This window comes from Azospirillum thermophilum (assembly GCF_003130795.1).
GTDB lineage: Bacteria > Pseudomonadota > Alphaproteobacteria > Azospirillales > Azospirillaceae > Azospirillum > Azospirillum thermophilum.
In genome coordinates this window covers 281,698-338,533 of the sequence record NZ_CP029358.1, presented here as the reverse complement: position 1 = coordinate 338,533, position 56,836 = coordinate 281,698, and the positions used below count along the sequence as shown (strand labels likewise).

At 71.8% G+C, this 56,836-nt stretch carries 44 protein-coding genes, 2 pseudogenes and 1 CRISPR repeat array (2 of these 47 running past the window's edge); of the genes and pseudogenes, 21 read left to right on the top strand and 25 right to left on the bottom strand.

The window, feature by feature from the left end; translation table 11 throughout:
• Together DEW08_RS29275 and DEW08_RS29270 are read right to left on the bottom strand one after the other, a co-directional pair.
• A protein-coding gene (locus tag DEW08_RS29275; protein ID WP_109334028.1) for an ABC transporter ATP-binding protein/permease crosses the window boundary here: on the bottom strand, positions 1-792 show its 5' portion. 996 nt of this gene lie to the left of the window's left edge; only the first 792 of its 1,788 coding nucleotides appear in the window; the start codon lies at positions 790-792; its stop codon lies beyond the left edge, outside the window.
• Between the two features lie 91 nt (positions 793-883).
• Positions 884-2,218: a GH1 family beta-glucosidase gene (locus tag DEW08_RS29270; protein ID WP_109334026.1), complete on the bottom strand. Its 1,335-nt coding sequence runs from the start codon at positions 2,216-2,218 to the stop codon at positions 884-886.
• Positions 2,219-2,407: 189 nt separating this feature from the next.
• Between DEW08_RS29270 and DEW08_RS29265 the strand changes: the two genes are divergently transcribed.
• From DEW08_RS29265 to DEW08_RS29260, 3 genes are all read left to right on the top strand, one after another.
• Positions 2,408-3,691, top strand: a complete 1,284-nt coding sequence (locus tag DEW08_RS29265) for a family 4 glycosyl hydrolase (protein ID WP_109334024.1) — start codon at positions 2,408-2,410, stop codon at positions 3,689-3,691.
• A 128-nt stretch (positions 3,692-3,819) separates the two neighbouring features.
• The gene (locus tag DEW08_RS31425; protein WP_168220553.1) at positions 3,820-3,981 is read left to right on the top strand and encodes a hypothetical protein; all 162 of its coding nucleotides are present in this window, start codon (positions 3,820-3,822) and stop codon (positions 3,979-3,981) included.
• A gap of 107 nt (positions 3,982-4,088) precedes the next feature.
• On the top strand, positions 4,089-6,125 hold the full coding sequence (locus DEW08_RS29260; RefSeq protein ID WP_109334022.1) for an NAD(+) synthase: 2,037 nt from the start codon (positions 4,089-4,091) through the stop codon (positions 6,123-6,125).
• 6 nt (positions 6,126-6,131) lie between these two features.
• Here the strand turns inward: DEW08_RS29260 and DEW08_RS29255 are convergent, their stop codons facing one another.
• Genes DEW08_RS29255 through DEW08_RS29245 form a run of 3 tightly spaced genes read right to left on the bottom strand, consistent with a single transcriptional unit; the run spans position 6,132 to position 9,466 of the window.
• Positions 6,132-6,668 (bottom strand): hypothetical protein, encoded by a 537-nt coding sequence (locus DEW08_RS29255; protein ID WP_109334020.1) that lies wholly within the window; start codon positions 6,666-6,668, stop codon positions 6,132-6,134.
• Entirely contained in the window at positions 6,665-8,173 is a 1,509-nt protein-coding gene (locus DEW08_RS29250) for a carbon-nitrogen hydrolase family protein (RefSeq protein WP_109334018.1), read from the bottom strand. Before DEW08_RS29250 ends, DEW08_RS29255 begins: the two co-directional genes overlap by 4 nt.
• A gap of 6 nt (positions 8,174-8,179) precedes the next feature.
• The gene (locus DEW08_RS29245; protein ID WP_109334188.1) at positions 8,180-9,466 is read right to left on the bottom strand and encodes a winged helix-turn-helix domain-containing protein; all 1,287 of its coding nucleotides are present in this window, start codon (positions 9,464-9,466) and stop codon (positions 8,180-8,182) included.
• A gap of 417 nt (positions 9,467-9,883) precedes the next feature.
• Positions 9,884-10,288: direct repeats of the CRISPR family, unit length 38 nt; unit sequence CGCTTCAATGAGGCCTGGGCATTACTGCCCAGGAAGAC.
• A 352-nt stretch (positions 10,289-10,640) separates the two neighbouring features.
• On the opposite strand from DEW08_RS29245, the gene DEW08_RS33005 reads away from it, so the two are divergent.
• The gene (locus tag DEW08_RS33005) at positions 10,641-10,784 is read left to right on the top strand and encodes a hypothetical protein (RefSeq protein WP_245987078.1); all 144 of its coding nucleotides are present in this window, start codon (positions 10,641-10,643) and stop codon (positions 10,782-10,784) included.
• 120 nt (positions 10,785-10,904) lie between these two features.
• Here the strand turns inward: DEW08_RS33005 and DEW08_RS29235 are convergent, their stop codons facing one another.
• Entirely contained in the window at positions 10,905-11,537 is a 633-nt protein-coding gene (locus DEW08_RS29235; protein WP_245987077.1) for a TetR/AcrR family transcriptional regulator, read from the bottom strand.
• 87 nt (positions 11,538-11,624) lie between these two features.
• On the opposite strand from DEW08_RS29235, the gene DEW08_RS29230 reads away from it, so the two are divergent.
• From DEW08_RS29230 to DEW08_RS29220, 3 genes are all read left to right on the top strand, one after another.
• A complete protein-coding gene (locus DEW08_RS29230; RefSeq protein ID WP_109334014.1) occupies positions 11,625-12,338 on the top strand; it encodes a DAPG hydrolase family protein in 714 nt (237 codons plus the stop codon).
• 201 nt (positions 12,339-12,539) lie between these two features.
• On the top strand, positions 12,540-13,019 hold the full coding sequence (locus DEW08_RS29225; RefSeq protein ID WP_109334012.1) for a winged helix-turn-helix transcriptional regulator: 480 nt from the start codon (positions 12,540-12,542) through the stop codon (positions 13,017-13,019).
• Between the two features lie 364 nt (positions 13,020-13,383).
• Positions 13,384-16,350, top strand: coding sequence for a methyl-accepting chemotaxis protein (locus DEW08_RS29220; protein WP_109334010.1), 2,967 nt, complete (start codon positions 13,384-13,386; stop codon positions 16,348-16,350).
• A 42-nt stretch (positions 16,351-16,392) separates the two neighbouring features.
• Here DEW08_RS29220 and DEW08_RS29215 read toward each other — a convergent pair whose 3' ends face one another.
• Together DEW08_RS29215 and DEW08_RS29210 are read right to left on the bottom strand one after the other, a co-directional pair.
• Positions 16,393-18,078, bottom strand: coding sequence for a carboxylesterase/lipase family protein (locus DEW08_RS29215; protein ID WP_109334008.1), 1,686 nt, complete (start codon positions 18,076-18,078; stop codon positions 16,393-16,395).
• Between the two features lie 126 nt (positions 18,079-18,204).
• The gene (locus DEW08_RS29210) at positions 18,205-18,726 is read right to left on the bottom strand and encodes an acyl-CoA thioesterase (protein ID WP_245987076.1); all 522 of its coding nucleotides are present in this window, start codon (positions 18,724-18,726) and stop codon (positions 18,205-18,207) included.
• 454 nt (positions 18,727-19,180) lie between these two features.
• On the opposite strand from DEW08_RS29210, the gene DEW08_RS29205 reads away from it, so the two are divergent.
• Both DEW08_RS29205 and DEW08_RS31420 read left to right on the top strand, forming a co-directional pair.
• Positions 19,181-21,571: a right-handed parallel beta-helix repeat-containing protein gene (locus DEW08_RS29205; RefSeq protein WP_109334006.1), complete on the top strand. Its 2,391-nt coding sequence runs from the start codon at positions 19,181-19,183 to the stop codon at positions 21,569-21,571.
• Between the two features lie 300 nt (positions 21,572-21,871).
• Positions 21,872-22,042, top strand: a complete 171-nt coding sequence (locus tag DEW08_RS31420; RefSeq protein WP_168220552.1) for a hypothetical protein — start codon at positions 21,872-21,874, stop codon at positions 22,040-22,042.
• An 88-nt stretch (positions 22,043-22,130) separates the two neighbouring features.
• Here DEW08_RS31420 and rpoH read toward each other — a convergent pair whose 3' ends face one another.
• From rpoH to DEW08_RS29185, 4 genes are all read right to left on the bottom strand, one after another.
• Positions 22,131-23,003: an RNA polymerase sigma factor RpoH gene (rpoH, locus tag DEW08_RS29200; protein ID WP_109334004.1), complete on the bottom strand. Its 873-nt coding sequence runs from the start codon at positions 23,001-23,003 to the stop codon at positions 22,131-22,133.
• A 122-nt stretch (positions 23,004-23,125) separates the two neighbouring features.
• Positions 23,126-26,539 carry a DEAD/DEAH box helicase gene (locus DEW08_RS29195; RefSeq protein ID WP_109334002.1) on the bottom strand — a complete coding sequence of 1,138 codons (3,414 nt, stop codon included), beginning with the start codon at positions 26,537-26,539 and terminating at the stop codon, positions 23,126-23,128.
• 105 nt (positions 26,540-26,644) lie between these two features.
• Positions 26,645-27,079, bottom strand: a complete 435-nt coding sequence (locus DEW08_RS29190; protein WP_109334000.1) for a hypothetical protein — start codon at positions 27,077-27,079, stop codon at positions 26,645-26,647.
• A gap of 57 nt (positions 27,080-27,136) precedes the next feature.
• Positions 27,137-27,769: a LysE family translocator gene (locus DEW08_RS29185; protein ID WP_109333998.1), complete on the bottom strand. Its 633-nt coding sequence runs from the start codon at positions 27,767-27,769 to the stop codon at positions 27,137-27,139.
• Positions 27,770-27,968: 199 nt separating this feature from the next.
• Between DEW08_RS29185 and DEW08_RS29180 the strand changes: the two genes are divergently transcribed.
• The gene (locus DEW08_RS29180; RefSeq protein WP_109333996.1) at positions 27,969-28,961 is read left to right on the top strand and encodes a M23 family metallopeptidase; all 993 of its coding nucleotides are present in this window, start codon (positions 27,969-27,971) and stop codon (positions 28,959-28,961) included.
• 9 nt (positions 28,962-28,970) lie between these two features.
• On the opposite strand, the gene DEW08_RS29175 is transcribed toward DEW08_RS29180, so the two are convergent.
• The 8 genes and pseudogenes from DEW08_RS29175 to DEW08_RS29140 form a co-directional block, all read right to left on the bottom strand.
• On the bottom strand, positions 28,971-29,978 hold the full coding sequence (locus DEW08_RS29175) for an ABC transporter ATP-binding protein (protein WP_109333994.1): 1,008 nt from the start codon (positions 29,976-29,978) through the stop codon (positions 28,971-28,973).
• Complete coding sequence (locus DEW08_RS29170) at positions 29,975-30,979, bottom strand: ABC transporter ATP-binding protein (protein WP_109333992.1); 1,005 nt, start codon at positions 30,977-30,979, stop codon at positions 29,975-29,977. Before DEW08_RS29170 ends, DEW08_RS29175 begins: the two co-directional genes overlap by 4 nt.
• Positions 30,980-31,001: 22 nt before the next feature.
• Positions 31,002-32,059: pseudogene (locus tag DEW08_RS29165) on the bottom strand (D-TA family PLP-dependent enzyme).
• A 93-nt stretch (positions 32,060-32,152) separates the two neighbouring features.
• On the bottom strand, positions 32,153-32,539 hold the full coding sequence (locus DEW08_RS29160) for a RidA family protein (RefSeq protein ID WP_109333990.1): 387 nt from the start codon (positions 32,537-32,539) through the stop codon (positions 32,153-32,155).
• Positions 32,540-32,590: 51 nt separating this feature from the next.
• Positions 32,591-34,198: an N-acyl-D-amino-acid deacylase family protein gene (locus tag DEW08_RS29155; RefSeq protein ID WP_109333988.1), complete on the bottom strand. Its 1,608-nt coding sequence runs from the start codon at positions 34,196-34,198 to the stop codon at positions 32,591-32,593.
• A 1-nt stretch (position 34,199) separates the two neighbouring features.
• Positions 34,200-35,111, bottom strand: coding sequence for an ABC transporter permease (locus tag DEW08_RS29150; RefSeq protein ID WP_109333986.1), 912 nt, complete (start codon positions 35,109-35,111; stop codon positions 34,200-34,202).
• 14 nt (positions 35,112-35,125) lie between these two features.
• Complete coding sequence (locus tag DEW08_RS29145; RefSeq protein WP_109333984.1) at positions 35,126-36,067, bottom strand: ABC transporter permease; 942 nt, start codon at positions 36,065-36,067, stop codon at positions 35,126-35,128.
• 132 nt (positions 36,068-36,199) lie between these two features.
• Entirely contained in the window at positions 36,200-37,756 is a 1,557-nt protein-coding gene (locus DEW08_RS29140) for an ABC transporter substrate-binding protein (RefSeq protein ID WP_109333982.1), read from the bottom strand.
• Between the two features lie 215 nt (positions 37,757-37,971).
• Between DEW08_RS29140 and DEW08_RS29135 the strand changes: the two genes are divergently transcribed.
• On the top strand, positions 37,972-38,787 hold the full coding sequence (locus DEW08_RS29135; protein WP_109334184.1) for an IclR family transcriptional regulator: 816 nt from the start codon (positions 37,972-37,974) through the stop codon (positions 38,785-38,787).
• A 74-nt stretch (positions 38,788-38,861) separates the two neighbouring features.
• Here the strand turns inward: DEW08_RS29135 and DEW08_RS29130 are convergent, their stop codons facing one another.
• Entirely contained in the window at positions 38,862-39,338 is a 477-nt protein-coding gene (locus tag DEW08_RS29130) for an OsmC family protein (RefSeq protein ID WP_109333980.1), read from the bottom strand.
• Positions 39,339-39,736: 398 nt separating this feature from the next.
• On the opposite strand from DEW08_RS29130, the gene DEW08_RS29125 reads away from it, so the two are divergent.
• A complete protein-coding gene (locus DEW08_RS29125) occupies positions 39,737-40,846 on the top strand; it encodes a branched-chain amino acid ABC transporter substrate-binding protein (protein ID WP_109333978.1) in 1,110 nt (369 codons plus the stop codon).
• Between the two features lie 80 nt (positions 40,847-40,926).
• Here the strand turns inward: DEW08_RS29125 and DEW08_RS29120 are convergent, their stop codons facing one another.
• The 3 genes from DEW08_RS29120 to DEW08_RS29110 form a co-directional block, all read right to left on the bottom strand.
• Positions 40,927-41,313, bottom strand: coding sequence for a VOC family protein (locus DEW08_RS29120; RefSeq protein ID WP_109333976.1), 387 nt, complete (start codon positions 41,311-41,313; stop codon positions 40,927-40,929).
• Positions 41,314-41,433: 120 nt separating this feature from the next.
• Positions 41,434-42,213, bottom strand: coding sequence for a helix-turn-helix domain-containing protein (locus DEW08_RS29115; protein WP_109333974.1), 780 nt, complete (start codon positions 42,211-42,213; stop codon positions 41,434-41,436).
• 79 nt (positions 42,214-42,292) lie between these two features.
• Positions 42,293-43,057: an SDR family oxidoreductase gene (locus tag DEW08_RS29110; protein WP_109333972.1), complete on the bottom strand. Its 765-nt coding sequence runs from the start codon at positions 43,055-43,057 to the stop codon at positions 42,293-42,295.
• A gap of 205 nt (positions 43,058-43,262) precedes the next feature.
• Between DEW08_RS29110 and ada the strand changes: the two genes are divergently transcribed.
• From ada to DEW08_RS29090, 4 genes are all read left to right on the top strand, one after another.
• On the top strand, positions 43,263-44,330 hold the full coding sequence (gene ada, locus DEW08_RS29105) for a bifunctional DNA-binding transcriptional regulator/O6-methylguanine-DNA methyltransferase Ada (protein WP_109333970.1): 1,068 nt from the start codon (positions 43,263-43,265) through the stop codon (positions 44,328-44,330).
• A complete protein-coding gene (locus tag DEW08_RS29100; RefSeq protein ID WP_109333968.1) occupies positions 44,327-45,037 on the top strand; it encodes a 2OG-Fe(II) oxygenase in 711 nt (236 codons plus the stop codon). Before ada ends, DEW08_RS29100 begins: the two co-directional genes overlap by 4 nt.
• A gap of 112 nt (positions 45,038-45,149) precedes the next feature.
• Positions 45,150-45,476, top strand: coding sequence for a hypothetical protein (locus tag DEW08_RS29095; RefSeq protein WP_109333966.1), 327 nt, complete (start codon positions 45,150-45,152; stop codon positions 45,474-45,476).
• 85 nt (positions 45,477-45,561) lie between these two features.
• On the top strand, positions 45,562-47,847 hold the full coding sequence (locus DEW08_RS29090) for an FkbM family methyltransferase (protein ID WP_109333964.1): 2,286 nt from the start codon (positions 45,562-45,564) through the stop codon (positions 47,845-47,847).
• A gap of 7 nt (positions 47,848-47,854) precedes the next feature.
• Here the strand turns inward: DEW08_RS29090 and DEW08_RS29085 are convergent, their stop codons facing one another.
• Positions 47,855-48,997: an MFS transporter gene (locus tag DEW08_RS29085; RefSeq protein WP_109333962.1), complete on the bottom strand. Its 1,143-nt coding sequence runs from the start codon at positions 48,995-48,997 to the stop codon at positions 47,855-47,857.
• Positions 48,998-49,270: 273 nt separating this feature from the next.
• Here DEW08_RS29085 and clpB point away from each other — a divergent pair.
• The 5 genes and pseudogenes from clpB to DEW08_RS29055 form a co-directional block, all read left to right on the top strand.
• A pseudogene (gene clpB, locus DEW08_RS29080) lies at positions 49,271-51,948 on the top strand (ATP-dependent chaperone ClpB).
• 237 nt (positions 51,949-52,185) lie between these two features.
• Positions 52,186-53,460, top strand: coding sequence for a DUF1835 domain-containing protein (locus DEW08_RS29075; RefSeq protein ID WP_245987075.1), 1,275 nt, complete (start codon positions 52,186-52,188; stop codon positions 53,458-53,460).
• A gap of 250 nt (positions 53,461-53,710) precedes the next feature.
• A complete protein-coding gene (locus DEW08_RS29065) occupies positions 53,711-54,130 on the top strand; it encodes a type II toxin-antitoxin system VapC family toxin (RefSeq protein ID WP_109334179.1) in 420 nt (139 codons plus the stop codon).
• Positions 54,131-54,293: 163 nt separating this feature from the next.
• Positions 54,294-56,105 (top strand): chloride channel protein, encoded by a 1,812-nt coding sequence (locus tag DEW08_RS29060; protein WP_245987074.1) that lies wholly within the window; start codon positions 54,294-54,296, stop codon positions 56,103-56,105.
• 243 nt (positions 56,106-56,348) lie between these two features.
• A protein-coding gene (locus tag DEW08_RS29055) for a cache domain-containing protein (protein ID WP_146214784.1) crosses the window boundary here: on the top strand, positions 56,349-56,836 show its 5' portion. The gene runs 88 nt beyond the window's last position; only the first 488 of its 576 coding nucleotides appear in the window; its start codon is at positions 56,349-56,351; the stop codon falls past the right edge of the window.

Genomic DNA, 56,836 nt, shown 5'->3' with positions numbered 1-56,836 from the left:
GCGGACCAGCCGGCCGCGCTCCGCCGTCTCGCCATGCAGCAGGGCGATGGGCTGGGCGTTCTCGCGGATGCGGGCGAGGCCGAAGCGGAAGTCGGCCTCGTAGCCCTGGCGGCGGTTCACCGCGCGGACCAGCGGCTGGCCGACCACCCAGGCGATGCTGGTGCCGATGGCGGCATAGATCAGCGCGATGAACAGCAGGTGGCCGGGCACCGACAGCTCCGTGTCCCAGACCGTCACCGCCACGGTGCCCGACAGCATCCACAGGATGTTGGTGAAGCTGATCAGCAGGATGACGCAGTAGGTCAGCGAATGGCCGAGGTCGATCGCCATCTCGGTCGCGATGCGGATGTCCTCGGCGATGCGCCCGTCGGGGTTGTCGTGGTCCCCCGGCAGGTAGGTCACCTGGTGCTGGCGCCCGCGCGCCAGCCAGCCGTCCAGCACCTTGCGCGTCAGCCAGCGCCGCCAGCCGAGCTGCAGCCGCCGCTTCACCCGCAGATGCAGGAAGGTGTTGACGATGCTGAACAGGATGATCACGCCGACCGCGCCGATCATGGTGAAGAAGCGGTCCATGGAGCGCTGTTCGAGCGCGTCGAACAGCTTCTCGCTCCACAGGTTGATCATGACCGGCACGACGACCTGCCCGACCGTCAGCACCAGCAGCGCCACGGTCAGCAGCCGGACCTTCCACTTCTCCTCGCCGGCCCAGTAGCCGCCGGCGAGGTCGATGAAGCGGCGGGCGAACCCGGCCTGGGCGGCTGCCTTGCGTTTCAGGCTGTCTGTCGTGCCGTTCATGATGCGTCCGCTGCCGTCGTCAAGGCGCTATCGCTTTCGTTCCGATCCCAATACTAACGGACAGGCTATTACCGAAGCATTGCCATCCCGGCTAGGCCGGATCGAGCCGGCCGCTTTTCGCGACCGCGCCGAGGAAGCGGTAGCTGTCCTTCGGGGTGCGGACCAGCGTGTCGTAGTCGACGCGCACGATGCCGAAGCGCTTGGACAGGCCGAACGCCCATTCGAAATTGTCGAGCAGGCTCCAGCACAGGTAGCCCTTGACGTTGCAGCCGTCCCGCACCGCGCGGGCGACCGATTCCAGGTGCTCGCGGTAGTACAGGACCCGCTCCGCGTCGTGGACCGTCCCGTCCGGCGCCACCACGTCGTCATAGGCGCAGCCGTTCTCGGCGATGTAGACGGCGGGGTTGGCGTAGTCGCGCTTCAGCTCGCAGAGCAGGTCGTAGAGCCCCTCCGGCTGCACCGGCCATGCCATGCCGGTCCAGCGGCGGCAGCGCGCCTCGCCCCAGCCGGCCTCGAAGATGCGGCCGGGCTCGTGCTTCATCGTGTTGCGGGAATAGTAGTTGATGCCCAGCAGGTCGATCGGATAGCGCATCGCCTCGCCGTCGCCCGGCTGGACGAAGCCGGCCATGCGGTCGGCCAGCAGGGCGGGGATCTCGCCCTTCATCACGCCGTCGAGCGCCACGCGGTTCCATACCGCGTCCCACATCGCCGCCGCGCGCACGTCCTCCGGCCGGTCGCTGTCGGGGACGGCCGGCTGCAGGTTCAGCACGGTGCCCAGCGTCAGGCCCCCGTGCTCCGCCGCGATGGCGCGCAGCGCCGCCCCCTGCGCGAGGTTCTGGTGGTGCAGCGCCCGCAGGATGCCCTGTTCGCCCAGCCTGTGGCCCGGCGCATGCTCGCCCACGCCATAGCCGAAGATGGCGACGACGTTGGGCTCGTTCAGCATCATCCAGTCCTTGACCCGGTCGGCCAGACGGGCGGCGACGATGCGGGCGTAGTCGGCGAAGGGACCGACGATGTCGCGGCTCTGCCAGCCGCCGCGGTCCTCCAGCGGCTGCGGCAGGTCCCAGTGGTAGAGGCAGGCCATCGGCCGGATCCCGGCCTCCAGCAGCGAATCCACCAGCCGGTCGTAGAAGGCGAGGCCGCGCGGCTCCACCCGGCCGGTGCCGGTCGGCAGGATGCGCGGCCAGGCGATGGAGAAGCGGTAGGCGTTGAAGCCCGCCGCCTTCATCAGCGCGATGTCCTCGGGGTAGCGGTGGTAGTGGTCGCAGGCGACGGCGGCGGTGCTGCCGTCCTGGATATGACCGTTCGCGGCGAAGGTGTCCCAGACGCAAGGGCCGCGTCCGTCCACGTCCAGCGCCCCTTCGATCTGATAGGAGGATGTCGAGGCGCCCCACAGGAAGTCGCTGGGAAAGGTAAGGGTTTCCATGGCTTTGCGCTCCCGTTCGGCGGAATGTACCCATCAAGCATGCCCCAAACGAAGGCGTTATGCCATGCCCGGAATACGCGAAACCCATGCTGCAACGCAGCACCGAAAGCTGCAAAGATCTGTGGGCGATCCTGTCCGAACGGCGTAGGATACCCCGAAATACGATGATGGGCCGGAGGGAGGCACGCCATGGCGAACACCACCAAGATCGTCTTCATCGGCGCCGGCAGCGCGGCGTTCGGCCTCAGCCTCTTCCAGGATCTCTTCACCACGACGGAACTCGCCGGCAGCACCCTGACGCTGGTCGACACCAACCCCGAGGCGCTGGAGCGCATGGCGGCGCTCGCCCGCGTGCTGAACGAGCGGGGCGGCGCCGGCATCCTGATCGAGACGACGACCGACCGCCGGGCGGCGCTGCCGGGCGCGCGCTTCGTGCTGAACGCCGTGGCGATCGACCGCAACCGGCTGTGGAAGCTGGACTTCGAGGTGCCGAAGAAGCACGGCATCCGCCATACGCTGGGCGAGAATGGCGGGCCGGGCGGCCTGTTCTTCACGCTGCGCACCCTGCCGCTGATCTTCGACATCGCCCGCGACGTCGAGGAGCTGTGCCCCGACGCCCTGTTCATCAACCTGTCGAACCCGGAAAGCCGGATCGTGCTGGGGCTGGCGAAATACACCAGCGTCCGCACGCTGGGCCTGTGCCACGGCATCTTCCTCGCCCGCTGGTTCATCTGCCAGATCCTGGGCATGGCGGAGAAGGAGGTGGACGTCTGGGGCGCCGGGCTGAACCATTTCCAGTGGCTGACCGCCATCCGCGAGCGGGCGACCGGCCGCGACCTCTACCCGCTGCTGCGCGAGCGGGAGAAGGACTACGACCCGGCCTTCACCCCGCTGACCCGCCGGATGTTCAATGCCTTCGGCCTGTGGGTGAGCTGCAGCGACGACCATATGGGCGAGTATGTCCCCTATGGCTGGGAAGGCGGCGAGCACGGCTTCGACTTCGAGAACGACGAGCGCGGCCGGGTCATCCTGAAGGACCTGATGGACGGGGTGATCGACGGCAGCAAGCCGATCCCCGAGGACTGGACCCGGCCGTCCTGGGGCGAGCGGGCGGTGGCGGTCATCTGCGGCATGACCCACAACCAGAAGCGCTTCATCGAGTCCGGCGTGGTGATGAACCGCGGCGTGGTGCCCGGCCTGCCGCACGACCTCGCGGTGGAGGTGCCGCTGGTGGCCGACGCGGCGGGGGTGCATCCGGTCTCGCTGGGGCCGCTGCCCGACCCGATCACCAAGCTGCTGTCGATCCAGGCCAGCGTGCAGCAGCTCGCCGTCGAGGCGGCGGTGCGCGGATCGAAGGAGCTGGCGCTGCAGGCGCTGCTGATCGACCCGGTCATCAACTCCACCACCGCGGCGCTGGCGATCCTCGACGAGCTGTGGGAGGCCAACAAGCCCTACATCCGGCCCTGTGTCTGACGCCCGGCGGGAAAAGGGCCGGCGGCTGTGACATTCGCCGGCCTCTCCGCCGAACCATTGACCCGGATCAAGGGCGCCGCCGGCCGGCCGGCATAGCCTCCTGTCCATCGGATCGGAGGTATCTCGTCATGGAAACGCTCGTCTTCGTCATTCTGGGCTTCCTGCTCACCGGCTGCGCGCTCGCCCTGTCGGTGGTGGGCATCACGGTGCTGTCGACCGCGGTCAAGGCGGTGGTGTCGCCCGCCCGCATGCTGGCCTTCGACGGCACCGACGGCCCGGCGGTCGGCTGAGGTCCCCGCGGGCCGGAATTTCCCGGGCCGCCCGCCGGTTTGGCTTGCGCGGAACCTGAAATCCTCCGCTATGTTCCCCTGTGATGAGGAACGATGCGGGGCAGAGCATGAGTTTCAGGTCGATCTACCGGCACGGCTTCGCGCGGGTCGCCGCCTGCACCGTGCGCTGCACGCTCGCCGACCCGCAGGCGAACGCCGAGGCCGTCCTGCGCGGCGCCACGGCCTGCCACGACCAGGGCGTGGCGGTGGCGCTGTTCCCGGAACTGGCGCTGTCCGGCTATGCCATCGACGATCTGCTGCTGCAGGACCCGCTGCTCGACGCGGTGGAGCGGGCGGTGGCGCGGATCGTCGAGGAGAGCCGGGACCTCTCGCCGCTGATCCTGGTCGGCGCGCCGCTGCGCCGGGGCCTGCGCCTCTACAACTGCGCGGTGGCCGTGCAGCGCGGGCGGCTGCTGGGCGTGGTGCCCAAGGTGCATCTGCCGAACTACCGGGAATTCTACGAGCGCCGCCACTTCGCCTCCGGCGCCGACACGGCCGGCGGCGGCATCCGCATCGGCGATCTCGAGGCGCCCTTCGGGCCGGACCTGCTGTTCGAGGCGGAGGACGTGCCCGGCCTGACCGTCCATGCCGAGATCTGCGAGGATCTGTGGGTCGCCATCCCGCCGAGCGCCGCCGCGGCGCTGGCCGGGGCGACGGTGCTCGCCAACCTGTCGGCCAGCAACATCACCATCGGCAAGGCGGACACCCGCCGGCTGCTGTGCAAGTCGCAGTCGGCCCGCTGCCTCGCCGCCTATCTCTATTCCTCGGCCGGGGCGGGGGAGTCGACGACCGACCTCGCCTGGGACGGGCAGGCCTCGATCTTCGAGAACGGCGAGACGCTGGTCGAGACCGGCCGCTTCCCCGAGGGCGACCAGATGGCGGTGGCCGACATCGACCTGGACCTGCTGCGCCAGGAGCGGGCGCGGATGGGCACCTTCGACGACAACCGCCGCCTGCACGATCCCGCCTTCCGCCGCCAGGGCTTCCGCGTCGGGCCGCCGGCCGGCGACCTCGGCCTGAAGCGGCCGGTGCCGCGCTTCCCCTTCGTGCCGGCCAATCCCGAGCGGCTGGAGCAGGACTGCTACGAGGCCTACAACATCCAGGTCGCCGGGCTGGTGCAGCGGCTGCGCGCCACCGGCATGAAGACGCTGGTCATCGGCGTGTCGGGCGGGCTCGATTCCACCCATGCGCTGATCGTCGCGGCCCACGCGCTGGACCTGCTGGAGCTGCCGCGCAGGAACATCCTGGCCTTCACCATGCCGGGATTCGGCACCAGCAGCGGCACCAAGGGCAATGCGTGGCGGCTGATGACGGCGCTGGGCGTGACGGCGCGGGAGATCGACATCCGCCCGGCCGCCACCCGCATGCTGACCGACATGGAGCATCCCTTCGGCCGCGGCGAGCCGGTCTATGACGTGACCTTCGAGAATGTCCAGGCGGGGCTGCGCACCGACTATCTGTTCCGCCTCGCCAACCAGCATGACGGGCTGGTGCTGGGCACCGGCGACCTGTCGGAGCTGGCGCTCGGCTGGTGCACCTACGGCGTGGGCGACCAGATGTCCCACTACAACGTCAATGCCGGGGTGCCGAAGACGCTGATCCAGCACCTGATCCGCTGGGTGGCGCGGTCGGGCCAGTTCCACGGCGACGTGCCCGACACGCTGGACGCCATCCTGCAGACCGAGATCTCGCCGGAGCTGGTGCCGGCCGGCGAGGACCAGGCGATCCAGAGCACGGAGGCGGTGATCGGCCCCTACGCGCTGCAGGACTTCACCCTGTTCTACACGCTGCGCTACGGCTTCCGCCCCTCGAAGATCGCCTTCCTGGCGCTGCACGCCTGGGGGGACGCGGCGCGCGGCGACTGGCCGGCGGGCTTCCCCGACGACAAGCGCCGGGCCTACGAGCTGAAGGAGATCCGCTCCTGGCTGGGGGTGTTCCTGCGGCGCTTCTTCGGATTCAGCCAGTTCAAGCGGTCGGCGATGCCGAACGGGCCGAAGGTGACGGCCGGCGGCTCCCTCTCGCCGCGCGGCGACTGGCGGGCGCCGTCCGACGGCAACGCCCGCGTCTGGCTGGAGGAGCTGGAGCGCGAGGTGCCGGAGGAGTAGGGCGCTTCAGGAGCGGGGCGCCTCCTCCGTCAGTTCGGTCATCACCAGCCGGCCGGCGGACCAGGAGCGGACGAGGCCGGCGCCGCGCAGCGCGGGCAGGGCCTGCGCCACCTCCTCGACGCTGCGGCCGGTGTCGGCGACGAGTTGGGGGCCGCTGCGCGGTCCGTCCGCCAGGGCGGCGAGGATGGCGGCGGTCGCCGTGCCGGGGACGGCCAGGGCGTCCGGCGTCCCGGCCGGCCGGCGGCGCAGCCCGGCATTGACCAGCACCCCGATGGCCTGGAGCTGGCCGAGGCGATGCGCCGCCTCCGGCCCCGGCGCGTCGCGCAGCCGCAGCGCCGTGTGGCAGCGGGCGGTGGCGCGGGCGAGCGCGTCGAGGTCGGCGCCGCGGCCGGCGAGGATGGCGCCCAGCACCTCCTCCGCCAGCGTTTCCAGCTCGGCGTCGGCATCCTCCCAGCGCTCCCCGGCGAGGGCGGCGAGCAGCCCGTCCGACAGGGCGGCGATGGCGTCGGCAAAGGGGACGGGGCTGGTGGAGGCTGTCGTCATGGCTTGGGCTCCGGCAGTTCGTCCCAGTCCGCGGGCTGCCAGCGGGCGCAGACCCGGCTCCCGTCCGGCGCGTCGAGCGGCAGGGTCAGCAGCCTGACCCGCGGCCGGCCCTGCTGCGAGCGGCGCGGCTGGAAGAACAGGGCGACGCCGCAGTCGGCGATGACGTCGCGGTCGTGGCCGCCGCCGCGGGCCGCCCGGTTGAAGCGGTGGGAGAAGGTCATGCTGTTGGCGACCACCACGCGGCAGGACCCGCTCTGCGAGGTCGCCGCCCCCTCGCGCGCCTGCCAGCGCCCGGTCGTCAGCCCGCTGTCGAGCACCGGCGTCACCACCCAGTCGAGCAGCATGCTGCGCCGCAGCCAGTCGCCCGGCTGGGAGCGGTCGAGATCCTCGCAGATCATGACGGCGAGGCGGCCGAGGTTCGGCAGCTCCACCAGCTCCAGCCGGCCGCCGGGGGCGATGAACTCGTTGACGCCGCCCAGCACGCGGCCGTCGGGGCTGCGCAGGTCGTAGGAGCGGCACTGGTCGGAATCGAGGTCCCAGCAATGCAGCTTGGTCTGCACCACGACCTCCGCCCCGGTGCGGTCGAGCAGCACGGCCCGGTTGAAGGGCTTGCCGCCGTCCGGCGCAGGCTGCCTGGTCCCGGCCAGCACATAGCGGATCGGCCCGTCCACCGCCTGCGCCCGCAGCGCCTGCTTCACCGCGCCGAGGGCGTCGGGATGCAGGGCGACCTCCGGGAAGATGACGAAGGTGGCGCCATCGCCGGCCAGCGCGCGGATCGCCCCGGCCGCCCGCGCCCCGAGGTCGCGGGGAACCGGGTCGTACCAGTCGGTGCCGTCGCGGCGGAACTGGCGGATGGCGATGTCCTCCTCCGCCTGGGCCAGGGGCACCACGGCCACCGCCGGCGCCCAGTCCGGGTCGAAGGGGTTCCGGTCGGCCGGCTCGCGCCGCCGGGTGAAGCGGACGTCGATCATCCGCCGGCAGGAGTCGTCATGGGCGGTGCCGGCCGGCACCCGGGGCGGCACCAGGAACAGGGTGCGGAAGAGGTCGGCGGCGTCGAACTCCCCCGGTTCCGCCGCCTCGCCGACCGCCATGCGGCGGCCGAGATAGCCGTGCCGCACGATGAGCTGCCCGTCCGCCGGATCGCCGTTCAGCCGGCCATGCCGGTTGAAGCGGCGCCGCACCAGCAGATGGTCGGGAGCCGGCGGACCGGCCGGATCATGGACGGCGGCGAAGGGGGCGTACCAGCGGTCGATCGCCTGGGCGGCCAGCAGGACCCGCTCGACCTCCGGCAGCCCGTCCTGCTCCTGGCGGATCCAGGCGAGCAGCCCGGCGGTCCCGGCCTCGCGCAGCAGCAGGTCGAGGTGGCGGGCCGGGCGGCGGACGGCCGGCGGGTCGGCCTCGTGCCGCTCCGCCGCGCGGCGGGTGGCGTCGGGATCGGCCTCCAGCCGCTTCAGCAGGGCGATGAAGAGGTCGGCCGGCGAGGGGGGAGCGGGGGACGGGTGCATGCCTGCTCAACCCGCGGCGGCGCCGTCCCGCTCCGCGTCCGATGGAGGTACCCGCCCCAGCGCCTCGCGCAGGGTGGGGGCGAGGTCGCCGGGGCCGGCGACCGCCACGCTGTCCAGCCCCAGCCAGCCGGCCATGCGCCACAGCTCCGCCGCCAGCGCCCCGGCCACCGGGCCGTGCGGCGTGCCGGGCCCGGCCCAACCGGGCTCCGCATGGGCCGCCTGGACGAGCAGCCGGCGGGCCTGCCGGTCGGCCTTGAGATCGACCCGCGCGACGATGCGGTCGCCCAGCAGGAAGGGCAGGACGTAATAGCCGTGTTCCCGCTTGGCGGCCGGCGTGTAGATCTCCAGCCGGAAGCGCAGGCCGAACAGCCGCTCGGTCCGCTGCCGCTCCCAGATCAGCGAATCGAAGGGGGAGAGGAGCGCGCTGGCCTGCACCCGCCGCGGGATGCGCGCCTCGGGGTGGAGGTAGGCGGGCCGGTCCCAGCCCTCCACCGTCACCGGCAGAAGCTCCCCGGCCTCCACCAGCTCGGCGAGGCGCTGCCTGGCGTCGGCGGCGTCGAGCCGGTGGTAGTCGCGCAAGTCCCGCTCCGTCGCCACGCCGTGGGCGCGGGCGGCGATGCGCAGCAGGGCGCGCTGCGCCTCCTCCTCCTCCGGCGTCGGGGCGGCGAGCACGGCGGTGGGCAGCACCCGCTCCGTCAGGTCGTACAGCCTCTCGAAGCCGCGCCGTCCGGCGGTGGTGACCAGCCCGGCCCAGAACAGGTATTCCAGCGCGATCTTGCCGTCGCTCCACCCCCACCAGGAGCCGCTGCCGCGCCCGCCCTGGCTGAGTTCCGACGCGCCGAGCGGCCCGCGCGCCGCGACCTCCGCCAGCACCGCGTCGACGAAGGGACGGCGCTCGCGCGCGAAGCGGGAGAGGCGGCCATAGGTGCCCTCGCCGTTCCGCGCCCGCGCCATCCGCCAGCGCAGCAGCGGCTGATGCTCCACCGGGATCAGCGAGGCCTCGTGCCCCCAATATTCGAACAGGCGCCGCCGCCGCCCGTCATAGGCGAGCCGGTCGAGCAGCCCGGCGCGATAGGGGCCGAGCCGCGAGAAGAGCGGCAGGTAATGCGAGCGCACCAGCACATTGACCGAATCGACCTGCAGCAGCCCGATCCGTCCGATGGTCCGGCGCAGATGCCGCGCCTCCACCGCGTCGGCGGGGTCCGTCGCGGCGATGTCCCGTTTGGCGAATCCCTGGGCGGCGAGCGCGATGCGGCGCGCTTCGGCGAGGGAGAGGCTGTCACGTCCGGTCATGGCGGCGGGCCGGGCGTCATGGGGCGGATTGTGCAGCAACCACTCCCCGCACAATGGCGGTGAGGGGGCGGTCGGGCTGCGCGATCAAGGACTTGCGCAGACCCGTTCGTGCACGATCGTTGTGCATCGCCTGCATGGTGGCGGGGGCGGGCTGCGGTGCGAACTGGGGCATGGGACGCTCCTTCCTCCGGCGACGACGCGAGCCGGCGCACGGAGGGCCGGCGCACGGAGGGTAGTGGAGGTCGTGAAACAAAGCAAGAACGGGACGGGCGCAGGACAGCGCGGCCAGCCGCGGGGAGCGGCGTGCCCGCGGTCGCCGGTGCCCGGCACGGTCAACAAGACCGGGTGTCAACGAGGCCCGGGCTTTCGGTGCCCGGGTTGACCCGGTGATCCGCCGCGTCATGCCTACGGTGATCGCGCTTCAATGAGGCCTGGGCATTACTGCCCAGGAAGACCAGAGGCGCCGGCAGAGCGACTGGACGGCCGCCTCGACGCTTCAATGAGGCCTGGGCATTACTGCCCAGGAAGACGAGCACACCTTCACATACGCCTAGCGATGGCTCTTGCTTCAATGAGGCCTTGGCATTACTGCCCAGGAAGACTTGCGCTGCTGATGTGGATGAAGGGCTGGGACTTCCCGCTTCAATGAGGCCTGAGCATTACTGCCCAGGAAGACCGGCCGGAGCGTCCGGACATGAGGACCATCGACCAGGCTTCAATGAGGCCTGGGCATTACTGCCCAGGAAGACCACTGGCGACGGTCAAGGCCGAACTCAGCATCACCGGCTTCAATGAGGCCTGGGCATTACTGCCCAGGAAGACAGGGTACCCCGTACCCCGTTGAAAAGACGCCCGAATGGGCGGCGGATTCGAGCGGTCCGGGATCTTGACCGGCTGGTCAGGAAATCCGGTTCCCTTTCGTTCTCCACGATGTCCAAGAACCCTTGAAATTCAATGCTCCGTCCGCTGCGAGCGGGTCCGGGGGTTTTGCGGGCACCGGACCGCTCGCACGGCAGCGGCGGCATCATAGCACGCGGCGCGCGAGAGGGAACCGGCCTTTCTCCCGCGGGTTTATCCGGCGGCCGGGGCGGCTTCCGGCACCAGGGGCCGCGCGCCCGATTCCGCCGGCCCCGAGATCCTCCGCGCACTGCGGGAGGACGGGCGCACCAGCACCGTGGACCTCGCCCGGCGCATCACCCTCGGCCCGGCCGACTGCCTGGAACGGAGCCTGCCCGGAACGCGTCAAGCGGCTGCAGACCGACGGGATCATCCAGCGCCATGTCGCGCTGTTCGACCCGCGGAGGCTGGGGCGGGATGATGGCCGTTCCTTCCTCCGGCGACGCGACAGGCCGGCGGGCGACGATGCGGGAAGCCGCCGCCCCGGACGCGACAAGGGACCGGGGTAAGGGTGGCGCCGGTCCGGGACGGCCGGAAATCCCTACAGTCTCAACAGGTCGAGGGCCGCGCGCACGCGGGGGCGGATGTCCCAGGCGGGTTGCGGTTGCGAGATCCCGATGGCGATCCGCCGCAACGGTTCGGCGACGACCATCGACAGGATGAGGTCGGCCGCCATGGCCGGGTCGGCCAGCGCGAGGACGCCGCGCGACCGGTGGCGGGCGAGCCAGTCCGCCAGCATGCCGCGCGACCGCTCTATGCCGTTGCGGCCATAGATCGCCAGAACATCGTCGCGCGCCGGCAGGTCGTTGACGAGGAGCCGGAAGAGGCCGACGGCGTCCGCCGTCAGAACCCGCTCCGCGATCAGCACCAGGATGTTCTCCAGGATCCGGACCGCCTCGGCGGCATCGGTGGCTTCGGCGTCGAAGGCGGGGGGCAGGGCTTCGGTCCAGCTGCCGACGATGAGCCCGACCAGCTCGTCGCGGTTGGCCGCGAACCGGTAGACCGTCTTCTTGGCGACCCCGGCCTGCTGCGCCACCGCCTCCATCGTCATCGCCGGATAGCCATGCGCCAGGATCACCCGCGTGGCGGCCTCGGCCACCTTCCCCCGCAGCACGTCCTCCGACAGCGGCGGACGGCCTCGGGGCTTCTGCACCTTGTGGGCGGAGTCCGACACCGAAATCTCCCTTTGACAAATCTCCCATCCGGGCATACGCCTTATTTAGGAAACGATCAACGTTTCCTAAATGGAGAGGACATCATCATGACCGCGAACGCGACCCTTTCCCAAGATCCCGCCCGTGCGGGCATCGCGTATGTCGACGACCTGCTGCGACCGGCGCCGATGCGCCTGGAGACCGGCATCAGCCGCCTGGACGGCGGCGCGCTCGTCGTCGCCGTGCGGACCGACCTCCACGGCTGCAAGGGACGGATGCTCGACTGGTGGTTCAAGCAGTTCGACAGCAGCCAGCATCTGCACTGGTGGCATCCGCTCGACCATGTCGAGCATCGCGGCTGGGACCGGCACTGGCGGAAGGGGGAAGCCTATGTCGGCGCGACCATCCGCGCCGTGGAGGCGCTGGGCGACATTCCGCCCGTTTCCGCGGTCATCAAGTTCCATGAGCCGGCCGAGATCTTCGACCCGCAAGCCTACCGCGAGGCTCTGGCGGCCGGACAGGTCTCCGCCGCGGTCTATGCGCGCATCGGGTTCGGCGACGATGTGGTGCTCGACGCGGACGGCGACCCGACGGACGGTCAGATGGTCCATGTGGTGCGCGACACCAGCTATGGCGCCGTGCTGAGAAGCCGCTTCATCCTGGGCCAGAGCACGAGGGCGACCGGGCACGAGGTTCCCGACGCCATCGGCCTCGGGCTGCTCCAGCACTGCCATACGGAATTCAGCTATCTCGCGAAGGTGCTGCCCTCGCTTTACTGGGGCGACAAAGCGAACCGCGAGGACGTGCCTCTTCTGTGGTGAGCGGCGCGATCCCGGGACGGGTGGAAGCCCCTGGCGGCAAGGATGGCACGCGGCGCGCGGCAGGGAGCCGGCCGCCCTCCCGCAGCCTTGTCCCGGCGGCTCCCGGCCGCGGGGGCCGCGCGACCGTGGCGCTCGCGCCGGGCGGGCCGGTATAAGGACGGGGGCGCCGCAGGGCGCCGCAGCTCAGAAGGCCCGCCCGCCATGGACCGCGCGCTCGATTCCACAGACCTCAAGATCCTCCGCGAACTGCAGGAGGACGGGCGCATCAGCAACGTGGAACTCGCCCGGCGCATCAACCTCAGCCCGGCCGCCTGCCTGGAACGGGTCAAGCGGCTGCAGAACGACGGGATCATCCAGCGCTACGTCGCCCTGCTCGACCCGCAGAGGCTGGGGGCCGGGATGATGGTCTTCATCCAGGTGGTGCTGGACCGCACGACGCCGGAGAATTTCGACGCCTTCAAGGGCACGGTGCAGCGCATGCCGCAGGTCATGGAATGCCACATGGTGGCCGGCGGCTTCGACTATCTGGTCAAGGCCCGCGTGCGCGACATGAACGAGTACCGGCTCTTCCTGGGGGAATTCCTCGCCACGACTCGCGGGGTGCGGGAAACCCACACCTATGCCGTCATGGAAGAGGTGAAGAATGTCACAGCCATACCCCTCGACCAGATCGCGCGATAAGTGCAAAGTAGGACGATAGTAACCGGTAAGACGGTGAACAAAGCGGACATTCGCCGCCCCCGGCGATACTGATTAGACTGTAAATCAATTCCCGTTTTGCAACGCTCTCTGCCTGTCGCGAGTGCAATTCGCGAAGCGGACCGCCGTCTTCGTCGCGTCCGGTGCGGCCGCCCGTCCGATTTTCCAGAGTCGGCGCGGGAAATCCGTGCCCGCCGGGAACCGGTACGGCGCTTGCTATGGGCCGCCCGCGCCGGCCGGGTCCGGACGCGCGAGAAAATATCCGCTCCGTTCATTTGCCGGTTGATTCGGCGGTGGCGGCTGCGCGTAGTGTCATGTGGCGAAAAAGGCGGAGTGCAGGTGGTCCATGCGCGTCAATGAACCGATCACCAACATCGAGGTCGAGCTGAAGGAAGGCGTGCCGCTGGTGTCGCGCACCGACAGCCACGGGCGGATCACCTTCGTCAACAAGGCCTTCGTCGAGATCAGCGGCTTCAGCGAAGACGAGCTGATGGGGGCGCCGCACAACATCGTGCGCCATCCCCACATGCCGAAGGAGGCCTTCGCCAACCTGTGGGTGACGGTCAAGGCCGGGCGCCCGTGGGACGGGCTGGTGAAGAACCGGACGAAGGACGGCAACTTCTACTGGGTGCGCGCCAACGTCACCCCGATCATCGAGAACGGCGCGGTGGTGGGCTACACCTCCATCCGCTCCAAGCCGACGCGCGAGGAGATCGCCGGCGCCGAGGCCGCCTATGCCGCCATCCGCGAGGGGCGCGGGCGCGGGCTGGGCCTGCGCGACGGCGGCCTGATCCGCACCGGGGCCGCCGCCCGGCTGCGCGACTGGGCCAACAGCGTCGCCGGCCGCCTGACCTCGCTGGTCGTCACGCTGATCCTGATCACCGCACTGGCGAGCGGCGCCGGGCTGATGGGGATGACCGATTCCAACAAGGCGCTGAAGACGGTCTACGAGGACCGCACGGTGCCGGCCGCCCAGATGGGCGACATCCTCGACCTGATGCGCGACAACGTCCATCAGATGACGCTGCTGGTGATCGACACGCGCGACGGTTCCGGCCCGCAGGCGGTGGAGGACCGCGTCCGCCGCGTCACCGGCAACATCCAGCGCATCGACACGGTGTGGGCCGAATATCTGCTGACCTACCTGACGCCGGAGGAGAAGCAGCTCGCCGACCAGTTCCAGGCCCGCCGCTCCGCCTTCGTCCGCGAGGCGCTGCTGCCGGCGCTGGAGATGGCGAAGGCCGGCGATTCGCTGCGGCTGGAGACGCATCTGCGCAAGACGGTGCTGCCGCTGTTCGAAGGGGCCTTCGCGGTGAACCGCGAGCTGCTGGCCCTGCAGATCCGCGTCGCCAAGCAGGAGTATGACGAGGCCGCCGAGGATCTGCTGTGGCACACCGGCGGCATCCTGGGCGCGGTCGGCGCCGGCGCCCTGGCCGCGGCGGCGATGGGGCTGCTGATCCTGCGCGCCATGCGCCGCCCGCTGCGGCGGATGGAGGAGAGCTTCGAGCGCATCGCGCGCAACGACTTCGTCACGCCGGTGCCCGACATGGAGGTGAAGGAGTTCTGGCGCCTCGGCTCCGAGCTGCGGTCGATGAAGGCCAAGATCGCCTACGGGCTGCAGGAGAAGAAGGAGCTGGACACGCGCCGCGAGGAGATCACGCGCATCGCCCTGCTGGAGACCTGCAAGGCCATCGAAAGCGACCTCGACGCCACCTGGATCGGGGTGGAGCAGTCGGCCCAGCGCGCCGGCGACGGCATCGGCCACCTGATGGAGGCCCTGTCGGTGGTACGGCAGAACACCGTCGTCGTCTCCGCCGCGTCGGAGCAGGCGAGCGCCAACGCCTCCTCGGTCGCCGCGGCGACGGAGGAGCTGAACGCCGCCGGCAGCGAGATCGCCCGGCAGGCCGTGCGCTCCAGCGAGGTGGCGCGCCGCGCCGTGACCAGCGCCCGCGAATCCGCCGACGCCATCCAGCGCATGGAGACCGCGACGGAGGAGATCGGCAAGGTCGCCGGGCTGATCGCCGAGATCGCCGGCCAGACCAACCTGCTGGCGCTGAACGCGACGATCGAGGCGGCGCGGGCGGGCGAGGCCGGCAAGGGCTTCGCCGTCGTGGCGGGCGAGGTCAAGTCGCTGGCCGGCCAGACGGCGCGCGCCACCGGCGACATCGCCACCCAGATCGCCCAGCTGCAGCAGGCGGTCAACGGCAGCGTCAGCGCCATCCAGACCGTGATCCGCGTGATCGAGGAGATCGACGAGGCCGCCGCCGCCACCGCCGCCGCGGTGGAGGAGCAGGCCGCCGCCAACGCCGAGATCGGCCGCAGCGCCGCCAACTCGGCCGGCGGCGCCTCGCAGGTGTCGCTCAGCGTGCTGGAGATCCGCGACCAGACCGACGGCATCAACGGCATCGCCACCGACGTCAGCCGCCGCATGAACGACACCCGCCGGTCGGTGATGGACCTGAAGCGCCGGCTGGTGATCGCGCTGCGCCAGTCGGTGGCGGGCGACCGCCGCACCTCCGACCGCATCCCCTGCGAGATCCCGGTGTCGCTGACGGTGGAGGGGCGGATCTGCTCCACCACCATGCTCGACCTGTCGCTCGACGGCATGCTGGTCGATCCGGCCGGGCTGCCGGCCCTGGCCGAGCAGACGCGCGTCTCCGTCACGCTGCGCGAGGTGGGCGAGATCCCCTGCATGGTCGCCGGGGTCAGCGACCTCGGCCTGCATCTCGCCTTCGGGGTGCATGACGGGCCGATCACCGCCAGGCTGGAGGCCTTCTACCGCAAGCTGGTGGACGGCGACGCCCGCTTCATCGACAAGGCGAAGGAGGTCGCCGCCGCCACCGCGCGGCTGCTGGAGGAGGCGCTGCGCCGCGGCGAGATCACCGAGGAGGCGCTGTTCACCACGACGCTGGAGACCATTCCCGGCTCCGACCCCGAACAGTTCCGCGCCCCCTTCACCGATCTGGCCGACAGCCGCTTCCCGGCGCTGTTCGAACCGGTGCTGGAGTTCGACCCGCGCATCCAGTTCTGCGTGGCGACCAACAGCATCGGCTATGTGCCGACCCACAACGCCCGCTATTCGCAGCCGCAGCGGCCGGGCGACACGGCGTGGAACACCGCCAACTGCCGCAACCGCCGCGTCTTCGCCGACCGCGCCGGCCTCGCCGCCGCGCGCAACACCCGGCCCTTCCTGCTGCAGGCCTACCGCCGCGACATGGGCGGCGGCCAGATGGTGCGGCTGAAGGAGGTCGACGCACCGATCATGGTGCGCGGCCGCCAGTGGGGCGGCCTGCGGCTGGCCTTCAAGGCGTAAGCTGGCGAGGCTTGAGCGGGCGGGGGCGTCGCCGCGGCCGCGTCACAGATGCGGCCGCGGCAGCCTGATGCCCTCCCAGAAGCGGCAGATCTCCAGGTCGGTTCCGGGATCGGCGGCGGCGCCCGCCGGGCCGATCAGCAGGCGGGCGCCGGGGTTGGCAGGGGTGACCGCCGGCCAGGGCGGCATCGCCCCGCCGTTCGGGTTGCCGGCGCGGGCGAGGTTGCTCCAGCCGTCGAGCATCACCGCCTGGACGGCGCGGTCGGCCGCGGTCGGGCGGTAGCTGCCCGACCAGGCGAAGAAGAAGGGATGCTCGATCGTGTGGTTGATGCCCAGCGCCTTCAGCGCCGGGTCGTTCTCCAGCGGATGGGCGAAGAGCGAGCGGAAGACCGGCTCCTTCTGGTGTGCCGCCAGGGTGCGGGCGACCGCGAGGGTGCGGCAGGTGAACAGCGCGTCGGTGGTCGCCTGGACGAAGGCGCGCCGGGCCGAGGGATAGGCGCTCTCCGGATAGCGGGCGAGGATGCGGTCGCGGGCGGCGCTGCCGAACACCTTCTCCACCGCCGCGGCGTAGCTGGCGCCGTCGGTCACCGGCCCGGCGGCGTCGACGAACTGCATCGTCTCCTCCGCGCTGTTGCCGAGGAGGACGGGCACCGGCTGGTGCCTGCCGGCGCGGATGCGGGCGATCGGCTGGCCGGGCAGGACGCGGCCGTCCACCACCGGGCCGTAGAGGCGTGGGAAGACGCCGAAGGTGCCGGGCACGGCGCGCACCACCTCGGCCATGCTCTTGCCGCGCAGGCAGGCGCCGGCCTCCCCGCCCTCGCAGCCGAGCGCCGCGGCGACGCGGGCGCCGGTCGAGGCCTCCGCCTCCTTCAGGGTGGGAAGCTCGCAGCCGGTGGGCACGCTGCTGTGCATGGCGGCGGCCTGGAACAGCCCGGCCGCGGCCGGGGCGGTCATCAGGGCGCAGATGTTGGCGCCGCCGGCCGAGGTGCCGAACAGCATCACCCGCTGCGGGTCGCCGCCGAAGCGCGCGATGTTGCGCCGGACCCAGCCGAGCAGGGCGATCTGGTCCTGGGTGCCGTAGTTGCCGGAGACCTTCTCCGGCCCCTCGGCGCCGAGCGCCGGGTGGGTGAGGAAGCCCAGCGCGCCGAGCCGGTAGTTGAAGCTGACGAAGACCACGCCGGCCCGCTCCGCCAGCGCGCGGCCGTCATAGCTCACCCCGCCATACTGGGCGGAGCCCTGGCCGGACAGCGAATGGTTGCCGCCGCCGGTGAACCAGACCATCACCGGGCGCTGCTCGGCGGCAGTGGCGGCAGTGGCGGCAGTGGCGGCAGCGGTGGAGGCGGGGGCGGCCGGCTTCCAGACATTGACGGTCAGGCAGTCCTCGTCGCCGACCGGCTGGCCGCTGCCGGTGAGCTGCGGGCAGACCTCGCCGTAACGGCTGGCGTCGCGCACCTCCATCCAGGGCTCGGGCGCGGCGGGCGGGCGCCAGCGCAGCGGGCCGACCGGCGGCCTGGCATAGGGGATGCCCTTGAAGGCGAGGGTGCCGCCCTCCAGCGTGCCGCGCACCGGGCCGGCATCGGTGCAGACGATGCCCTCGCTCTCCACGCAGCCTTCCGCGGCGGCCTTCGCGGGGGCGGCCGGGCCGGCGGCGAGAAGGCCGATCCCCAGGGCTGCCGCCGGCAGCGTGACGGCGAACCGCGCGGCGGCGCGGCGGGTGGCGGTGCGACGCATGGGATGACTCCTCCCCCGATGGCTCGGCCCCCGTCGGGGGCTCCTGTCCTTCAGGCCATTGTGGAAGAGGCAACCGGACGCTTCCAACTGTGAGGAAGCGCATGGGCGGTGTTACAGGGGGGGCCGTCAGGCCCGGCAGGCGGCGTCGTAGGCTTCCATGGCGGCGCGGATGTCGTCGGGGATCGGCACCGGGCCGAAGGCGTCGAGCGAGGTGGTCACCATGGTCAGCCCGCCGCTGAGCCGCACCTGGTCGCCGATCTCGCCGTTGATGCGGATCTGCAGGGAGCTGCGGCCCAGCCGCTCGATCACCACGCCCATGGTCAGCGTCTCGCCCATGCGGCTGGGCACCAGGAAGTCGCATTCGGCATGGACGATCGGCAGGCCGAGCCGGCGGTCGAGGATCATCGACGCGTAGTTCAGGCCGAGCGCGTGGGTGAACCAGTCCTCCACCACCCCGTTGAACATGTCGAAATAGACCGGGAAATAGACGATGCCGGCCGGGTCGGTGTGGGAGAAGCGGATCAGGCGCTGCACGCGGTAGGCGCCGTCGGGCAGCAGCCGGACCTCGGGACGCTCGTCCCCGGCCTCCTGCAGGCGGCCCCTCGCGGTCCCGATCATGCCCGTCTCGATCGCATCGTTCCCGATCACGGATGGCATCGCTGCCGGCTGCTGGCGCATCGCTCCTGGTCCCCATCTCGAACGGCTTCTGGATAGGCCGTTCCGCTAGGCCCGTCAAATATGGTGGCGAGGACGATATACAATCTGCCTGAACAATTATTAAAGGACGGCCCCGGCGGACCGGCATGACGCAAACTGTCGCGGGCTGCCGTGCGGGATGGCATCCATGGGTTGCGCTGCACAATGACGGTAGTTGCAAAAACGGGTGGAGGGGGCGCATCTCCCCGCTTCCGGGCAGCCGGCCACCCCGACTCGGGCGGCTTTTCGCCGATCGAAAGAGAAGGCCAAGTCCTCGTGCCAGATCAGGCGGTCATGTCACGGGAATGGCACAAGTTTCGACATTTCCCGGGAAAACATCACACAAATGCCCCTGGTGGGGCCGTCATCCTCCCGGCCGGAACGAGACCATGTGAGGATACGACCGATGGCCACGAGCACCAAGATTGTCATCAACGCCAAAGGCACCGTCGCCGGGGGCAAGTACGCGCACTTCAAGGTGCTGCTGGACGGCAAGCAGATCGGCGAGGCGACAGTCGGCAGCACCGCCAAGGACTATGTCTTCACCACCTCGGCGACCAACGCCGCGCACAAGATCCAGATCCAGTACGACAACGACGCGCTGATCAACGGCCAGGACCGCAACCTGACGGTCAACAAGGTGACGTTGAACGGCCATGCCTACGACCCGGCCAGCAGCGCCATGTCCTATGACAAGGGCGCGCTCGACGGGCGGGACGTGGTGGCCGGCAAGGCGACGCTGGCCTGGAACGGCACGCTGGTACTGAACGCGCCGGCCAGCGACTTCGCCGGCACCGCCCCCACCCCGACGCCCACCCCGACGCAGCCGTCCAACCCGCCGGTCAGCGGCAACCCGACCCCGCCGGTGCCGGTGAGCGGTCCGGCCTTCTACGTGGCGACCAACGGCAACGACAAATGGTCGGGCAAGCTGGCGGCCCCCAACGCCGACGGCACCGACGGCCCCTTCGCGACGCTGCAGAAGGCGCAGCTCGCCATGCGCAGCAGCGACATCGACACCACCTACGTGCGCGGCGGCGACTATTACCTGCAGCACGGCCTGTGGCTGGACGGCCAGGATTCGGGCGTGCGCTTCGCCGCCTACGGCAGCGAGAAGCCGGTGATCCACGGCGGCACCGCCGTCACCAACTGGGTGTCGCGCGGCGACGGGCTGTGGAGCGCCCAGCTTCCGGCCGGCACCAAGGTCTACGACCTGACGATGGACGGCACGCGCCAGACGCTGGCCCGCACCCCCAACGAGGTCCCCGGCAACCCGATCGAGGGCGGCTGGATGACCGCCGGACCGACCAAGGCCGGCCTGAACCCGACCAGCCAGTTCACCGTCCAGGGCGACCTGCCGCACTTCAGCACCACCAGCGGGCTGAAGGTCGCGATGTTCGGCCAGCACGGCTATGACAGCTTCGACGCCAACGTGAAGAGCATCGACTACGCCAACAAGGTGGTCACGCTGGAATCGGGGAGCTGGGACAAGCTGGGCGAGGGCAGCCGCTTCTACTTCTACAACACCAAGGACCAGCTCAACGCGGCCAAGGAGTGGGCCTACGACGGCAACAGCGGCCAGCTCCTGTTCAAGCCGGAGGGCGGCAGCCCGGTCGGGCACAAGGTGGTCGTCGGCAACGTGCCGGTCACCATCGGCCTGGGCGGCGCCAAGAACGTGACGATCGAGGGGCTGACGCTGGCCGACGGGCAGCCGAACGGCCACGCCGTCTACGCCGTCGACGCGGCCAACCTGACCTTCAAGAACAACATGGTGAAGAACACCGGCTACGGCGTGACGGTGGAGCGCGGCCCCGGCGCCAAGATCACCGGCAACACCTTCGACCACACCGGCCGCGAGGCGATCTTCCTGAAGGACCACTCCGACAAGGGGGTCATCAGCGACAACCTGATCAAGTACGCCAGCGACGCGCGTCACGGCGGCGATTCGCTGTGGGTCACCGGCAGCTCCGACGTGCAGATCACCCACAACCAGATCGAGAACAGCCCGGGCAAGGCGATCGCGGTCGGGTCGGTCTACGGGGCGTCGGACGCCACCTACCGCAACACCATCGCCTACAACAAGGTGATCAACGCCAACCAGGAGACGGCGGACGGCGGCGGCATCTACCTGATCAACCGCCAGCAGGACAATGCCGGCCACATCGTGCAGAACAACGAGGTGACCGGGACCAGCGCCGCCGGCAAGAACACCTGGGACGGCAAGGCCCATGCCGACTTCCTGCCGGCCAGCAAGCTGGTGAGCTGGGGCATCTACCTCGACGACTGGACCAGCGGCACCACGGTCAAGGGCAACTACGTCCACGGCAACGAGGGCGGCGGCGTGTTCCTGCACGGCGGCTGGAACAACACCGTCACCGACAACCTGATCGCCGGCAACCAGGGCACCCAGATCGGGCTGCAGCAGGATGTGGGCTGGAGCGGCTGGAAGGGCACCCCGATGTCCAACAACCGCATCTACGACAACGTCATCGACGGCCAGACCGGCGACGCCGTCAGCCTGAACGGCCCGAAGGGCGCCGGCAGCTTCTACAGCAACGACTATGTCAACCTGATCGCCAGCGACCGCGCCTTCGAGGCCTGGCCGCAGTCGATGAAGAGCGGGGCGGAAGGCACCTTCAGCGACTGGAAGGGCGCCGGCTACGACACCGACTCGCTGGTGGTGAACGGCGTCTTCAAGAACGCCGCCGCCGGCAACTACGAGATCGCCAGCGGCTCGTCCGTCTACCAGCACGGGTTCGACCACCTGCCGCTGGACCAGATGGGCCTGCTGCACGGCTGATGCGGTGATCCGCGGGGCCGCCTTCCTCCATCCGGGAGCGGCCCCCGGAACCTCCGGCCGGCCGGGACGTTATGGGAATGGACAGTCGCATCGCCGAATGCGGCGAGGGCCTTGAAGTGGAATCGAGCCATCCCAACGTATCCGGGTGACGACACTGCCGTCGAACGTCTGTCATGAAAACGAAACGCCGGGCAGAGTATTGGAGAAGGACCTCCAGCACCTGCGACCGCATTTCGAACGGCAGTCTGTCGTCCGGAGGAACCAGGAGTGAGAACCGATATGGATCGGTCTGAGATTTGGATGAACGACCCGGAGCTGAAGGCCGCCTACGAGGCGCTCGGCCCGACCTTCCGGCGCGACGTCGAGATGGCGCAGCAGCGCCGCCGGCAGGAGCACAACGGACGGACGGTCGTCGTGGCGTCCCGCACCCCGGTGCGGCAGGGTTTGCGGCAGGCTGCCGCCCGGCGCTGACGGCGCCGAAGGCCCCCGGACCGGGGGCGCTTTTCAAGATTCAGGACAGTGGATTCAGGACAGTGGCGCCTTGGGGCCGCCGGCCCGGCTAGGCCGCGGCGGCCAGGAGCTGGGCCTGCCTGGCGACCTTCTCGAAGGCGCGCTCCTCGATCTGGCGGATGCGCTCGCGGCTGACGCCGAAGCGGACCGACAGATCCTCCAGGGTCAGCGGGGTTTCCGACAGGCGCCGCGCGGTGAGGATCGTCCGCTCGCGCTCGTTCAGCACGTCCATCGCCTTGTGCAGCAGGGCGGCGCGGCGGCCGGCCTCCGACCGTTCGACCAGCACGTCCTCGACCGTCGGACGCTCGTCCGCCAGCAGATCCTGCCATTCCGCCTCGCCGTCGGCGGAGAGGGGGGCGTTCAGCGAGGCGACGGGCTGGGAGAGCCGCCGGTTCATGTCGACGACGTCGTCCTCCGGCACCTCCAGCTCGGCGGCGATGCGGGCGACGTTCTCGGCCTTCATGTCGCCGTTGCCGAGTTCGCCCAGCCGGCGCTTCAGCCGGCCGAGGCTGAAGAACAGCTTCTTCTGCGCGCCGGTGGTGCCGATCTTCACCAGGCTCCAGGAGCGCAGGATGAATTCCTGGATGGAGGCCTTGATCCACCACATCGCGTAGGTGGACAGGCGGAAGCCGCGGTCGGGCTCGAACTTCTTGACCGCCTGCATCAGGCCGACATTGCCCTCGGCGATCAGGTCGCTGAAGGACAGGCCGTAGCCGCGATAGCCGGCGGCGATCTTGACGACGAGGCGGAGGTGGCTGGTGACCAGCGCATGGGCGGCCTTGACGTCGCCATGCTCGGCCCAGGCCTTGGCCAGCATGTATTCCTCCTCCGCCCCCAGGATGGGATAGCGGTGGGTCTGCTGGATGTAGGAGGCGAGGCCTTCGCCGCTGTCGGGCGAGGGAAGGGCGAGCGCGGTGCTCATGTCACATCCTCTTTCAAAGCGATATGACGGTTCCCGGCCCCCGAATGGCAAGCCGGGGCCTCTCCGGCGGAGCAGGCGTCGCAATTTTGGTTAACCGCAGCGGCGCTGTCAAGATTGTGCTGTCAGGATTGTGGCGGGCGGCGGCGGGCGGCGACCCGCTGCCGGGCCTTGCGGACGATGTCCTCGATGACGTCGAGGACGCGGCCGGCGTTGGCGAGGACGGATTGCGCGTCGGCGGCGTCGAGGGCGGCCACCAGCCGCTCGCCGTCGGCGCGCAGCAGGCGGCGCGACGCCCTGGCGAGGCGGGCGGCGCGGGCCCCGGCGCGGGCACCCTGCAGGGTGAGCGAGACGCCGGACGGGCCGGCGCCCAGCGCGGCGACGCCCAGCCGGCGGCAGCGGCAGCGCAGCGCCGTGACCTCCAGAAGCTGCTCCATCGCGTCGGGCAGCGCGCCGAAGCGGTCCTCGATCTCCTCGCGCAGGGCGTCGATCTCGCCGACCTCGCGCAGCCGGGCGAGGCGGCGGTGCAGGCCGATGCGCAGCTCCTCCTCCGGGATGTAGTCGGCCGGAATGGTCTGGGGGGCGCCGACCGCGAGCTCCGGCGCGTCGCCTTCGGCCGGCTGGCGGCGCAGGCGGCGCAGGGCGTCGGCCAGGATGCGCTGGTAGAGCTCGGTCCCCACCGCGCGCAGGTGGCCGGTCTGGTCCTCCCCCAGCAGGTCGCCGGCGCCGCGCTGGTCGAGGTCGAGCATGCTGAGGACGAAGCCGCCGCCCAGGCTCTCGATCACCTCCAGCGAGCCGAGGCGGCGCGCCGCGCGCTCGTCCAGCGGGTGGCCGGGATCGACGAAGAGATAGGCGTAGCCCTGCGCCGCCGCGCGTCCCACCCGGCCGCGGAGCTGGTGGAGCTGGCCCAGCCCGAACAGGTCGGGACGGAACAGCAGCAGCGTGTTGGCGCGCGGGATGTCGATGCCGGATTCGATGATCGGGGTGGCGACCAGCACGTCGCTCTCGCCCTCCACGAAGCCCATCATGGCGTCGTCGAGGTCGGCCTCGGCCATGCGGCCGTGGGCGACGGCGATGCGGGCGTCGGGCATCAGGCCGCGGATCCAGCCCTCCAGCGCCTTCAGGTCGGCGATGCGCGGGGTGACGCAGAAGGTCTGGCCGCCGCGGGCGCGCTCGCGCAGCAGGGCGGCGCGGGCGGTGCCCGGGTCGAGCGGGGCGACCGTGGTGCGCACCGGCCGGCGCCGGGCCGGCGGCGTGTCGATGACGCTGAGCCCGCGCAAGCCCGCCAGCGCCCCCTGGAGCGTGCGCGGAATCGGCGTGGCGGAGAGGGCGAGGCAATGGACGCCGCGCGTCCGCTGGCGCAGGAGCTGCTTCTGCCGGGCGCCGAAGCGCTGCTCCTCGTCCACCACCATCAGGCCGAGCGCGTGGAAGCCCACCTGTCTGGACAGCAGCGCGTGGGTGCCGACGACGATATGCACGGAGCCGTCGGCGAGGCCGGCGCGCACCCGGCCGGCGTCGGCCCCGGTCATCGCGCCGGTCAGCGGCTCCACCCGCAGGCCGAAGCCGGCGAAGCGGCGGCGGAACAGGTCGAGATGCTGGCGGGCGAGGATGGAGGTCGGCGCCATCACCGCCACCTGATGGCCGCAGAAGGCGACGGCGGCGGCGGCGCGCAGGGCGACCTCGGTCTTGCCGTAGCCGACGTCGGCGCACAGCAGATGGTCCATCGGCGAGCCCGTGCGCATCGCCTGCAGCACGGCTGCGGTGGCGCGGGCCTGCCCGTCCGTCAGGTCGAAGCCGAAGCGGGCGTTGAAGCGGCGCATGCGGTCGGCCGGCGGCTCGATCGCCGGGGCGGCCTCCCGCGCGCGGCGGCGGGCGGCGTGGATCAGGCCGCGGGCGGTCTCGCCGATCTCCTGCTCCAGCGCCTGCCGGCGCTCCTGCCAGGCCCCGCTCTTCAGGGAATCGAGCCGGGCGCCGGAATCGGCGGAGCCGTAGCGCCACACCCGGTCCATGTCGGCGGCGGGCACCAGCAGCCGGTCCTCGTGCGCGTATTCGAGGACGAGGAAATCCGCCGTCTGGTCGCCGCGCTCCACCGCCTCCAGCCCGACCAGCCGGCCGATGCCGTAGTCGAGATGCACCGCGAAGTCGCCGGGGGACAGCTCCGACGGCGCCAGCGGCGGGCGGGCGGCGCCGGCATCGCGGGCGGGACGGCGCGGGCTGGTCAGGACGGTGATGCCGTCGGCGACGAACGGTTCCGCCACCCGCAGCGGCAGCACGGCGCAGGAGCCGGGATCCGCGCCGTCCGGCCAGCGGTCGAGCACCGGCACCGGCCGGTCCAGCGCCCGGGCGGCGAGGCCGGCGAGGCGCTCGGCCTCCGGACGGCCGGCGGCGGCGATCAGCACCCGCGCCCCCTCCTCCACCAGGGCGGCGGTGCGGCGCAGCAGGGTCCGTTCGGTGCGCGGGGCCTCCGGCGCGCCGTCGTCGGGCTTGGCGGGCTTGGCGGGCGTGGCGGGCTCGGCGGTCTCCACCGTCAGGACGGTGCGGGCGGCCAGCAGGGCGTCGAGGGCCGCTCTGCCGATCATCCGGCGCTCGGGCGACGGCACCGGCAGGAGCCCGGCATCGCCGCGGCGGGACAGCCGGTCGTGGTGGGCCTCGGGGCAGGCCTCGGCAAGCTGCTCGTCGCGCGCCTCGATGCGGTCGCGCGCCCCGGCGTCGAGCAGGAGGGCGGCATCGGGCAGATAGTCGGGCAGCAGGACGCAGCGGTCGAAGGCGTTCGGCACCTGCAGGTCGAAGGCGTAGGGACGGCGCCCCTCCTCCAGCCGCCGGCGCAGGTCGGGCGGCAGGGCGCAGCCGAGCGCGGCGAGGGTGGCGAACAGCCGGTCGAGCGTCGCCGCGTCGGTGACGATCTCCGTCACCGGATGGAGCGTCACCTCCTCGATGGTGGCGATCGACCGCTGGGACACGGGATCGTAGAGGCGGATGTCCTCCACCACCCCCTGCGCGATGTCGCAGCGGATGGGCTGGTCGCAGTGGCCGGGGAAGACCTCGACCACGGCACCGCGGATCGCCGCCTCCCCCGGCTCGTCCACCCGCTCGTCCAGCACGTAGCCGGTGCTGGCGAAATAGGCGCGCCAGGCGGCCTCGTCGAAGGCCATGCCGCGGGCGATGCGGAAGCCGCTGCCGCGCCACGCCTCGGGCGGCGGCAGCCGCTGCAGGGCGAGGTCGGCCGAGGCGAGGACGAGACGCCCGCCGGGCGGCGGCGGCTCGGCCAGCGCGGCCAGGCCGGCGGCGCGGCGGCCGAGGATGGCGCGCGACGGCGCGGCGCGGTCGCCGGGCGCGCTCTCGTCGATCGGCAGCAGGACGACCTGGAGGTCCGGCGCCAGATCCCGGGCGAGACGGGCGAGGCGGCTGGCGCGGCTGTCGCTGCGGGCGAGGAAGAGCAGGCCGCCCGGCAGGCGGCGCGCCAGCCCGGTCAGGCGGAGCCCGAGCGCCCCCTCGCTCGGGACGGCGAGGGGGAACTGGCTTGGGCTGGCGTCGGGCATGGGGCGTCACCTCCGGGGAGCAGGGTTTCCGCCCGTCCGATATGGCGCGGGGGCCTTCGGTGCTGCAAGGGGGCCGGTGCCGCAAGCGGGCGCTGCGGCCGGCGATCACTGCGGCGCGTCGGCGAGGCTGAGGCGGGCGGCGGCCTCGCGGCGGGACAGGATCGCGCTGTCGCGGCCGTAGCGGCGCTGCCGCGCCCGCGGGACGGGATGGCGCTCGGTGAAGGCGGCGGCGGCGATGGCCACGGCGCCGAAGGCGGCCATGGCGATGCGGGCCTCCAGCGGCTCGCGCCGCAGCGACAGCGCGGCCACGAGGAATCCCGCCCCCTGCGCCGCGTCGAGCGCCAGATGCTGCTCCATGCTGAGGAGCGGGGCGGCCCCCCACTCATAGTCGGTGGCGAGCGCATAGGCCGCCGTTCCGGCGGAGGCGGCATGCATCAGCCGGCGGGTATCCCCCCGCCAGCCGAGCGCGGTCGGGGCGGCGGCCAGCAGCGCGGTCGCGGCCCAGTCGATCAGTCCGTGGATGCGGGGCGTCAGCGTCATGCCCCCGTCAACAGCGCCGCCCCGTCCGGCGTTGCGCTCCCCCTGAAGGAGGGGGGGTCAGACCCGGCGGGCGAGCGCCAGCAGGCCGCCGGCGCCGATCATCAGGCCGCCGGTCAGGCGGTTCAGCGTGCGGGTGGCCGACACGCTGGTCAGCCTGGCGGCCAGCCGGTCGCCGCCGGTGGCGTAGGCCATGATCCAGCCGAACTCGATCACCACCATCACCGCGATCAGCGGGACGAGCTGCGGGGCGAGCGGCGCCGCGGCGTCGATGAACTGCGGGAAGAGGGCGGCCATGAAGACCAGCGCCTTGGGGTTGCTGAAGGACACCAGCATCCCGCGCAGCGTCAGGCGCAGCGCGGTGCCCTCGCCGGTGGCCGCCGCGGCGCCGCGCCCGCCGCCGGCCTCGGCCGGGGCGCGCCAGGCCTGGATGCCGAGCCAGGTGAGGTAGGCGACGCCGGCCCAGCGCAGGATCTCGAAGGCGGTGACCGAGGTGGCGAGCAGCGCCCCCAGCCCCAGAGCCGACAGCGCCGCCATCAGGGCGAGCGCCAGGCACATGCCGAGCCCGCCCCAGGCCGCCCGCCGCGCCCCGAAGCGCAGGCCGAGGCTCATCGCCATCAGCATGTTCGGCCCCGGCGTGGCGGAGATGAAGAAGGCGGTGGCGGCGAAGAAGGCGAGGGTCTGCCAGTTCATCGGGGAGCGCTCCGGTTGGTGCGACAGATGATCACAGGCAGGGACGGTCGGGCAACCGCAACCGCTGCAGGTCTGCAGTGACGGGCGGGCGGCCCGCCCGCAGGCGTATACCCCCGTCTGCGGATGGCCGGGGCGGCGGGAAGCGGGTAAGGTCCGGGGCCGCGGCGCTCCGGTCGCCGTTCCAGCAGAGGGTCTCCCGATGGTCCGTGCCCTGCTCTCCGCCGCCGCTCTCCTGCTGCTCGCCGGTGCCGCCCTGGCACAGGCGCCGAGGTTCGAGCTGCCGATCGCCTGCGAGGTCGGGACGACCTGCTTCATCCAGAACCATGTCGACCAGGATCCGGGGCCGGGGCGGCAGGATTACGCCTGCGGGCGGCTGACCTATGACGGGCATGACGGGACGGATTTCCGCCTGCCGGACTACCGGATGATGGAGGCGGGCGTTCCGGTGCTCGCCGCGGCGGACGGGACGGTGCTGCGGGTGCGCGACGGGATGGACGACGTGAACGTCAACATCGTCGGGCGCGACAGGATCATGGATGTCGGGGGCGGCAACGCGGTGGTGATCGACCATGGCGGGGGCTGGCAGACCGCCTACCTGCACATGAAGCGCGGCAGCGTCGCGGTGAAGCCCGGCGACCGGGTGGCGGCCGGGCAGCGGCTGGGCCTCGTCGGGCTGTCCGGGCTGACCGAGTTCCCCCACCTGCATTTCGGTGTGCGGCACGGCGGCAAGCCGGTCGATCCCTTCGTCGGAGACATGCCGGCGACGGCCTGCGGCCAGCGCTTCGCCCCGCTGTGGAGCGACGCGGCGGCGAAGCAGCTCTCATACCGGGCGACCGCCGCGCTCGGCGCCGGCTTCTCCACCCGCGTGCCGGAGGCGGAGGCCGCGCGGCGCGGCGAGTTCGGCGAGGAGCGGCTGCCACGCGACGCCACCCTGCTGGTCCTGTGGTCGGACATCATGGGCGCCAGGGGCGGCGACCGCCAGCGCGTGCTGATCGAGGCGCCGGGCGGCAAGGTCGTGTTCGACAACACGGTGACCGTGCCGGGCGACAAGGCGGCCTGGTTCTCCTACCAGGGGATGAAGCGCCCGGCCACCGGCTGGCCGGCCGGCCCCTACCGCGGCACCGTCACCCTGACCCGCGACGGCGAGACGGTGGCGCGGCTGGAACGGACGCTGGCGACCGACTTCAGGTGACCGCTCCCCTCACGAGGCTGCCGGGGGGATGTCGTCGCGGATGCAGGAGACCTGATGGCCCGGCGCCACCTCGCGGATGTGGCGGGCCGAGGGCTCGGCGCAGGCGGGCATCGCGAAGGGGCAGCGGGTGCGGAAGACGCAGCCCGACGGCGGGTTCAGCGGGCTGGGGATGTCGCCCTCCAGCAGCATGCGGTTGCGCGGGGCGTCGGGGTCCGGCGTCGGGGCGGCGGAGAGCAGGGCCAGCGTGTAGGGGTGGCGCGGCCGCTCGTAGAGCGCGTCGGCCGGCGCCAGCTCCATCAGCCGGCCGAGATACATCACCGCCACCCGGTCGCTGACGTAGCGCACCACCGCGAGGTCGTGGGCGATGAACAGCACGGCGAGCCCCAGCTCCTGCTGCAGGTCGCGCAGCAGGTTGACCACCTGGGCCTGGACCGAGACGTCGAGCGCCGACACCGGCTCGTCCGCCACGATGAAGTCCGGCTCGACCGCCAGCGCGCGGGCGATGCCGATGCGCTGCCGCTGGCCGCCGGAGAACTCGTGCGGGAAGCGGTCCATGGCGTCGGCGGTCAGCCCGACCTTCTCCAGCAGGGCGGCGATGCGGTCGCGCCGGTCGGCGGCGGTGCCGATGCCGTGGATGACCAGCGCCTCGCCGATCACGTCGCGCACCCGCTGGCGCGGGTCGAGGCTGGCGTAGGGGTCCTGGAAGACGATCTGCATGCGCCGGCGCTGGGCGCGCAGCGCAGCCGGCGGCAGGGCGGTGATCTCCTGCCCGTCGAAGCGGATGGAGCCGCCCGACGGCTCGATCAGCCGCAGGATGGAGCGGCCGGCGGTGGTCTTGCCCGAGCCGGACTCGCCGACCAGCCCCAGCACCTCGCCACGGTGGAGGTCGAAGGACAGGTCGTCGACCGCCTTCACCCAGCCGACCGGGCGCTGCAGCAGGCCGCCGCGGATGGGAAAGCGCTTCTGCAGCCCGCGCACCTGGAGGAGCGGCTCCCGGAGGAGAGGTTGGGCGGTCATGACGTCTCCTTCCAGCGATGGCAGCGGACGCTGTGGTCGGGGCCGATCTGTTCCAGGGCCGGCTCGGCGGCGGCGCAGGCCGGCTGGGCATGGGCGCAGCGGTTGGCGAAGCTGCAGCCGGCCGGGCGGTCCACCGGGCTCGGCACCGTGCCGGGAATGGCGGCGAGACGGGTGGCGCCGGCCCGCCCCTGGCCGAGATTCGGCATGCAGGCCAGCAGCCCGCGGGTGTAGGGGTGGCGGGGCGCCTTGAAGAGGGAGCGCACGTCGCCTTCCTCCACCACCCGCCCGGCATACATCACGGCGACGCGGTGGGCGATCTCCGCCACCACGCCGAGATTGTGGGTGATGAAGAGGATGGAGGTGCCGGTCTCCGCCTGCAGGCGCCGCATCAGGTCGAGGATCTGCGCCTGGATGGTGACGTCGAGCGCGGTGGTCGGCTCGTCGGCGATCAGCAGGGTGGGGCGGCAGGCGAGCGCCATGGCGATCATCACCCGCTGCCGCATGCCGCCCGACATCTGGTGGGGATACTCGTCGAGCCGCCGCTCCGCCGCCGGGATGCCGACGGTCCTCAGCAGCGACAGCGCCTCGGCCCGCGCCGCCGCGCGGTCGAGCCGGCGGTGGTAGCGCAGCGCCTCGCCGATCTGGTCGCCCACCGTGTAGACCGGGTTCAGCGAGGTCATCGGCTCCTGGAAGATCATGCCGATCTCGTTGCCGCGGACCCGGCGCATCCCGCGCTCCGACAGGCGGGTGAGGTCGCGCACCTGCCCGTCGCGGCCGCGGAACAGGATCTCGCCGCCGGCGATGCGGCCGGGCGGCGACTGGATCAGCCGCATCACCGACAGGCTGGTGACCGACTTGCCGCTGCCGGATTCGCCGACGACGGCCAGCGTCTCGTTGCGGCGGACGGCGAAGGAGACGCCGTCCACCGCCTTCGACACGCCCTGGTCGGTCGCGAAGTGGGTCTGCAGGCCGCGGATCGAGAGGGTGGTGTCGGCGTCCATCGCCCGGCTCCTTCGTGCCGCGTCAGCGGGTGCAGCCGCGGGCGGCGACCGGCCATTCGCCGACGACCTCGCCGTTGCGGCTGGCCACCATGCGGTCGTGCAGGTTGCTGACCACGCAGACATGGTTGGGCAGGATGCGCACGCGCTCGCCGATCTCCGGCCGGGCGGCGCAGCGCGACAGGTCGACCACCGCATGTTCCTCGTTGAGGCGGGTGATGACCGCGTCGGGATAGTCGAGGATCAGGCCGAACCCCTCGCCCACCGAGGGGGCGACGCGGTCGCTCGACAGGGTCTTGGAGCCGCTGTCGAGCACGGCGCGGTCGGGGTGGGGCGGCTGACCACGGTCGCCAGCACATGCACGGCGCACTCCTCCAGCGTCGCGACCCCGGCGCCCACCGTGGCGCGGTCGTGGTAGATGTAGGTGCCGACTCGCAGTTCGGTGGCGCCGGCGACCTCGTGCGTCTCCCAGCAGCCGGGGGTGCCGCCGACCGACACGGTGGCGATGGGGATGCCGGCGCCGTCGAACAGGCTGCGCGCCTCGGCCACGAAGGCGGCGGTACGGGGGCCGCGCGGATAGGTCATCAGGCCGTGGAAGGCGAGCGGGCCGTTGCCGTCGGCGCGGCGGGCGAGCGCCAGCGCCTCCTCCGCCGACTGGACGCCGCAGCGGCCGTCGCCGCTGTCGAACTCGACGAGGATGCCGATCTCCACCCCCGCCTCGTGCGCCGCGGCGGCCACGGTGTCGAGCGCCACGGCGTTGTCGAGCGAGACGGTGAGGCGGGTCCGGCGCGCCAGTTCGGCCAGCGGCTTCACCTTGGCGGCGCCGACGATGGGATAGGTCAGCAGGATGTCGGCGCAGCCGGCCTCGGCCATCACCATCGCCTCGCTGATCTTCTGGCAGGTGATGCCGACGGCGCCCAGCGCGATCTGGCGGCGGGCGAAGTCGGGAATCTTGTGGGTCTTGATGTGCGGGCGCAGCGCCAGCCCATGCCGGTCGCAATAGGCCTGCATCTTGACCAGGTTGCGCTCGACCCGGTCGAGGTCGATGACGGGAACGGGGGTGTCGAGCTCTTCGACGCGCATGGGGGGCTCCGTTGAAAGGACGCCGGCCGGGAAAGGCCGGCGCCCGTTGCCATGGGGAGGTCGGGCGGGAGCGCCCGCTCCCGCGCCGGTCCCCTACGCCGCGGCCGGCAGGACGGCGACGCAGTCGATCTCCACCTGGATGCCGTTGAGCTGGCAGCCGATGGTGGTGCGGGCCGGCGGCTGGTCGGGGAAGAACTCCCTGTAGATGGCGTTGTATTCCTGGAAGCGGCCGAGGTCGGTCAGGTAGGTGTTGACCTTCACCACATGGGCGAGGTCGGTGCCGGCCGCCTGCAGGATGATCTCCAGGTTGCGCAGGGTCTGGCGCACCTCGCCGGCGAAGTCGGACGGCAGCGCGCCGGTCTCCGGATGGTGCGGCCCCTGGCCCGAGACGTAGACGAAGCCGTTGGTCACGATGGCGTGGCTGTACTGGCCGGCAGGCTTCGCCCCCTTGTCGGCGAAGATCGGCGTCCGGTTGGTCATGATCCCTCTCTTTATTATCTGAATACGGCGATGTCCGGCGAAAGACCGGGGTCAGGCGCGGGTCAGCGTGCGGCCGGGCCGCGCGCCGGTATGCCCGCCGTCGCGCAGCACGAAGCGGCCGGCGACGAGCACGTCGGTGATGCCGTGCGGCGGCAGCGTCGGATCCTGGAAGGTCGCGCGGTCGCTCACGTCGGCGGTGAAGAGGGTGAGGTCGGCGGCCATGCCCGGCCGCAGCAGCCCGCGGTCGGACAGGCCGAAGCGCTGGGCCGGCATGGAGGTCATGTGGCGCACCGCCTCCTCCAGCCGCAGGCCGTCCTCGCCGCGGACGGCGCGGGCGAGATAGCGGGGGAAGCTGCCGAAGGCGCGGGGGTGGGGCTTGCCGGTCTCGCGCGGCAGCCCGTCCGATCCCAGCATGTGCAGCGGGTGGCCGAGCGCCAGCGCGAGGTCCCGCTCGTCGAGCTGGAACATCACGATGTTGGTGCGGCCGCGGTCGGCGGCGACCAGCCAGGCGAGGGTGTCGAAGGGCGCCTCGCGCCGCGCCTCGGCGATCTCGGCCAGCGACAGCCCTTCGAGCGGGCGCAGGGCCGCCTCCGCCACGCCGCCGATGCGGACATTCTCCCAGCCGATCAGCCGGATCTTGGATTCCCAGCCGGGATCGCCAGGGGCGTGTCCGTCCTCGACGGCGCGGCGCAGCAGGGCGTGCCCCTCCTCGTGCGCGATCCTCGCCAGCAGGACGTCGACCCCGCCGGCCAGCGCCGAGGGGGGAAGGAGCTGCAGGATGGTGCTGGAGCCGGCCGGGTAGGGGTACATGTCGAAGCTGACGTCCACCCCGCCGCGCCGCGCGACCTCCAGCCGCTCGACCGCGCGGGGCAGGCTGCCCCAGTAGGGCCGGCCGGCCGCCTGCAGGTGGGAGAGCAGGCCGCTCGCCCCGCCGGCCTTCAGCAGGTCGAGGAACTCGTCCACCGAGGCGATCAGCCCGCCCTCGTAGGAGCGGACATGGGCGGTCAGCAGGGCGCCATGCTCCGCCACCACCCCGGCCAGCCGGACCAGTTCGTCGCGGTCGGCCCAGGCGCTCGGCGGATAGACGAGGCCGAGCGACAGGCCGTGCGCCCCCTGGCGGAGCTGGTCGGCGAGCAGCAGGGCCATCGCCTCGCGTTCGTCGGCGGTGGCGGGGCGGTTCTGCCAGCCCATCACCGCCAGGCGCAGGGCGGCGTGGCCGACCAGCGAGACGAGGTTGATGGCGATGCCGCGCCCGTCGAGTGCTGTGCGGTAGGCGGCGAAGTCGGCGAAGCTCTCCTCCTCCGCCACCGTGCCCAGCAGGTTGCCGAAATGCTCGCGCAGGGCGGGCGCGCTCAGCGTGGTCTGCGGGTAGAGGCCGAAGGAGCAGTTGCCGACCACCACGGTGGTGACGCCCTGGGCCACCTTCTCCGGCCGGCCGGGCTGGCGCAGGTAGATCAGGTCGTCGTGGGCGTGGGCGTCGATGAAGCCGGGGGCGAGGTAGCGGCCGGCGGCCTCCACCGGCTCGGCGCCGTCGGCCGCCAGCGTCGCGCCGACCGCGGCGATGCGGCCGTCGGCCACCAGCAGGTCGCCGGGGAACCAGGGGGCGCCGGTGCCGTCGATCAGCCGGGCGCCGCGGATCAGGATCGGGGAGGAACCCATCTCAGGTCACCTTCTGCAGCCGGGGGTCCAGCGCGTCGCGCAGCCCGTCGCCCACCACCTGGAGGGAGAGCACGGTCAGCACGATGGCGATGCCGGGGAACATCACCAGCCAGTCGGCCTGCTGGAAATACTGCTGGGCGCCGGCGATCATGTTGCCCCAGGTCGGGGTGGTCGGCGGCACCCCGACGCCGAGGAAGGACAGCGCCGCCTCGGTCAGGATGGCGTAGGCGAAGATGAAGGTCGCCTGCACCACGACGGGCGACAGCAGGTTCGGCAGGATGTGCAGGAAGACGATGCGCGGCGTGGTGGCGCCGAGCGCCGTCGCCGCCTCGACATAGGGCATCTCGCGCAGGACCAGGGCGGCGGCGCGCACCACGCGGGCGACGCGCGGCGTGTAGACGATACCGAGCGCCAGCACGACGTTGTAGAGCGACGGCCCCAGCGCCGCCATGAAGGCGATGGCCAGCAGGATGTCGGGAAACGCCATCAGCGCGTCGGTCAGCCGCATCAGCACCCCGTCGAGCGCCCGGACATAGCCGGCCGCCAGGCCGAGCAGCGTGCCGAGCGCCGTCGCGACGATCACCACCAGGATGCCGACCAGCAGCGAGATCTGCGCGCCCTGCATCACGCGGGACAGCACGTCGCGGCCGAACTCGTCGGTGCCGAACCAGTGGGCCGCGGAGGGCGGCTTCAGCCGGCCGAGGATGTCCATCTTCATCGGGTCGTAGGGGGCGGCCCAGGGGGCGGCGGCGGCCACCGCGAGGATGGCGCCGAGCACCACCATGGCGACCAGCACCAGCCGGCGGCGGAAGAGGCGGCGCAGCAGCAGGGCGAAGGGCGACCGGCTGCGCCGGGCCGGGCCGGCGGCGGGAAGGGCGGGTGCGGTGCCGTGGCCGGCGGGAAGGCTTGCCATGAGGACCCCCGTCGTCAGTAGCGGACCCGCGGATCGACCACCGCATAGAGCAGGTCGACCGTCAGGTTGATGAGGACATAGATGCCGGACACCACGAGCAGCGCGCCCTGGATGACCGGGTAGTCGCGGCGCAGCACGGCCGAGACGATCAGGTTGCCGACGCCGGGCAGGCCGAACACCGTCTCCGTCACGATGGCGCCGGCGATCATCACCGCCGCGGTCAGGCCGATGACGGTGAGGATCGGGATCAGCGCGTTGCGCAGCGCGTGCTTCAGGATCACCACCATCGGCGGCAGCCCCTTGGCCCGGGCGGTGCGCACATAGTCGTCGCCCAGCACGTCGAGCATCGAGGTGCGGGTGAAGCGCAGGATGAGGGCCGAGTTGGGGATGCCCAGCGCCACCGCCGGCAGCACGAGGTGGCGCAGCCGCTCCGCCAGCCCGGCGTCGGGCGGGCCGTAGCCGGCGACGGGGAACCAGGGCAGGTCGACCGCCAGATACTTGATGAGCGTCAGCCCGATCCAGAAGCTGGGGATGCTGGCCGCCAGCATGGCGAGGCCGAGCGCCGACTGGTCGATCCAGCGCCCGCGCATCGCCGCCGACAGGATGCCGACCGGCACGCCGATCAGCACGGCGATCGAGACGGACATCAGGGTCAGCAGGCCGGTCAGCTCCGCCCGTTCCGCCAGCGCCTGGGCGACCGGCCGGTTGAGGAAGATCGACTCGCCGAGGTCGAGGCGGGCGATGTCCGACAGGTAGATGAGGAACTGCGTCAGCAGGGGCTGGTCGAGCCCGAGCCGGGTCCTGAGGGCGGCGATGTCCTCCGGCGTGGCGGAGGAGCCCAGCATGACGGCGGCGGGGTCGCCGGGCACGACGCGGGCGATGATGAAGACCACCGCCGCGACGATCAGCATGACCACCATCATGCCGGCGAGCCGGCGCACGATGTAGACGAGCATGGGCGTGGGTCCGCAGGCCGGGTTTGGGGGCCGGGTTTTGAGGCCGGGTCCGGGGGCCGGGTCAGCGGGGAGGGGGACGCCCGCCGCACGCGGCGCGCGGGCCGGATGCGCCGGCGGGCTCCCCCTTGCCCCTTACTGGGTCAGGTCGACGTTCCAGAAGAACGGCCAGGGCGTGGGCGTGTAGTTCGCCAGCCTGGTGCTGGCGGCGGCGAGGTTGTAGAAGTCGCCGACCTTGATGCTCGGCACCTCGCTGTAGAACAGGGTCTGGATCTCCACCCACTTCTTCCGGCGCGCGTCGGCGTCGGTCTCGCGGTTGAAGGCGGCCAGCGCCTCGCGCTTGGCCGGGGTGTCCCACCAGCCGGGATAGGCCGGGTTCATCACGGTGATCAGCGACGGCTCGGGCACGAAGGTGTGGTAGGTGAAGAAGGCGTCCCACGCCTTGTCGTCGCTGCGGCGCTGCAGCAGGGTCGCCCAGTCCAGCACCTGCAGGTCGACCGTGAAGCCGGCCGCCTGGAGCTGGGCCTGCGCCACCAGGCTCATCTTGTAGAGGAAGTCGTACTGGGTGGAGGTCATGATGCGGATCGGCTCGCCCTTGTAGCCGGCGGCCTTGCGCAGCTCCGTCGCCTTGCGCGGGTTGTTGTCCTTGTAGGGCTTGGCGCTCGCCTCGTCGTAGTAGGGCGTGCCGGGGCTGTAGATCGAGCCTTCCGCCGCGAAGAAGGCGGGGTCGCCGAAGCCGGCCAGCAGCATGTCCGACGGGCCGAGCGCGGCGAGGACCGCCTGGCGGATCTGCGGGTTGGCGGCGACGCCCGTCCTGGTGTTCATGATCATCAGCGGGAAGCCGAAGGGCTTCACGACGATCGGCTTGACGGTGGCCGAGCCCTTGAAGCGGCCCTGCATCTCCGCCGGCAGGCTGTCGGCGAACTGGTACTGGCCGGACAGCACGCCGGCCACGCGGGTCGCGGCGTTGGGCACCGGGACGAAGCGCAGCTCGCCGATCCTGGCGCTGCGCGCCCCGCCATAACCGCTGGCCGGGCCGGCCGGCGAGGCGTAGCCGTCGTGCTTCACGAGGCGGATGTACTGGTCCGGCTTGTGCTCCAGCAGCTTGTAGGGGCCGGTGCCGACCAGGGACTTCAGCGGGTTGGCGCCGTCGATCACCGACTTCGGCACGATGGCGGCGGCCCCGTTGTTCATCGCCAGCAGGGCGGTCAGCGGGGCGAAGGGCTCCTTCAGCGTGATGACGACGGTCGAGGCGTCGCGGGCGGCGACCCCCTCCACCAGCGGGGCGGCGGTCTTGCCGCGCGGCGAGGCCTTCAGCCAGTGGTCGAGCGAGGCGGCGACGTCGTCGGCCGTCATCGTCGAGCCGTCATGGAAGGTGACGCCGCTGCGCAGCGGGATCGTGTAGGTCTTCCCGTCGGCCGACACCTGCGGCAGGGCCGCGGCGACCAGCGGGGTCAGCTTCCAGTCCTTGTCGAAGGTGAAGAGCGTCTCGAACACATGCTGGGTGATGATGCTGACGAGGTCGGAGGTGGTCCCGACCGGGTCGAGGGTCGGCGGCTCCCCGATCGTCGCGATGGTGACGACGGAGCCCGGCTGCTGGGCCAGGGCGGGACCGCCCGCGGTGGAGAGGGCGATGGTGGAGACGGCCGCGCCCAAGGCGGCGACGAACAGACGGCGCGAGAACGGTGTCACTTTCAGCCTCCCTTCCGCTTCTGCCCGATGCCCCGGACGGGTTGTCCAGTATTTCGGACTGCGGTCTTGTATTCCGGACATGAGAACGGTATACCGGACAAAGACCCCTGGCAAGCCGAAAATCCGCGTGGTAAGCGGTTGGTCGGGGCGAGGCTGCGCAGCCGGGCTGGGCGGCTGTCTGTACTGCGAGGCGGAACGCGATGAGGATCGAGCCGATGAAGACCGGACCGGATGCGGACAGGACCGAGGCCGGTCCGGCGGGCGCCGACGCGGCGGGGACCGCGAAGCCCGGCGGACGGGCGCGCGGGATCGACCGCGTGATCGCGCTGATGGAGCATCTGCACCGCCGCCGCAGCCCGACGCGCATCGCCGACATCGCGCGGGAGACGGGGACGCCGCGCTCCACGGTCTATGAACTGGTCAACACGCTGGTGGAGGCCCGCTGGCTGGAGCTGCGCGACGGCGACGGCACGGTCTATTTCGGGCCGGCCATGCATTATTACGGCAGCGACTATCTCGACAGCGTCGACCTGATCCGCAAGGCGCGCATCGAGGTCGCCCATCTCGCCGAGACGGTGGGGGAGACGGCGCAGTTCTGCACGCTGGAGGGCGACAAGTACCTCGTCGTGCTGAACGAGCCGGGGCGGCGCATGTTCCGCATCAGCTCCGAGATCGGAATCAAGGTGCCGATCCCCTGGACCGCGTCGGGCCGGCTGCTGGTCGACCATATGAGCGCGCAGGAGATCCTGGACTTCATCCCGTCCGGCGACTTCACCCTGCCCGACGGCCGCCGCATCGGCGGCGAGGAGTTCCTGCGCGACATCGAGCGGGCGCGGGCGGAGGGCCATGTGCGGACGACCGGGCTGGTCGACCGCTTCACCACCTGCCTCGCGGCACCGGTGCGCGACGGCGCCGGCCGCTGCATCGCGACCATCTGCTTCGTCATTCCCGCCGATACCGGCGAGGCGGAGCAGCAGGCGATGATCGCGACGCTGAAGGAGAGCGCGGAGAAGCTGTCGGTGCCGCGCTGACCCCCGAAGGCGCCATCGGTCCGCCGCGTTGCGACGCCGCAAAACCGCGGCGCCGCGACCGCATTGCCGCGGGGTCAGCCGGCAAGGGTGATCCGCGGCCGGACCTCCACCGGGAAATTCACCGAGTTGGCGATGAAGCAGAGCCGGTGCGCCTCCGCGTGCAGGGCGCGGGCGTGGTCGGGATCGCCGGCCGCGATGGTGACCTGGGGAGAGAGCGTCACCGAGGTGAAGCGGCCGCCGCCGCTTCCGCCGGCGTCCTCCGCCATCACGCCGGTGGCGCGGTCGTCATAGGCGGTGACCCGGATGCCGTCGCGCGAGCACAGGTGCAGGTACCACAGCATGTGGCAGGCCGACAGCGAGGCGACCAGCATGTCCTCCGGATTGTAGCGGGCGGGATCGCCGCGGAAGGCGGGGTCCGAGGAGCCGGGGATCGGCGGCTTGCCCGGCGCGGTGATCTCGTGGTCGCGGCCGTAGGCCTTGTAGCCCGACGTGCCGGTGCCCTGGTTGCCCGTCCAGGTGACGGTCGCCTCGTAACGGTGCTCCTTCGCCATGGGCCGGTTTCCCCCTTCAACCTGTTGTGGCGTCCTGCCGCTGCGGCTTCCGGCGGCCGAGTCGGCGCCGTCCGCCCGGTCATGCTGGCGCGGCACGCCGCCGGGGGCCAGCGGGAAATCCTCGTCCCGGCCGCTCGGGGGGGGGGCGGGAGGCCAGATTGGAATGTCTCCGGTTCGCAATCGTTGGGCAGAGGAACAGTCCCGGACGCGGGCCTTGTGACCTTTTGCCGTTGGGAGTATCACAGAGTTCCAACCGCGAGGTCCCAGATGGCCGGAAACAATCTCGGGCCGGTGTCGTCGGGCGTCCGGTCCGCGCCTGCGCGATGAGGACCGGATGCCGCGCGCCCGTCAACCGACGGGACCTCGACCTGAATGAGATAAGAACAGGAGACACTTCCATGGTCCGTAGTGCGGTCCCCTTCGTCAGCGCCGTTGCGCTGCTGGCCGGCATCGGCACGGCGCACGCCGACATCGTGATCGGCCTCGGCACCGCGACCACCGGCCCGGTGGCGGCGCTGGGCGAGCAGACGGTGTACGGCGCCAAGCAGGCGATCGAAGACATCAACGCCAAGGGCGGCGTGCTCGGCCAGAAGCTCGTCCTGCGCGTCGGCGACGACGCCTGCGACCCGCGCCAGGCGGTGGCCGTGGCCAACCAGTTCGTGCGCGAGAAGGTGGCGGCTGTGGTCGGCCATCTCTGCTCCGGCGCGACGATCCCGGCTTCGGAGGTGTACCAGGAGGAGGGCGTGGTGATGATCACCCCGACCGCCACCAACCCGCTGCTGACCGCCAAGGGCTATCCGAACATCTTCCGCGTCTGCGGCCGTGACGACCAGCAGGGCGTCGTGGCGGGCGAGTATCTGCTGCAGAACTTCAAGGGCAAGACCATCGCCGTGGTCGACGACAAGCAGGCCTACGGCAAGGGCCTCGCCGACGTCGTCGCCCAGACGCTGGAGAAGGGCGGCATGAAGGTCGCCTACCGCGGGTCGGTCACCGCGGGCGAGAAGGACTTCTCCTCGCTGGTCACCAGCCTGAAGGACAAGGGCGTCAACGCCGTCTATTACGGCGGCTACCATCCGGAGCTGGGCCTGATGGTCCGCCAGGCGCAGGAGCAGGGGCTGAAGGCCCAGTTCATCGCCGGCGACGGCCTGAACAACTCCGAGTTCTGGTCGATCACCGGCCCGGCCGGCGAAGGCACGCTCTATACCGACAGCCCGTCCGCGGCCAACGATCCGAAGGCCAAGCAGCTGATCGAGAGCTTCAAGAAGGCCGGCCTGCCCGAGCCGGGCAACTTCGCCTTCTACGCCTATTCCGCCGTCCAGGTCGCCGCCGAGGGCCTGAAGAAGGCCGGCGCGGTCGACAACAAGAAGCTGGCCGACGCGCTGCATTCCGGCAGCTTCGACACCGTCGTCGGGCAGATCGAGTTCGACAAGAAGGGCGACGTCGTGAAGCCGGCCTACGTCATGTATGTCTGGAAGGACGGCAAGAACGTCGAGCTTGCCACGAAGTAAGCGGTACGCCGTCGCGGCTTCGGAAACGGGGCGCGGTCCTGCGGGATCGCGCCCCTTTTTCTTTTTCTGGCGCGCGGGTCCTAACGGTCCGACCAGACCGCCAGCTCGTAGCCGTCCGGGTCGAGGAAGTGGAAGCGCCGTCCGCCGGGGAAGGCGAAGATCGGCCGGGCGATCCGGCCGCCGGCCTGCTCCAGCCGCTGCCGGGTCTCCTCCAGGGACGTCGCATAGAGGATGACCAGCGGGCCGCCCGCCGGGGTCGCCGGCTCGCCCTGGGCGAAGCCGCCGGTCAGGCGGCCGTCGCCGAACTCGCAGTAGGCGGGACCGTAGTCGGTGAAGCTCCAGCCGAAGACGGCGCCGTAGAAGGCCTTGGCGCGGGCGATGTCGCGGACGGTGAACTCGATGTAGTCGATGCGGCGGTCGTTCGCCGCGCGGCCGTCGTCTGCGGGGGAGTGGGCGGGGTCGGTCATGGGCCGGGTCCTGATGCCTGGTTTCGCGGAGGCCAGGGTTCCACGGACCATGGCCCGGAGTCTTGAATGAAACGGCCAGCCGGCCCCTGGACGGTTCGCGGTTCGCGGTTCCGGCCGGCCTCAGCCGAGCATGTCCGGCAGCAGGGACGAGGGCGGGCGCCCCGACAGCCGCCGCACCTCCCGCGTCAGGTGGGCCTGATCGGCATAGCCGGCGGCGAGCGCCAGATCCGCCAGCGAGCGGGCCTCCGGCCGCCGGGCGAGCGCCAGGAACCGCTGGAAGCGCAGGATGCGGTCCAGCGTCTTCGGGCCGTAGCCGAACAGATCGTGGCAGCGCCGCCGCAGGCTGCGCTCGCTGGTTTCCAGGCGGGCGCGCAGCGCCGGCAGGCTGTGCTCCGAGGGGCGGCGCCCGAGGGTGGCGAAGAGGAGCGCCGCATCGGGCGGCGGCGGGGCGACGGAGGGGGCGAGCCGGGCGACCTCCGCCTGCAGGGCGGCGAGGCGCCGCACCGGATCCGCCTCCCGGGGAAGGCGGCCGGCGAGCGTCCGGGCCCGCGCCCCCCAGAGATCCTCCAGCGGGACCCGCTGCCCGGTGATCTCCGACAGCGGCAGGCCGAGCCAGTGGCGGGCGGCGCCGGGGCGGAAGCGCAGCCCGGTGACGACGGTGCCGGGCGCCAGGACCGCCGGCGCCGCCGTCTCGTCGGGGCCGGCGACGAGCAGCCGGTCGCCCGACCACAGCAGGTCGACGCAGCCGTCCGGCACGACGAGCACCGGCCGGCCGTCCCCGTCCGGCGGCGGGCTGTGCGTCCAGCCGCAGCGGAAATGGGCGGCCAGCGCCGCGCCCGGCCGCGCCTCGCGGTAGCCGCCGGTACCGGCGGCCGGGCCGTCCTCCTCCTTCGCCGTCATCCTGCGGTCCTTCGCGATCCGGTCCGGTTCCCATCATCGGCCCGGATGGCGGATCGTCAAGGCCGTCCGCCGGCGGCGGTCAGCTCCGCGTGACGGAGACGCCGCCGTCCACCAGCATGGCCGTGCCGGTCATGAAGCTGGAGGCGTCGGAGGCGAGGTGGAGGATGGAGCGGGCGATCTCCTCCGGCTCGGCCAGCCGCTTCAGGGCGTGCAGCCCTTCGACGAAGCGGCGGGTTTCCGGCGTGTCGATCACCTCGCGGCCCATCGGCGTGTCGGTACCGCCGGGCAGGATGGCGTTGACGCGGATGCCCTTCGCCCCCAGCTCCGCCGCCAGCACCTTGGTCAGCCCGACGACCCCGGCCTTGGCCGCGGCATAGGCGGCCATGCCGGGCAGCCCCACCGTGTAGCCGACGAAGGAGGAGGTGAAGATCAGCGAGCCGCCGCCCCGTGCCTCCAGCGCCGGCACCTGATGGCGGGCGCAGAGGAAGGCGCTGGTCAGGTTGGCGTCGATGGTCTCCCGCCAGGCATCCGGCGGCAGGGCCGCCACCTCGGCCAGCGTGCCGGTCATCCCGGCATTATTGACGGCGACGTCGAGCCCGCCGAAGCGGCCGACGGCGGTCTCCACCAGCGCCCGGGCATAGCCGTCGTCGCGCACGTCGCCGGCCAGCGGCACCGCCTCGCCCCCGGCCGACGCGATTTCCGAGGCCAGCACCTCCAGCTCCGCGGCGCGGCGGGCGGCGAGGACGAGGCGGGCGCCCTGGCGGGCGAAGAGGAGGGCGGCGGCGCGGCCGATGCCGGAGCTGGCGCCGGTGACGATGGCGACCTTGCCGGTGAGGACGGTCATGGAACGGTCTCCCTGGAAGTGGGCCGCATGGCAGCGGCGACGGCCGGACCATGACCGGTCGGGCGGGGGCCGCTCACTCCGCTTCTTGCTGTGCAGTCCGCGCAAGGATCGGGTGGCGGCGGCCGTGCGGATTCGGCAGCAAGGGGCGGAGTGCCGGGCGGCGTTGCCGGCGCCACACTGGGGCCTGTTCCCACAGGAGGCGATCATGCAGAACGCGATCACGCAGACCGCGATGCCGGAGGAGGAGATGTGGCAGGCGGTGGTCAACCGCGATGCCGGGGCCGACGGGCGGTTCGTCTATGCGGTGCGCACCACCGGGGTCTATTGCCGGCCGTCCTGCGCCGCCCGGCTGGCGCGGCGGGAGAATGTGCGGTTCCACCCGACCTGCGCGGCGGCGGCGGCGGCGGGCTTCCGCCCCTGCAAGCGCTGCCGGCCGGACGGGCCGTCGCCGGCCGAACGGCAGGCCGCCGCGGTCGCCCGCGCCTGCCGCCTGATCGAGGAGGCGGAGGAGCTGCCCGACCTCGACGGGCTCGCGGCGGCGGCCGGGCTCAGCCGCTTCCATTTCCACCGGATCTTCCGGCAGGTCACCGGCGTGACGCCCAAGGCCTATGCCGCCGGCCGCCGCGGCGACCGCATCCGCGACGGGCTGCCGCGCAGCGCCACGGTGACGGAGGCGATCTATGACGCGGGCTTCAACTCCAACGGCCGCTTCTACGCCGCCTCGGCGAAGCTGCTGGGGATGCGGCCGACCGACTTCCGCGCCGGCGGGACCGGAGCGTCGATCCGCTTCGCGGTCGGGGAGTGCTGGCTGGGCGCCCTGCTGGTCGCGGCGACGGAGCAGGGGCTGTGCGCCATCCTGATGGGCGACGATCCCGACGCGCTGGTGCGCGACCTGCAGGACCGCTTTCCCAGGGCCGAGCTGATCGGCGGCGATACGGCGTTCGAGCGCTGGATGGCGACGGTGGTCGGCTTCATCGAGGAGCCGCGCCGCGGGCTCGACCTGCCGCTCGACCTGCGGGGGACCGCCTTCCAGCAGCGGGTGTGGCGGGCGCTGTCGGAGATCCCGCCGGGTTCCACCGCCAGCTATGTCGAGATCGCCGGGAAGATCGGCGCGCCGCAGGCGGTGCGCGCGGTGGCGCGGGCCTGTTCCGAGAATCCGGTGGCGGTGGCCATCCCCTGCCACCGGGTGGTGCGCCGCGACGGCGGGCTGTCCGGCTATCGCTGGGGTGTCGAGCGCAAGAAGGCGTTGCTGGAGCGGGAGGCGGGGGCATGAGCCTGATGACGCGGGAGAGGCCGCTGGTGGATTGGGAGTGGCTGCGGGGCGAACTGGACGCCCATGGCTGCGCCGTGCTGGAGGGGCTGCTCGATCCGCGGGCCTGCGCGGCGCTGGCCGCGGGCTATGACGCGGAGGAGGGGTTCCGCAGCCGCGTGGTGATGGCGCGCCACGGCTTCGGCCGCGGCGAGTACAGGTATTTCGCCTATCCGCTGCCGGAGCCGGTGGCCGCCCTGCGCCGGGCGCTCTATCCGCCGCTCGCCGCGGTCGCCAACCGCTGGGCGGTCGCGCTGGGGCAGCCGGAGCGCTTCCCGGAGGAGCATGCGGACTATCTCGCGCTGTGCCACCGGGCCGGCCAGACGCGGCCGACGCCGCTGCTGCTGCGCTATGACGCGGGGGACTACAACTGCCTGCACCAGGACCTCTACGGCGAACTGGTCTTCCCGCTGCAGGTCGCGGTCCTGCTGTCGCAGCCGGGAGAGGACTTCACCGGCGGCGAGTTCGTCCTGACCGAGCAGCGCCCGCGCATGCAGTCGCGGGCCGAGGTGGTGCCGCTGCGCCAGGGCGACGCGGTGGTGTTCCCGGTCAACCAGCGGCCGGTGCGCGGCACGCGCGGCCTCTACCGCGTCACCATGCGCCACGGGGTCAGCCGCCTGCGCGGCGGCCGGCGCCACACGCTGGGGATCATCTTCCACGACGCGCGGTAACCTGGTTCGGCTGCGGGGCAGGGCTGCGGGGCGGGCATGCGGGGATGCTTGAGCCGGGCGGCGCTTTGCCGTGTTCTGTCCCCGGACCCAGTGACGCCGAGGGAGGACCCCCATGCTGACAGCCGCCACCGAAGCCCGCCGCGAGGCCGGGCTGGAGATCCGCGCCCTTGCCGAGGAGTTCGAGCAGAGCGACGAGGCCGCCTTCCGCCGCAGCCGCGCGCTGTGCTGGGCGCTGGTGGCGGTGGTGGCGCTGGTCGAGCTGGTGTTGTGGATGGCGGGGGCCGACGCCCGTTATCTGGTGGTGGCCTGGCTGGTCATCACGGCCCTGACCTGGGGCGCCTACCTGTGGTCGAGCCGCCGCCAGCGCCAGCAGACCGCCCGCCTGCGCGCGCTCGCCGAACGCTGGCTGACGGAACCGCCCGCCGGGCCGGCGCTGTGAGGCGCCGTGCGGTAGCGGAGCCCTTGCCTCTCCACCCCGGCTGCGCGTATCGATGGGCGATCGACGCTGCGACCGGGGACCCGACATGGGATTCGCGAAAGATCTCTACACCCGCGAGTACTTCACCGGCCGCGACGCGACGGGAAAACGGCTGCACTATGGTGCGGTCGGCGCCGAGGAATGGGAGGTCGGCGGCATCTCCGCCATCCACCGCAGGCTGATCGACCAGTTCCCGCTGACCAACGCCCATGTGCTGGAAATCGGCTATGGCCGCGCCGAATCCGCGCGCTACCTGCTGTCGACCGGCAAGGCGGCGCGCTATGTCGGCGTCGATTTCTCGGACGCCGCCCACGCCCTGGCGCGCGAGACGCTGAAGAGCTTTCCGGCCGAACGCTGGTCGGTCCACTGTGACGACGCGCTGCAGTTCATGGCCTCGCAGGGCTTCGAGCGCGCCTTCGACGCGATCCTGATGCTCGACGTGATCGAGCACATCCCGCAGTCGGAGGTGCATGCCCTGCTCCCCCGCCTGTACGCCGCGCTGCGGCCCGGGGGCTACCTGATCGTCAACACGCCGTTCTATGCGGTGGACGAGGACTACATCGCGCAGAATTTCGAGTACGTCATGCCGTCGGCCAGCGATCTCTTCCCCGAGACGCGCGGCATGCACTGCAACAAGTACACCGAGCAGCGGCTGCAGCGGGAATTCACCGAAGCGGGGTTCTTCCGCATCGGATCGACCCTGTTCCGCCGGGCGCCGGAGCCGGTGGCGAGGGCGAAATGCGCGGTGGTGATCCCGGTCGGCCCGGGTCACGAGGCGCAGTCCCGGCAGGCGATCAACTCCATCATGGCCGCGGCGCAGACCGATCCCGGCCCCTTCACCGACTTCGACTGCGTGGTGATCGACGACACCGCCGGCAGCAAGGGACGCTCGGCGGCGCGCAACGAAGGGGTGCGCGAGGCGGCCGCCCGCGGGGCCGACTGGCTGTTCTTCCTGGACGCCGACGACCTGATGACGCCGCAGGCCTTCCAGCAGATGGCCCCGCACATGGACCGGGCCGACGCGGTGTGGGGGCTGATCCTGGAGAGCGTCGACGACCAGCCCGGCCAGGAGACGGTGACCGGCCGCATCCGCCTGCCCCAGCTTCCCCGCATCGAGACGCTGGAGGACCTGCTGCTGCACGACCCCTATGTCACGCTGCAGATGGGGCATTTCGTGCGCACCTCCGTCGCGTTGGCGACCCCGTTCGACGAGACGTTGGATGTCGGGGAGGATTTCGACTACTACCTGCGGGTCTGGGGCAGCGCGCGCTGCGTCAAGATTCCGACCCCGCTGTTCCTGAACCGCCGCGGCCAGCATTCCACCGGGCCGCGGTCGGGCAGCGGCGGCGACTGGCGGGCATCGGTCGAGCAGGTTCTGGAGAAGGCGCGGCGGGCGCACGGCCTCGATCCCGACGGAGACGCGGCCGTCGCGGCGCGCAACGCGGCGACGCTGGATACGCGGACCTGGCAGCGCGGCTTCGGCGCGACCGATGCCGGCAGTCTCGTCACCATCAGCCGGCAGTTCCCCTTTCATGGCTTCCTGGAGATCGAGCCGACCATCGGCGAGCCGATCGTCCTGTTCGACGACAATGACGACCTCGTCTGCATGAGCCTCGGCTGGCGCGGCAGCTACGAGCCGGCCTCGATCCGGCTGTGGCAGCACCTGGCCGTCGAGGCGCGCGTCGTCTTCGACATCGGCGCCTATACCGGCCTCTATGCCCTGACGGCGGCGCGGGCGGCCCCCGCGGCGCGCATCGTCGCGGTGGAGCCGGTTCCGGCCAATCTGGCGCGGCTGAAGAAGAACCTGGAGGCCAACGGCTGCGACCGCGCCCAGGCGGTGCATGCCGCCGTGCTGGACCGTCCGGGCGAGGTGACGGTGCGCCGGACGGATGTACGGGAGTTCCTGACCTCCGGCGCCTCCATCGTCCGGCACCGGCCGGCCGAGGGGGTGGCGGAGGACATCGTTCCGGGCGTCACCGGCGACGACCTGCTGAAGCTGTCCGGCGAGGCGGCGGTGGATCTGGTGAAGATCGACGTGGAGGGGGCGGAGGCGCAGGTGCTGTCCGGCATGGCCGGGCTGCTGGAGCGCTGCGGCCCCGACCTGCTGATCGAATGCCTGGACGAGGAGGCGGCCGGCCGGGTGGATGCGATCCTGCGACCGCTCGGCTACCGCTTCCACGCCATCGACGACGAGGCGCTGCGGGTCGAGGAGACCGCGCGCTTCCTGCCGGCGGAGGGGATGAGCTCGCTCAACCGCTGGGCGACGCGGCGGGACGCGGCGGCGGCGGAAGCACTGGTGCGGGCTGCCGGCCTGGCCTTCGCCCGCCGCTGACCGGCCTTCACACCCGCAGCAGCCGCGCCCCGGCGAGGCCGAGCAGCATGGTCAGCAGGCCGACCGCCAGGAACAGCGGCGGGAAGCCGAATTCGGCGGTGACGAGGCCGTAAAGCGCCGGGCCGATGCCCTGGCCGATGAAGAAGGAGGCGGAGAACAGCGCCAGCGTCGAGCCGCGCGCCGTCGGGGCGAGCTCCGTCGCCTGGGTCTGCATCGTGCTGTGCAGCATGTAGAAGCCGAAGCCGGCCACCAGGAAGGCGGCGCTGACCGCCGGCCAGGGGATCGGGGCGGCGATCGGCAGGAAGGCGCCCCCGGCCAGCAGGCCGCCGACCGTCATCATGCCCGCCGTGTTCAGCCGCGTCATCAGGCGGCGCACCGTGGCGCTGAACAGGACGCCGCCGATGGCGAAGGCGGCGATGGTCAGTCCGGCCTCGAAGGCGCCGGCGCCGCCATGGGTCTCCAGCAGCGGGGCGACGAAGGGGAAGACTCCGAAGATCAGCAGCCCTTCCGCCGCCACCGTGGCGAAGACGACGCAGGAGGCCGGGTTGCCCAGAACCGTCGCGTAGCGGCCGCGGGCGTCGGCCAGCGACAGCGGGCCGCGCGGCTCCCGCTCCCGGCGCAGGGCGACGACGGCCGACAGGCAGGCGGCGGCGCTGAGCCCGGTCGCCAGCCAGAAGACGGCCCGCCAGCCCGCCGCCTCGACCAGCGCGCCCGTCACGACGGAGCCGGCGAGCTGGCCGAGGATCACCGACAGCAGGAAGCGGCTGATCGCCACCTGCCGCTCGGTATAGGGGACCTTGTCGCCGATCAGGGCCAGCGAGACCGGGATGATGCCGCCGGCGAAGGCCCCGGCCATCACCCGCGCCGCCATCAGCGTGCCGTAGTCGACGGCCAGCGCCGACAGGGCGAGGCCACCCGCCTGGACCGCCAGCGCCAGCCGGATCATCCGCGACTTGCCGATGGCGTCGCCGACCGGCCCCAGCACGATCTGCATCAGCGCGTAAGGCAGCGTGTAGGCGGAGGCCAGCAGCGCCGCCTGCCGCACCGACACCTGCAGGTCCGCCGCCAGCACCGTCAGCATCGGGTCGGTCGTGCGCAGGGAGAAGGCGCTCGCAAAGCCGGCGAGGCCGAGGATCAGGAGAAGCGGCATGGGCGGGCGGTACCGGCGGTGGGGGAGATGAAGGGGGAAAAGCCTAGCGGACGGCAGAAGTAATGTATCAGTTTCCCGTCGCCATGGCTGTCATGCAGGGGCGTCGGGCGGTCGCGTTCCGCGGGGCCGGCCCCCTCCTGACCGGCCCCTCTTGATCGGGGATGGGGCGTTAACTATTTGCTTCATCGAGGCGACGAAGGCTGCGCATCCCGCGGGCCGCTCCGGCGCCCTCCCGCGCCGACCGACGGGCGGGACACCATAGCGGAGTGCCTTATGGACTTCGGTCAATTCACCGATCGTGCGCGCGGCGTGATCCAGGCCGCGCAGATGGCCGCCCTGGCGGGGCGCCACCAGCAGCTTCTGCCCGAGCATCTGCTGAAGGCGCTGATCGACGAGCCGAGCGGCACCGCCGCCCGTCTGGTCCGCGACACCGGCGGCGATCCCGAGCTTCTGAAATCCGCGGCCGATACCGCGCTGACCCGCGTCCCGCGCCAGACCGGCGAGGGGCCGCAGCCGCTCTACATGTCCCCGGCGCTCGCCGCCGTCCTGCAGGGTGCCGTCGAGGCCGCGCGGGCCGCCGGCGACCGCTTCGTCACCGCCGAACGGCTGCTGGAGAGCCTGGCCGGCCAGTCCGGCCCGCTGCGCGCCCTGTTCCACAAGGCCGGCGTCGAGCCGTCCGCCCTGGCCGATGCCATCGAGGCCGAGCACCGCGAGCATCCCAACGACGCGGCGACCGGCGAGGAAGGCGGCGGCGAGGCGCTGGCGAAATACACCCGCGACCTGACGGAGGAGGCCCGGCAGGGCCGGCTCGACCCCGTCATCGGCCGCGACGACGAGATCCGCCGCACCATCCAGGTGCTGGCCCGCCGCACCAAGAACAACCCGGTGCTGATCGGCGACCCCGGCGTCGGCAAGACCGCCGTGGTGGAGGGGCTGGCCCAGCGGCTGGCCTCCGGCGACGTGCCGGAGGGGCTGAAGGACCGCCGGGTGCTGGCGCTCGACCTCACGGCGCTGCTGGCCGGGGCCAAGTTCCGCGGCGAGTTCGAGGAGCGGCTGAAGGCCGTGCTGGCCGAGGTGCAGGCCGCCAACGGGCGCATCATCCTGTTCATCGACGAGCTGCACACGCTGATCGGCGCCGGGCGCACCGACGGCGCGATGGACGCCGCCAACATGCTGAAGCCGGCGCTCGCCCGCGGCGAGCTGCGCTGCGTCGGCGCCACGACGCCGGACGAGTACCGCAAGTACATCGAGAAGGACGCGGCGCTGGCCCGCCGCTTCCAGCCGGTCAACGTCGACGAGCCGTCGCAGGAGGACGCCGTCTCGATCCTGCGCGGCATCAAGGGCAAGTACGAGGTGCACCACGGCGTGCGCATCGCCGACGCGGCGGTGGTCGCGGCGGTGACGCTGTCCGACCGCTACATCCCGACCGCCGGCTGCCCGACAAGGCGATCGACCTGGTGGACGAGGCGGCGAGCCGCCTGCGCATGGCGATCGACAGCAAGCCCGAGGCGCTGGACGCGGTGGACCGCCGGGTCGCCCAGCTCAAGATCGAGCGCGAGGCGCTGAAGGCCGAGCCGGACGCCGCCTCCAGGGAGCGCCTGGTCAAGCTGGAGGACGAGCTTGCCGAGGCGGAGGCCCGCCAGGCTTCCATGGAGGAGGAGTGGCGCGCCTCGCAGTCGCGCCGGACCGAGGGCCGGCGCCTGAAGGAGGAGCTGGACCAGGCCCGCACGAAGCTGGAGCGCGCGCAGCGCGACGGCGACTGGGCCAGGGCCGGCGAGCTGGCCTACGGCGTCATCCCCGACCTGGAGAAGCGGCTGGCCGAGGCCGAGTCCCGCGCCAGCACCGAGCGGGAGGAGGTGACCGCCAAGGACATCGCCGCCGTGGTCACCCGCTGGACCGGGATTCCGGTCGACCGCATGCTGGAGGGCGAACGCCAGCGGCTGAAGGGCATGGAGGAGACGCTGTCGGCCCGCGTGGTCGGCCAGGAGGATGCGGTGCGCGCCGTGTCCAAGGCGGTCCGCCGGGCGCGGGCCGGGCTGAAGGACCCGAACCGCCCGACCGGCTCCTTCCTGTTCCTCGGGCCGACCGGCGTCGGCAAGACGGAGCTGGCGAAGGCGCTGGCCGCCTTCCTGTTCGACGACGAGACGGCGATCACCCGGCTCGACATGTCGGAGTACATGGAGAAGCACACGGTCAGCCGCATGATCGGGTCGCCTCCGGGCTATGTCGGCTATGACGACGGCGGCTCGCTGGCCGAGCGGATCCGGCGCCGGCCCTACCAGGTCGTCCTGCTGGACGAGGTGGAGAAGGCCCATCCGGACGTGCTGAACGTGCTGCTGCAGGCGCTCGACGACGGGCGGCTGACCGACGGGCAGGGACGCACCGCCGACTTCCGCCACGCCATCCTGATCATGACCTCCAACCTCGGTGCCGAGGCGCTGGGCGCGGTGGGCGACGACGAGGATCTGGGCGGGGCCACCGTCGAGGTGATGGACGCGGTGCGCCGCGCCTTCCGGCCGGAGTTCCTGAACCGGCTGGACGACGTGCTGATCTTCCGCCGGCTGGGCCGCCGGCAGATGGCCCGGATCGTCGACATCCAGCTCGCCCGCGTCAACGAGCGGCTGGCCGAGCGCGGCCTGACGCTGGAGGCCGACGAGGCGGCGCGCCGCCGGCTGGCCGAGCTGGGCTGGGATCCCGCCTTCGGCGCGCGTCCGCTGAAGCGGGCCGTGCAGGGGCTGGTCGAGGATCCGATCGCCGAGCGTCTGCTGGACGAGGACCAGCCGCTGGGCTCCACCCTGACCCTGTCGGTGGTGGACGGCCGTCTGGCGCTGGACGGCCGGGTGATCGAGGAGGACCGCCCGCACGGCTTCAAGGCGCCGGAACGCCCGCCGCTCGGCTTTGCGCTGACCGGCAGCACGGCGTCCTCCGGCCGCGAAGCCTCGGTCCACTGAGACCCGGAGCAAGAAGACGAAACGGCGGCGGAGGGGAGACCCTCCGCCGCCATTTTTCGTCCGGGCGGGGCTGCTTGACAGGGCGGCGGGGGGCGTGGAACCCTGGCGACGGGTCAGGTTGGACCCGCCCCGTCCGCGGAAAGGGCTGCGCCCGCAACCATCAGCATCCAGAGCCTTCATCCGGTTGCCCTTTTCTGTCTGCCGGCGGACACGGACGCGACTGAAAAGGGGATCCCCATGACCGAGCCCACCGGCCGGCCGGCGACGCCGTTCCGCCTGGATTTCGACCAGCAGAGGAAGCGGGCGAAGGAACTCTGCCGCGCGCTGCGCGACGGAAGCATGGAGGCGGCCGCGCGGGCGGCGCGCCATCATCCGGCGCTGCCGCCACCGGACGGGATCCGGCTGGCCGACGCGCAGCTCGTCATCGCGCGGGAGCTCGGCTGTGCGAGCTGGCCCCGGCTGAAGGAGCATGTCGCGGCGATGGACCGGGTGCGCGACGCCATCGGGCGATCCGCCGCTCCCGACGGGCACCGGCAGACCCTGCATATCCGCTGCGGCTCCGACATCCGGCCCGTCCTGCGCGAGGCGGGCTTCGCCGGCGAATTCCTGGAATACTCCAACCCGTTCTGTCAGGGACCGGTGCCGCAGGGGCCGGATCTGCTCGTCCGGCGCACCCGGTTCATCCTGGACGCCTACGGCGCTGCGATGGCGTTGGACGAGGCGTCGGTCGCCGCGAAGCTGGCGGCGGAGGAGGAGGGGCTGACCCGGGCCGCCGGGTATGACCGCGTGGTGATCTGGGTCGAGCATGACAGCTTCGACCAGCTCGTCCTCGTCCGCTGTCTCGCGGCCTTCGCGGAGCATGGGATGCCCAGGCTCCTGGAACTGGTGTCGGCCAACCGGTTTCCCGGCGCGGCCCGTTTCATCGGGCTCGGCCAACTGCCGCCGGAGGCGCTGCGGCTGCTGTGGGCGGCGCGCCGCCGGCTGGGGGCGGAGGCGGTATCGTTCGGCCGGCGCTGCTGGGAGGCGCTGCGGCGGCCGGACCCGAGGGAACTCGCCGCTCTCGCGGCACAAGGGACGGCGGATCTGCCGGACCTCCCCAACGCGCTGCATCGGCATTTGCAGGAGCTTCCCTGGACGCGGGACGGGCTGTCGCTGACCCAACGGCTGACCCTGGAGATCGTCCGGGACGAGGGGGAAGCGACCATCGGCCGGAGCTTCGGCCGCCTGATGCGGGAACGGGAGCCTCTGCCCTGGATGGGGGACGTGATGTTCCTCGCCGAGGTCGATGCCCTGGCCGGGGCGGCGCGACCGGCGCTCGCCGTTGCCGGTCCGGAGGAGCCCTGGCCGCAGCGGCGCCTGTCGCTGACCGCGGCCGGGCTGGCGCTGCTGGACGGCCGGGCGGACTGGCTGGCCTGCGGTCCCGGGGAGCGCTGGGTGGGCGGTGTCCAACTCCGGACACAGGAGCCGTGCTGGCGGTGGGACGACCGCTCCGGAATGCCGGTGCGTCGGTGAGGCGGGCAGGTCCGGGAGGCGGACGGGCACCCCCTCCCTCCAACGGGGGCGTTGGGCCCCGCGCGGACGGAGGCGGTTTCCCCATCATGCCCGACGACGCGACGCCCTGGCCGGGCAGCCGGAACCGGCGGCGAACATGGCGGAGGCGATCGGGCGCCGCTTCCAGCGCTTCGGTGGCGTCGATGTGCCGGAGGCGCCGCGCGAATCGTTGCGGGCCCCGCCCGCCTTCGAGTGAATCATGGTTCCGGCCATGGTCATCCTGGACACCAACGTCCTGTCCGAGCTGATGCGGCCGAGCCCGTCGGCCGCTGTGGTCCGGTGGATCGCCGGCCAGCCGGTCGCCGGCCTGTACATCACCGCCGTTACCCAGGCGGAAATCCTCTATGGCTTGGCGTTGCTGCCGGATGGCACACGGCGCAGTGACCTTCTGGCCGCCGCGGGGCAGATGTTCGCAGAGGATTTTGCTGGTCGCGTGCTGCCGTTCGACGGCGCGGCAGCAGAGGCGTTCGCGCTGGTTGCCGCAGGCCGGCGCCGTGCCGGGCGCCCGACCGGAACCTTCGACGCGCAGATCGCCGCCATCGCCCGGTCGCGCGGCGGCGCCGTCGCGACGCGGAACGTGGCGGATTTCCAGGACTGCGACGTGACGGTGATCGACCCCTGGATCGAATGACCGCGGGGCAGGTCACGGTCGAGGATGGCACGCTGCCGTGTTGGTAAAACCGGAAAAATGCCGGCATGACCGATGACGGCAAGCACCCCTCCCTCCAACGGGGGAGTTGATCCCCGGGCGGATGGAGCCAGTTTCCCCAGTCATGCCCGACGATGCGACGCCCATGAGCGGGGCTGCTGCGAGTGGCCGCGTCCTGCCGGACTGCCCCGAACCCGCCGCCACCACGACGACCGCGCTGCGCCGCAGCGTGCGCGACAGCGCGCTCGCCATCGTGCTGCTGTCGGCGGCGATCGGCGGCGTCATCGGGCTGGCGGTCGCCCTGCTGCACGAGGGGGTGCTGCTCGTCCAGCAGATCGCCTTCGGCGTGCCGGAGGGGCGGCGGCTGGGGTCGGTCACCATCGACCCGATGCGGACCCTGCTGGTCCCGGTGCTCGGCGGGCTGCTGGTCGGGGTGGTGGCGATGCTGCTGCGCCGCTGGCACAACCGCGACATCGTCGATGCGGTGGAGGCGAACGCGCTCTACGGCGGCAAGATGTCGATGATCGACAGCCTGCGGCTGACCCTGACCACGGCGCTGTCCAACGGCTGCGGCGCCTCGGTCGGCATGGAGGCGGCCTATACCCAGGCGGGGGCCGGGCTCGCCTCCACCATCGGACAGAGGCTGCACCTGCGCCGGTCGGACCTGCGCACGCTGGTCGGCTGCGGGGCGGCGGCGGCGATCGCCGCGGCCTATCACACGCCGCTGGCCGGCGCCTTCTATGCGTTCGAGCTGGTGCTGGGCGGCTATACGCTCGCCAACCTCGCTCCGGTCGGGGCGGCGGCGGTGGCGGCGGTCGCCCTGTCCGGCCTGTTGTCGGACATGGAGACGCCGCTGGCGATCGGCCGGCCGGTGGCGGTCGCCGGCTGGGACTATGTGCTGTGCGGCGCCGTCGGCTTCCTCGCCGGCTGGCTCAGCATCCTGGCGATGCAGGCGGTGACCCTGGCCGAGCGGGCCTTCCGTCTGCTGGCGGTCCCGCGCTGGCTGGGGCCGGCGGTCGGCGGGCTGGGGGTCGGCGGGCTGGCCCTGGCGGTGCCGGCGGTGCAGGGCAGCGGGCCGGGCGCGGTGCCGCCGGAGCTGGCCGGCGGGGCGGCGCTGCTGGCGATCACGCTGGGGGCGAAGATCCTGGCCTCGGCCCTGTCGCTCGGCTCCGGCTTCCGCGGCGGGCTGTTCAGCGCCTCCCTGTTCCTCGGCGGACTGTTCGGCGGGCTGCTGGGCGCCCTGCTGGACGGCGTTCTGCCGGGGCTGGGGATCGACCGCGGCCTGCTGCTGCTGGTCGGCATGGGGGCGGTCGCCGCCGGCGTCGTCGGCGCGCCGGTGACCATGGTGCTGCTGGTGCTGGAGACGACGCAGGACCTGTGGGCGGCGTCCGGTGTGCTGATCGGGGTCGTCGTGTCCACCATCGTGGTGCGCGAGGCCTTCGGCTATTCCTTCGCGACCTGGCGGTTCCATCTGCGCGGCGTGCCGATCCGCGGCGCCTACGACATCGGCTGGCTGGCGGAGCTGACGGCGCTGCGGCTGATGCGCAGCGACGCCAAGACGGTCCTGCAGAGCCAGTCGGTGGAGGCGCTGCGGCGGCTCTATCCGCTGGGCTCGGCCAAGCTGGTCTTCGCGGTGGACGACCAGGGCCGCTACGCCGGGCTGATCGACATGGCGGTGGTGCACGACCCGACGCTGGACGACGAGGCGGCGGAGACCACCGCCGCCGATCTCGCCCGCCATGCCGGCCACGCCCTGCTGCCGGGCGACGACGCCCGCACCGTGCTGCAGCGGTTCTGCGAGGCGGAGGTGGAGGCGCTGCCCGTCCTCGCCGCCCCCGGCGACCGGCGGATCGTCGGCTACGTCACCGAGTCCTTTGCGCTGCGCCGCTACAGCCAGGCCCTGGAGAAGCAGCGCAGCGCCGACCTCGGCGAACAAGGGTTGTGGGGACGGGGGTAGTTTCCCGTCTTGATGGGCATCCTTGCCCTGGTGCGCAGTAATCATCGCTTCAATCATTGACTGCGCCCGGCTGCGGCATGAAGCCGCTGACCGGCAGGGTCGTGCAATTTCGATGACACAAAATATTAATTCGAAATCAAAGTATCTGTGGAAATAACTCCAGCCGGCTGTCCTGGTAGGGCGGGAAAAGGCTGGGACATAGCGAATAGGGTTATTGCCGCTTACGAGCGGTTGGAGGGTGAGATGATGGGTGTCTCGACCGAATCCGTTGGTCGGAAAAGAACGAAGTTCGTTTACAGAATCCTGATCGCCGCGTCGCTGCTGATGATCGTCGGCATCGGCGCCCTGGCCGCCTTCAGCGCGTCGATCGCGCAGCGGACCCTTCTGCAGGGCGTGGAGTCGCAGGTGCGGCTGGTCGGCCAGTCGGCGGCGATCAGCATCGCGACCTGGCTCGACGGCCGGCAGCGACTTCTCGACGGTCTTGCCGACGCGATCCAGAGCACCGGCGCGGATGCCGGCGTCGAGCGGCTGCTGCGGTCCAAGGCGCTGACCGACAGCTTCTCCCCGGTCTATTTCGGCCGCCAGGACGGTGCCTTCATCCGCGAGCCGAGCGCCAGGATGCCGGAGGGGTACGATCCGCGCAAACGCGGCTGGTACGAGAGCGCCGTCGCCGAGAAGCGGCTCGTGCTGACCAAGCCCTACATCAGCGCCTCGTCCGGCAAGCTGACCCT

What these genes read in the sequence shown, in the direction of transcription:
- DEW08_RS29270 (WP_109334026.1), bottom strand. Translation starts at nt 2,218, where the DNA reads ATGGAAACCCTTACCTTTCCCAGCGACTTCCTGTGGGGCGCCTCGACA.
- DEW08_RS29265 (WP_109334024.1), top strand. Translation starts at nt 2,408, where the DNA reads ATGGCGAACACCACCAAGATCGTCTTCATCGGCGCCGGCAGCGCGGCG.
- DEW08_RS31425 (WP_168220553.1), top strand. Translation starts at nt 3,820, where the DNA reads ATGGAAACGCTCGTCTTCGTCATTCTGGGCTTCCTGCTCACCGGCTGC.
- DEW08_RS29260 (WP_109334022.1), top strand. Translation starts at nt 4,089, where the DNA reads ATGAGTTTCAGGTCGATCTACCGGCACGGCTTCGCGCGGGTCGCCGCC.
- DEW08_RS29255 (WP_109334020.1), bottom strand. Translation starts at nt 6,668, where the DNA reads ATGACGACAGCCTCCACCAGCCCCGTCCCCTTTGCCGACGCCATCGCC.
- DEW08_RS29250 (WP_109334018.1), bottom strand. Translation starts at nt 8,173, where the DNA reads ATGCACCCGTCCCCCGCTCCCCCCTCGCCGGCCGACCTCTTCATCGCC.
- DEW08_RS29245 (WP_109334188.1), bottom strand. Translation starts at nt 9,466, where the DNA reads ATGACCGGACGTGACAGCCTCTCCCTCGCCGAAGCGCGCCGCATCGCG.
- DEW08_RS29230 (WP_109334014.1), top strand. Translation starts at nt 11,625, where the DNA reads ATGACCGCGAACGCGACCCTTTCCCAAGATCCCGCCCGTGCGGGCATC.
- DEW08_RS29225 (WP_109334012.1), top strand. Translation starts at nt 12,540, where the DNA reads ATGGACCGCGCGCTCGATTCCACAGACCTCAAGATCCTCCGCGAACTG.
- DEW08_RS29220 (WP_109334010.1), top strand. Translation starts at nt 13,384, where the DNA reads ATGCGCGTCAATGAACCGATCACCAACATCGAGGTCGAGCTGAAGGAA.
- DEW08_RS29215 (WP_109334008.1), bottom strand. Translation starts at nt 18,078, where the DNA reads ATGCGTCGCACCGCCACCCGCCGCGCCGCCGCGCGGTTCGCCGTCACG.
- DEW08_RS29205 (WP_109334006.1), top strand. Translation starts at nt 19,181, where the DNA reads ATGGCCACGAGCACCAAGATTGTCATCAACGCCAAAGGCACCGTCGCC.
- DEW08_RS31420 (WP_168220552.1), top strand. Translation starts at nt 21,872, where the DNA reads ATGAACGACCCGGAGCTGAAGGCCGCCTACGAGGCGCTCGGCCCGACC.
- rpoH (WP_109334004.1), bottom strand. Translation starts at nt 23,003, where the DNA reads ATGAGCACCGCGCTCGCCCTTCCCTCGCCCGACAGCGGCGAAGGCCTC.
- DEW08_RS29195 (WP_109334002.1), bottom strand. Translation starts at nt 26,539, where the DNA reads ATGCCCGACGCCAGCCCAAGCCAGTTCCCCCTCGCCGTCCCGAGCGAG.
- DEW08_RS29190 (WP_109334000.1), bottom strand. Translation starts at nt 27,079, where the DNA reads ATGACGCTGACGCCCCGCATCCACGGACTGATCGACTGGGCCGCGACC.
- DEW08_RS29185 (WP_109333998.1), bottom strand. Translation starts at nt 27,769, where the DNA reads ATGAACTGGCAGACCCTCGCCTTCTTCGCCGCCACCGCCTTCTTCATC.
- DEW08_RS29180 (WP_109333996.1), top strand. Translation starts at nt 27,969, where the DNA reads ATGGTCCGTGCCCTGCTCTCCGCCGCCGCTCTCCTGCTGCTCGCCGGT.
- DEW08_RS29175 (WP_109333994.1), bottom strand. Translation starts at nt 29,978, where the DNA reads ATGACCGCCCAACCTCTCCTCCGGGAGCCGCTCCTCCAGGTGCGCGGG.
- DEW08_RS29170 (WP_109333992.1), bottom strand. Translation starts at nt 30,979, where the DNA reads ATGGACGCCGACACCACCCTCTCGATCCGCGGCCTGCAGACCCACTTC.
- DEW08_RS29160 (WP_109333990.1), bottom strand. Translation starts at nt 32,539, where the DNA reads ATGACCAACCGGACGCCGATCTTCGCCGACAAGGGGGCGAAGCCTGCC.
- DEW08_RS29155 (WP_109333988.1), bottom strand. Translation starts at nt 34,198, where the DNA reads ATGGGTTCCTCCCCGATCCTGATCCGCGGCGCCCGGCTGATCGACGGC.
- DEW08_RS29150 (WP_109333986.1), bottom strand. Translation starts at nt 35,111, where the DNA reads ATGGCAAGCCTTCCCGCCGGCCACGGCACCGCACCCGCCCTTCCCGCC.
- DEW08_RS29145 (WP_109333984.1), bottom strand. Translation starts at nt 36,067, where the DNA reads ATGCTCGTCTACATCGTGCGCCGGCTCGCCGGCATGATGGTGGTCATG.
- DEW08_RS29135 (WP_109334184.1), top strand. Translation starts at nt 37,972, where the DNA reads ATGAAGACCGGACCGGATGCGGACAGGACCGAGGCCGGTCCGGCGGGC.
- DEW08_RS29130 (WP_109333980.1), bottom strand. Translation starts at nt 39,338, where the DNA reads ATGGCGAAGGAGCACCGTTACGAGGCGACCGTCACCTGGACGGGCAAC.
- DEW08_RS29125 (WP_109333978.1), top strand. Translation starts at nt 39,737, where the DNA reads ATGGTCCGTAGTGCGGTCCCCTTCGTCAGCGCCGTTGCGCTGCTGGCC.
- DEW08_RS29120 (WP_109333976.1), bottom strand. Translation starts at nt 41,313, where the DNA reads ATGACCGACCCCGCCCACTCCCCCGCAGACGACGGCCGCGCGGCGAAC.
- DEW08_RS29115 (WP_109333974.1), bottom strand. Translation starts at nt 42,213, where the DNA reads ATGACGGCGAAGGAGGAGGACGGCCCGGCCGCCGGTACCGGCGGCTAC.
- DEW08_RS29110 (WP_109333972.1), bottom strand. Translation starts at nt 43,057, where the DNA reads ATGACCGTCCTCACCGGCAAGGTCGCCATCGTCACCGGCGCCAGCTCC.
- ada (WP_109333970.1), top strand. Translation starts at nt 43,263, where the DNA reads ATGCAGAACGCGATCACGCAGACCGCGATGCCGGAGGAGGAGATGTGG.
- DEW08_RS29100 (WP_109333968.1), top strand. Translation starts at nt 44,327, where the DNA reads ATGAGCCTGATGACGCGGGAGAGGCCGCTGGTGGATTGGGAGTGGCTG.
- DEW08_RS29095 (WP_109333966.1), top strand. Translation starts at nt 45,150, where the DNA reads ATGCTGACAGCCGCCACCGAAGCCCGCCGCGAGGCCGGGCTGGAGATC.
- DEW08_RS29090 (WP_109333964.1), top strand. Translation starts at nt 45,562, where the DNA reads ATGGGATTCGCGAAAGATCTCTACACCCGCGAGTACTTCACCGGCCGC.
- DEW08_RS29085 (WP_109333962.1), bottom strand. Translation starts at nt 48,997, where the DNA reads ATGCCGCTTCTCCTGATCCTCGGCCTCGCCGGCTTTGCGAGCGCCTTC.
- DEW08_RS29075 (WP_245987075.1), top strand. Translation starts at nt 52,186, where the DNA reads ATGACCGAGCCCACCGGCCGGCCGGCGACGCCGTTCCGCCTGGATTTC.
- DEW08_RS29065 (WP_109334179.1), top strand. Translation starts at nt 53,711, where the DNA reads ATGGTCATCCTGGACACCAACGTCCTGTCCGAGCTGATGCGGCCGAGC.
- DEW08_RS29060 (WP_245987074.1), top strand. Translation starts at nt 54,294, where the DNA reads ATGAGCGGGGCTGCTGCGAGTGGCCGCGTCCTGCCGGACTGCCCCGAA.